Annotated in this window: 49 protein-coding genes (1 of these 49 running past the window's edge); 34 read left to right on the forward strand and 15 right to left on the reverse strand. The window is 70.8% G+C overall.

Going from position 1 to position 57671, the window contains the following annotated elements; translation table 11 throughout:
• The first annotated feature begins 183 nt into the window (after positions 1 to 183).
• From ACFQE5_RS05495 to ACFQE5_RS05530, 8 genes are all read left to right on the forward strand, one after another.
• Positions 184 to 912, forward strand: a complete 729-nt coding sequence (locus ACFQE5_RS05495; RefSeq protein ID WP_379583489.1) for a hypothetical protein — start codon at positions 184 to 186, stop codon at positions 910 to 912.
• A gap of 102 nt (positions 913 to 1014) precedes the next feature.
• Positions 1015 to 2307 (forward strand): glycosyltransferase family 2 protein, encoded by a 1293-nt coding sequence (locus ACFQE5_RS05500; protein ID WP_379583491.1) that lies wholly within the window; start codon positions 1015 to 1017, stop codon positions 2305 to 2307.
• A 73-nt stretch (positions 2308 to 2380) separates the two neighbouring features.
• Positions 2381 to 2584: a hypothetical protein gene (locus ACFQE5_RS05505; protein ID WP_379583493.1), complete on the forward strand. Its 204-nt coding sequence runs from the start codon at positions 2381 to 2383 to the stop codon at positions 2582 to 2584.
• A 137-nt stretch (positions 2585 to 2721) separates the two neighbouring features.
• Positions 2722 to 3498, forward strand: coding sequence for a type I methionyl aminopeptidase (map, locus tag ACFQE5_RS05510; RefSeq protein WP_379583495.1), 777 nt, complete (start codon positions 2722 to 2724; stop codon positions 3496 to 3498).
• A gap of 165 nt (positions 3499 to 3663) precedes the next feature.
• Positions 3664 to 5295 (forward strand): tyrosine-protein kinase domain-containing protein, encoded by a 1632-nt coding sequence (locus tag ACFQE5_RS05515; RefSeq protein ID WP_379583497.1) that lies wholly within the window; start codon positions 3664 to 3666, stop codon positions 5293 to 5295.
• 97 nt (positions 5296 to 5392) lie between these two features.
• On the forward strand, positions 5393 to 6748 hold the full coding sequence (locus ACFQE5_RS05520) for an O-antigen ligase family protein (protein ID WP_379583499.1): 1356 nt from the start codon (positions 5393 to 5395) through the stop codon (positions 6746 to 6748).
• Positions 6749 to 6777: 29 nt separating this feature from the next.
• The gene (locus ACFQE5_RS05525) at positions 6778 to 8265 is read left to right on the forward strand and encodes a right-handed parallel beta-helix repeat-containing protein (RefSeq protein ID WP_379583501.1); all 1488 of its coding nucleotides are present in this window, start codon (positions 6778 to 6780) and stop codon (positions 8263 to 8265) included.
• Positions 8266 to 8356: 91 nt separating this feature from the next.
• On the forward strand, positions 8357 to 9979 hold the full coding sequence (locus ACFQE5_RS05530; RefSeq protein WP_379583503.1) for an acyl-CoA synthetase: 1623 nt from the start codon (positions 8357 to 8359) through the stop codon (positions 9977 to 9979).
• A gap of 126 nt (positions 9980 to 10105) precedes the next feature.
• On the opposite strand, the gene ACFQE5_RS05535 is transcribed toward ACFQE5_RS05530, so the two are convergent.
• Positions 10106 to 10690, reverse strand: coding sequence for a TetR/AcrR family transcriptional regulator (locus ACFQE5_RS05535; protein ID WP_379583505.1), 585 nt, complete (start codon positions 10688 to 10690; stop codon positions 10106 to 10108).
• 59 nt (positions 10691 to 10749) lie between these two features.
• On the opposite strand from ACFQE5_RS05535, the gene ACFQE5_RS05540 reads away from it, so the two are divergent.
• From ACFQE5_RS05540 to ACFQE5_RS05550, 3 genes are read left to right on the forward strand one after another with little or no spacing between them, the layout of a single operon-like run.
• Complete coding sequence (locus ACFQE5_RS05540; RefSeq protein WP_379583507.1) at positions 10750 to 11895, forward strand: zinc-dependent alcohol dehydrogenase; 1146 nt, start codon at positions 10750 to 10752, stop codon at positions 11893 to 11895.
• Between the two features lie 43 nt (positions 11896 to 11938).
• Positions 11939 to 12088: a hypothetical protein gene (locus ACFQE5_RS05545; RefSeq protein WP_379583509.1), complete on the forward strand. Its 150-nt coding sequence runs from the start codon at positions 11939 to 11941 to the stop codon at positions 12086 to 12088.
• Complete coding sequence (locus ACFQE5_RS05550; protein WP_379583511.1) at positions 12089 to 12937, forward strand: thioesterase family protein; 849 nt, start codon at positions 12089 to 12091, stop codon at positions 12935 to 12937.
• 38 nt (positions 12938 to 12975) lie between these two features.
• Here ACFQE5_RS05550 and ACFQE5_RS05555 read toward each other — a convergent pair whose 3' ends face one another.
• The gene (locus ACFQE5_RS05555) at positions 12976 to 14766 is read right to left on the reverse strand and encodes a sigma-54-dependent Fis family transcriptional regulator (protein ID WP_379583513.1); all 1791 of its coding nucleotides are present in this window, start codon (positions 14764 to 14766) and stop codon (positions 12976 to 12978) included.
• A 235-nt stretch (positions 14767 to 15001) separates the two neighbouring features.
• Between ACFQE5_RS05555 and ACFQE5_RS05560 the strand changes: the two genes are divergently transcribed.
• The 11 genes from ACFQE5_RS05560 (at position 15002) to ACFQE5_RS05610 (ending at position 29684) form a co-directional block, all read left to right on the forward strand.
• The gene (locus ACFQE5_RS05560) at positions 15002 to 16630 is read left to right on the forward strand and encodes a methane monooxygenase (RefSeq protein ID WP_379583688.1); all 1629 of its coding nucleotides are present in this window, start codon (positions 15002 to 15004) and stop codon (positions 16628 to 16630) included.
• A 113-nt stretch (positions 16631 to 16743) separates the two neighbouring features.
• Positions 16744 to 17793 carry an FAD-binding oxidoreductase gene (locus ACFQE5_RS05565; RefSeq protein ID WP_379583515.1) on the forward strand — a complete coding sequence of 350 codons (1050 nt, stop codon included), beginning with the start codon at positions 16744 to 16746 and terminating at the stop codon, positions 17791 to 17793.
• Positions 17794 to 17829: 36 nt separating this feature from the next.
• Positions 17830 to 18930: an aromatic/alkene monooxygenase hydroxylase subunit beta gene (locus ACFQE5_RS05570; protein WP_379583517.1), complete on the forward strand. Its 1101-nt coding sequence runs from the start codon at positions 17830 to 17832 to the stop codon at positions 18928 to 18930.
• Positions 18927 to 19283 (forward strand): propane 2-monooxygenase effector subunit MimD, encoded by a 357-nt coding sequence (gene mimD, locus ACFQE5_RS05575; RefSeq protein ID WP_379583519.1) that lies wholly within the window; start codon positions 18927 to 18929, stop codon positions 19281 to 19283. Before ACFQE5_RS05570 ends, mimD begins: the two co-directional genes overlap by 4 nt.
• A gap of 132 nt (positions 19284 to 19415) precedes the next feature.
• Positions 19416 to 20441 (forward strand): amidohydrolase family protein, encoded by a 1026-nt coding sequence (locus ACFQE5_RS05580; protein ID WP_379583521.1) that lies wholly within the window; start codon positions 19416 to 19418, stop codon positions 20439 to 20441.
• The gene (locus tag ACFQE5_RS05585) at positions 20438 to 21199 is read left to right on the forward strand and encodes an iron-sulfur cluster assembly protein (protein WP_379583523.1); all 762 of its coding nucleotides are present in this window, start codon (positions 20438 to 20440) and stop codon (positions 21197 to 21199) included. Before ACFQE5_RS05580 ends, ACFQE5_RS05585 begins: the two co-directional genes overlap by 4 nt.
• Positions 21196 to 22221 (forward strand): NAD(P)-dependent alcohol dehydrogenase, encoded by a 1026-nt coding sequence (locus ACFQE5_RS05590; RefSeq protein ID WP_379583525.1) that lies wholly within the window; start codon positions 21196 to 21198, stop codon positions 22219 to 22221. The genes ACFQE5_RS05585 and ACFQE5_RS05590 overlap by 4 nt, the downstream gene beginning before the upstream one ends.
• Positions 22222 to 22237: 16 nt before the next feature.
• On the forward strand, positions 22238 to 23887 hold the full coding sequence (gene groL, locus ACFQE5_RS05595) for a chaperonin GroEL (RefSeq protein WP_379583527.1): 1650 nt from the start codon (positions 22238 to 22240) through the stop codon (positions 23885 to 23887).
• A gap of 297 nt (positions 23888 to 24184) precedes the next feature.
• A complete protein-coding gene (locus ACFQE5_RS05600) occupies positions 24185 to 25153 on the forward strand; it encodes an ATP-binding cassette domain-containing protein (protein ID WP_379583529.1) in 969 nt (322 codons plus the stop codon).
• Between the two features lie 16 nt (positions 25154 to 25169).
• Positions 25170 to 25925 carry an ABC transporter permease gene (locus ACFQE5_RS05605; RefSeq protein WP_379583531.1) on the forward strand — a complete coding sequence of 252 codons (756 nt, stop codon included), beginning with the start codon at positions 25170 to 25172 and terminating at the stop codon, positions 25923 to 25925.
• 96 nt (positions 25926 to 26021) lie between these two features.
• Positions 26022 to 29684 (forward strand): hydantoinase B/oxoprolinase family protein, encoded by a 3663-nt coding sequence (locus ACFQE5_RS05610; protein ID WP_379583690.1) that lies wholly within the window; start codon positions 26022 to 26024, stop codon positions 29682 to 29684.
• Positions 29685 to 29690: 6 nt separating this feature from the next.
• On the opposite strand, the gene ACFQE5_RS05615 is transcribed toward ACFQE5_RS05610, so the two are convergent.
• The 4 genes from ACFQE5_RS05615 to ACFQE5_RS05630 form a co-directional block, all read right to left on the reverse strand.
• The gene (locus tag ACFQE5_RS05615; RefSeq protein WP_379583533.1) at positions 29691 to 29945 is read right to left on the reverse strand and encodes a hypothetical protein; all 255 of its coding nucleotides are present in this window, start codon (positions 29943 to 29945) and stop codon (positions 29691 to 29693) included.
• Positions 29946 to 30269: 324 nt separating this feature from the next.
• Positions 30270 to 31523, reverse strand: a complete 1254-nt coding sequence (fmdA, locus tag ACFQE5_RS05620) for a formamidase (RefSeq protein WP_379583536.1) — start codon at positions 31521 to 31523, stop codon at positions 30270 to 30272.
• A 33-nt stretch (positions 31524 to 31556) separates the two neighbouring features.
• The gene (locus ACFQE5_RS05625; RefSeq protein WP_379583539.1) at positions 31557 to 32201 is read right to left on the reverse strand and encodes an AmiS/UreI family transporter; all 645 of its coding nucleotides are present in this window, start codon (positions 32199 to 32201) and stop codon (positions 31557 to 31559) included.
• Between the two features lie 258 nt (positions 32202 to 32459).
• Positions 32460 to 33092, reverse strand: coding sequence for an SACE_7040 family transcriptional regulator (locus ACFQE5_RS05630; RefSeq protein ID WP_379583541.1), 633 nt, complete (start codon positions 33090 to 33092; stop codon positions 32460 to 32462).
• A gap of 92 nt (positions 33093 to 33184) precedes the next feature.
• On the opposite strand from ACFQE5_RS05630, the gene ACFQE5_RS05635 reads away from it, so the two are divergent.
• Positions 33185 to 34675 carry a sensor histidine kinase gene (locus ACFQE5_RS05635; protein WP_379583543.1) on the forward strand — a complete coding sequence of 497 codons (1491 nt, stop codon included), beginning with the start codon at positions 33185 to 33187 and terminating at the stop codon, positions 34673 to 34675.
• Here the strand turns inward: ACFQE5_RS05635 and ACFQE5_RS05640 are convergent.
• The 6 genes from ACFQE5_RS05640 to ACFQE5_RS05665 form a co-directional block, all read right to left on the reverse strand.
• On the reverse strand, positions 34651 to 35292 hold the full coding sequence (locus ACFQE5_RS05640) for a response regulator transcription factor (protein WP_379583692.1): 642 nt from the start codon (positions 35290 to 35292) through the stop codon (positions 34651 to 34653). The two genes, ACFQE5_RS05635 and ACFQE5_RS05640, sit on opposite strands and share 25 nt — an antisense overlap.
• Positions 35189 to 35845 (reverse strand): hypothetical protein, encoded by a 657-nt coding sequence (locus ACFQE5_RS05645; RefSeq protein ID WP_379583545.1) that lies wholly within the window; start codon positions 35843 to 35845, stop codon positions 35189 to 35191. The genes ACFQE5_RS05640 and ACFQE5_RS05645 overlap by 104 nt, the downstream gene beginning before the upstream one ends.
• A 132-nt stretch (positions 35846 to 35977) precedes the next feature.
• On the reverse strand, positions 35978 to 37249 hold the full coding sequence (locus tag ACFQE5_RS05650) for an alanine racemase (RefSeq protein WP_379583547.1): 1272 nt from the start codon (positions 37247 to 37249) through the stop codon (positions 35978 to 35980).
• Positions 37246 to 39066, reverse strand: a complete 1821-nt coding sequence (locus ACFQE5_RS05655) for an IucA/IucC family protein (protein ID WP_379583694.1) — start codon at positions 39064 to 39066, stop codon at positions 37246 to 37248. Before ACFQE5_RS05655 ends, ACFQE5_RS05650 begins: the two co-directional genes overlap by 4 nt.
• Positions 39067 to 39068: 2 nt before the next feature.
• Positions 39069 to 40859, reverse strand: coding sequence for an IucA/IucC family protein (locus ACFQE5_RS05660; protein ID WP_379583550.1), 1791 nt, complete (start codon positions 40857 to 40859; stop codon positions 39069 to 39071).
• Positions 40856 to 42094, reverse strand: coding sequence for an ATP-grasp domain-containing protein (locus ACFQE5_RS05665; RefSeq protein WP_379583552.1), 1239 nt, complete (start codon positions 42092 to 42094; stop codon positions 40856 to 40858). Before ACFQE5_RS05665 ends, ACFQE5_RS05660 begins: the two co-directional genes overlap by 4 nt.
• A 209-nt stretch (positions 42095 to 42303) precedes the next feature.
• Here ACFQE5_RS05665 and ACFQE5_RS05670 point away from each other — a divergent pair, with 209 nt between their 5' ends.
• The 4 genes from ACFQE5_RS05670 to ACFQE5_RS05685 are packed head-to-tail and all read left to right on the forward strand — an operon-like array spanning position 42304 to position 48989.
• A complete protein-coding gene (locus tag ACFQE5_RS05670) occupies positions 42304 to 43878 on the forward strand; it encodes a carboxyl transferase domain-containing protein (RefSeq protein ID WP_379583696.1) in 1575 nt (524 codons plus the stop codon).
• 56 nt (positions 43879 to 43934) lie between these two features.
• Entirely contained in the window at positions 43935 to 45956 is a 2022-nt protein-coding gene (locus tag ACFQE5_RS05675; protein ID WP_379583554.1) for an acetyl/propionyl/methylcrotonyl-CoA carboxylase subunit alpha, read from the forward strand.
• Between the two features lie 2 nt (positions 45957 to 45958).
• On the forward strand, positions 45959 to 47107 hold the full coding sequence (locus tag ACFQE5_RS05680; protein ID WP_379583556.1) for an acyl-CoA dehydrogenase family protein: 1149 nt from the start codon (positions 45959 to 45961) through the stop codon (positions 47105 to 47107).
• Between the two features lie 49 nt (positions 47108 to 47156).
• A complete protein-coding gene (locus tag ACFQE5_RS05685; protein WP_379583558.1) occupies positions 47157 to 48989 on the forward strand; it encodes an MFS transporter in 1833 nt (610 codons plus the stop codon).
• Between the two features lie 33 nt (positions 48990 to 49022).
• On the opposite strand, the gene surE is transcribed toward ACFQE5_RS05685, so the two are convergent.
• Positions 49023 to 49808, reverse strand: a complete 786-nt coding sequence (surE, locus tag ACFQE5_RS05690; protein ID WP_379583560.1) for a 5'/3'-nucleotidase SurE — start codon at positions 49806 to 49808, stop codon at positions 49023 to 49025.
• Between the two features lie 72 nt (positions 49809 to 49880).
• The gene (locus ACFQE5_RS05695) at positions 49881 to 50690 is read right to left on the reverse strand and encodes a SirB1 family protein (protein WP_379583562.1); all 810 of its coding nucleotides are present in this window, start codon (positions 50688 to 50690) and stop codon (positions 49881 to 49883) included.
• Positions 50691 to 50832: 142 nt separating this feature from the next.
• Between ACFQE5_RS05695 and ACFQE5_RS05700 the strand changes: the two genes are divergently transcribed.
• The 3 genes from ACFQE5_RS05700 (at position 50833) to ACFQE5_RS05710 (ending at position 52880) form a co-directional block, all read left to right on the forward strand.
• The gene (locus ACFQE5_RS05700; RefSeq protein WP_379583564.1) at positions 50833 to 51285 is read left to right on the forward strand and encodes a MaoC family dehydratase; all 453 of its coding nucleotides are present in this window, start codon (positions 50833 to 50835) and stop codon (positions 51283 to 51285) included.
• Between the two features lie 27 nt (positions 51286 to 51312).
• The gene (locus ACFQE5_RS05705) at positions 51313 to 52527 is read left to right on the forward strand and encodes an acetyl-CoA C-acetyltransferase (RefSeq protein ID WP_379583566.1); all 1215 of its coding nucleotides are present in this window, start codon (positions 51313 to 51315) and stop codon (positions 52525 to 52527) included.
• Between the two features lie 98 nt (positions 52528 to 52625).
• Entirely contained in the window at positions 52626 to 52880 is a 255-nt protein-coding gene (locus tag ACFQE5_RS05710; protein WP_379583568.1) for a hypothetical protein, read from the forward strand.
• A gap of 46 nt (positions 52881 to 52926) precedes the next feature.
• Here the strand turns inward: ACFQE5_RS05710 and ACFQE5_RS05715 are convergent, their stop codons facing one another.
• The gene (locus tag ACFQE5_RS05715; protein ID WP_379583570.1) at positions 52927 to 53436 is read right to left on the reverse strand and encodes an inorganic diphosphatase; all 510 of its coding nucleotides are present in this window, start codon (positions 53434 to 53436) and stop codon (positions 52927 to 52929) included.
• A gap of 125 nt (positions 53437 to 53561) precedes the next feature.
• Here ACFQE5_RS05715 and dacB point away from each other — a divergent pair, with 125 nt between their 5' ends.
• The 4 genes from dacB to hpt form a co-directional block, all read left to right on the forward strand.
• Entirely contained in the window at positions 53562 to 55022 is a 1461-nt protein-coding gene (gene dacB, locus ACFQE5_RS05720; RefSeq protein ID WP_379583572.1) for a D-alanyl-D-alanine carboxypeptidase/D-alanyl-D-alanine endopeptidase, read from the forward strand.
• Positions 55023 to 55040: 18 nt separating this feature from the next.
• Complete coding sequence (locus ACFQE5_RS05725; RefSeq protein ID WP_379583576.1) at positions 55041 to 56117, forward strand: zinc-dependent metalloprotease; 1077 nt, start codon at positions 55041 to 55043, stop codon at positions 56115 to 56117.
• 102 nt (positions 56118 to 56219) lie between these two features.
• Positions 56220 to 57212, forward strand: a complete 993-nt coding sequence (tilS, locus tag ACFQE5_RS05730) for a tRNA lysidine(34) synthetase TilS (RefSeq protein WP_379583578.1) — start codon at positions 56220 to 56222, stop codon at positions 57210 to 57212.
• Positions 57213 to 57283: 71 nt separating this feature from the next.
• Positions 57284 to 57671, forward strand: partial view of a hypoxanthine phosphoribosyltransferase gene (gene hpt, locus ACFQE5_RS05735; protein ID WP_379583580.1) — the 5' portion only. 176 nt of this gene lie beyond the right edge of the window; 388 of the gene's 564 nt are visible here — the first part of the coding sequence; it begins with the start codon at positions 57284 to 57286; its stop codon lies beyond the right edge, outside the window.

The raw sequence follows: 57671 nt of genomic DNA on the forward strand, positions 1-57671 counted from the left end.
AGGCGAGGACCTGGAACCTCAAGGACCGATCGAGACCGAGGCCGCCCGCCGCCTAGCAGACGAGCATCAGGACTGATCTCCCGGGTTCCCCAACACTCTCTGAGAAGCAGACCCTGTCGGCTCACGCTGCTTCCACCGCTCGGCGACTAGCGTCGCGGCTGCGAGAGCAGGAGGAGGGCCGGCATGGGACCAGTCTTCGCCAGCCATTACCACCACCACCATCATGACTTCGGTGGCTCCGATTTCGGCGGTGGTGCCGAGCTACACCATCTCTTCGGCTGGTTGCCGGTGCTGCCCGGCGTGCTGCTGGCCCTGGCGCTCGTGCTGTTGCTGCTGCGCGGCCTCGTCGCCGCGCCGTGGGTGTTCGCCGGTTGGCCGCGGCCGGCGCCGGACCTGGTCCGGACCCGCTGGCAGGCCGCGGCCCAGGCGTATGCGGCCACCGCCCGCGAGTTCGCGGCCTACGAATGCGACCCCGGTGCGGTCCTGCGCCGCCCCGAGCTCGCCGACGTCAACCGCCCGGCTACCGGACGGTTCGTCGATGCGTTCGCCGAGGCCGGTGCCCTGGCCACCGACGAGTATCCCGGGGCGGGACATGCGCAGCGGTTCATCGACGCGGCGCAGCGGGCACAGCGGGCGTGGCAGGCCGCCCGGGAGGCCGCCGAGCGGGCTCGCAACCTGCGCTTCGCCCCGGGCGAGCGCGCGCTGCTGAACCAGGTCGTGGCGCTGCTCGAGGTGGCCCGCGACACCGAGTACGAGGCCGAGCGACGCACCGCCTACCAGCGTGCCCGCCGACGGCTCGCGGAACTGGAGCGCCGGTCCGGCTGGCGGTTGCCACGGCAGGCTTCGACCGTGCTCGACCACCGGGCCCGCGGGATGCTGCCACCGGGGCCGGTACGTGCGGCATCGGCCTAGCGGATGGTGTGGGAGCGATTGTTCTGTTCCTCGTCGGGCAGGTGGGGAGGGTCGGGACGCTCCACAGCGTCTTCACAGCCACCGCCGCGCAGAGTGACGGTCATGTCTGCTCCCGCACTCTCGTCCGGTTCACGCCACCTCCGGCCCGGCTCGGCCGCAGCGGGCTCGGCCGCGCCGATCTGGGTGGGACAGATCGACGGGCGGGGCCCGATCCCGGCGGTGTCCGTCGATGAGCGGTTCTCGGCCGCGCGGCTCCTGGTCACCGTTGACGGGGTTCCGGTCGGCCAGGTCGACGTGCCGCTGTCCGGGGGCGAGGCGGCCGCCGAGGTCGTGCAGGCCGCGATCCACGACCAGCTCGGGCGCCCGCTGGATGGGTGCCCGTCCCCGCTTCCGCGGGTGACCCGTCCGATCACCGTGGTCATCGCGACGCGCGGACGGCCGCAGAGCCTCGACCGATGCGTGCGCGGTGTGCTGCGCAGCGAACATTCCGAGCTGCGTGTGTTGGTCGTGGAGAACGACCCGCAGGACGACCGGACCGCCGCCGCGGTGCGGCGGCTGGCCGATCCACGCGTGGCGTACGTGTGTGAGCGGCACCGGGGAGCGTCGGGCGCCCGCAACCGTGGGCTCACCGAGGCGATGGCGCACGGCGCGGAGTTCGTCGCGTTCCTCGACGATGACGTGGAGGTGGACCCGACGTGGGCGGGCCGGATGGTGGCTGCCCTGTCGGAGCCCGGTGTCGCCGGTGTGTGCGGGCCGGTACTCGCGGCCCGGCTCGACACTCCGGCGCAGCTCACGGCCGAGCAGGCGCTCGGTTGGCAGAAGGGGTTCGCCCGGCGCCGGTTCTCGCTGGCGGAGCCGCCGCCGGACTCGGCGGTGTTCCCGTTCTCGCCGGGCCTGTTCGGGGTGGGCGCGAACCTGGCGGTGAACGCGGCGGTCGCCGGCGGTCTCGGCGGGTTCGATGCCGCGCTCGGCCCGGGAACGTCGGCCCGGGGCGGCGAGGACTGTGAGTTCATGATCCGTCTGGTGCTGGCCGGGTACGTGCTGAGCTACGAGCCGTCCGCGTATGTGTGGCATCACCACCGCCCCTCGTACGAGGAGCTGGACGAGCAGCTGCACGGCTATGCGGTCGGCCTCGGCGGGCTTCTCACGAAGATCATGGTGGATCCGGTGGGCCGCTCCGCGGCATTGCGCCGGGTCCCCGCCGCGCTCCGCAGGCTGCGCCAGATCCAGTCGCGGGAGGCCGCCGCCGACGTGCCCGGTGCGTCTCGTCTGGGCAGGCTGCGGGCGTTGGCCTCCGGACCGCCCGCGTACCTGCGGGCCCGGCGCGCCGTCCGCCGCAAGGGCGGGTTGACCCCTCCGCTCCTGAGCCCCGGCGGCCGGTCCGTTCGGCCGTGACCTCGCTGAGCATGGGCGTGCTGAGGGCGGGTCTGCGGCCATGGCGGTGACCGGAGATCCCAATGCTGTTCCGGTGACCAGGATCGAGGTCCTCGACTTCGTGGCCGAGGCCTTCGACACCGTTCCCGTCAGACCGCACACCCTCGTCGAGGTGGCTGTTCGCAACGGTGCCCGCGACGTCCTGCTCGCCGTGCTGCGGCGACTGCCCGACGTCGAGCTGCGGGAACCGTGGCAATTGTGGGACCACCTGGGCGAGGTCCCGGAATCGCTACCGTGACGCGGCCGAGCCGGTCCCGTCCTCCTCGCGCGCGGGTCGCCGTGCTCTGTGCCGGACGACGTCTTCCGTACCCTGCGGGAGTCCGCACGATGCGGTAGGCGCACAACCTGCGCCGGACAGCGGGGAGGCAGGCGCCCATGATCGAGTTGAAGACGTCGGGCGAGATGGACGCCATCGCCGCGGCCGGGGTGGTCGTCGCCCGGACGCTGGCCGCGCTACGCGGCCACGCTCGGCCCGACAGACGGTTGAGTGAGCTCGACGAGCTGGCGGCAGGCCTCGTGCGCGATGCCGGTGCGAAGCCGACATTTCTCGGGTATCACCCCCGTTTCGCCCCGACCCCGTACCCCGCGGTGATCTGTGCGAGTCGCAACGACGTCGTCGTGCACGGCATCCCCGGCCGGGAACGGCTGCGCGCCGGCGATCTGCTCAGCATCGACCTCGCCGTACACGTCGACGGCTGGTGTGCCGACTCGGCGATCAGCTTCGTCGTCGGCGGCGATGACCACGCCGCCGCCGACGACCTCGCCCTCATCGACGCCACCGAGCGGGCGTTGCAGGCGGGTATCGACGCTGCCTGCCCCGGCAAGCGGCTCGGCGACATCGGGGCCGCGGTCGCCGCCATCGCGCGCGGGGCGGGGTTCGGCATGGTGGCCGATCATGGAGGGCACGGCGTCGGACGGTCCATGCACGAGGCGCCCCATGTGCCCAACGAGGGGCGCCCGGGATACGGCCTGCGCCTGCGTCCGGGCCTGGTCTTCGCGATCGAGCCGATGCTGACCGCGAGCGGTCTCGATGAGTACCGGTACGACCCCGACGGGTGGACGCTGCGCACCGCCGACGGCAGCCGGGCAGCGCACGTCGAACACACGATCGGGATCACCGAGGATGGGCCGCGGATCCTGACCGCATCCTGACCGCGGCTCCCGCTTTTCCCGGGCCGGCCCGCTGTCGTGCTCGCCCTCTCGCCGGACGGGAGGGGCTCCCTCGTCCGACGGTGACCGGAGGCCATCACGGAGTAACACACGGTCGCCAGGAGGCGAGTACAGCGGCTGAGAGGGAGTCGATCGGGGGGAGCGGTGGTGAAGGTCGAGGGCACTGAGCAGTTCCGGTTCGAGCCGACCGTATTCGGTGCGGTCCGCCGATACCGGGCGATGGTTCTGGCGATCGCATGTCTGACGATGATCGCCGCCGTCGCCTACTCGCTGCTGGTGATCGACGTCTACCGGGCCGAAGCCAGAGTCACGATTCCGAGGAGTTCGTCGGAGAGCCAGGAAAGCGCCCAGTACCTCGACAGTCAGGTGCTGCTTCTGCGATCCCCCGAGGTCGCGCAACGCGCAGCCATGATCGCCAACGCTGAGCTGGGAGGTGATGTTCTGACGAAGGACGATTTCTCGGGTCCGGAGAGCTCGTTGACGATCACTCCCCCGGCCAGCTCCAGCCCCGGCACCCACGGATCCCACACCATCGCGGTCTCGTTCACGTGGCCGAGCCCCGGACCCGCCCAGGCCGGCGCCAACGCCGTTCTGCAGGCCCTGGACGAAGCGCATTCCGCTGCGATCAAGGCCCAGGGCGACGCCACCATCGCCAGGATCGACCGAGCGATCGCGGACCCGAACAACAGAATGCAGCGCGCAGAGCTGCTGAGCCAACGGGCACAGGCATTGGTGAACCAGCAGGTCGATCTCGCCCGCCATCCGACGATTGCCTGGGCCACCGAGCCCGTGACCCCGATCAACGGAAACTCCAAACTCGCCGGCGCGACGGGCCTTCTGGGCGGTGTGCTGCTGGGTGCGGGCGTCGCCTTCGCCCGAGCGAGCCGGCGCGGTGGGTTCGACAACGCGTTGGCTCCAGCGGGGTTCTACGGGGTACCTCCGATCGGAGAGGTCCGCACGACCGAGCGATGGAACCTGCGGGCGGCCCGACGGAGTCCGGTCGATCCGCTGCCGATGACCTCCGACCCGCGCTCCGCCGCCGCCGAGGCGTTCCGGCTGGTGGCCAGTTCGGTGGAGCGGATTCGCGCACCGGAAGGCCCCGGGCAGTCCATCGCGTTCGTCTCGCCTGTGGCGGGTGCCGGAACAGGTCTCGTCGTGGCCAACCTCGCCCTCGCGTTCGCCGAGCACGGTCAGCGGGTTCTCGCTGTGGACGCGGACCCGGGCCGCGGCGACCTCACGTCGTTGCTCCTACCGGGTCACCCGTCCGATCGGGAGTCCGAGTGGGTCCTCGCGGGACCGCCGGTGGCAGCCGATCGCATCACGACCAGCCCCCTGAACGCGTCGGTCGCGGTCCTCGGGACGGGTCCGGACGTGCCGCAGCGGCCGGAGGACACCGCGTACTCGAAGGCGCTCGAGAAGCTGATCGCCGACGTGAAGGGCCACTACGACATCATCCTCGTCGGGGGGCCGCCGCTCCTGGAGATCGCCGACGCCGGCTCGCTGCTCGCCGTCACCGACGCGACGGTCATCGTTCTGAGCTCGCGCGAGCGGACCCGGGACCACCTCACGATGCGAAACCGGCTCGCCCTGATCGGTCCGCGGCTTCTCGGCTACGTCTGGGTTCGGGTCCAGGGACAACTGCGCCGCGGCCCGTCACGGCGCAGCGACCACGACACGCGAATCCCTGACATGCCATCGTCGCCCGAGTCGTCGCACGTGCTGCAGGCGAGCAGTCACGGGTCCGGTCGACCGGAGCCCGCGACCCGGACACGTCGATAGCGTTCCCGTGCCCGCTGTCCGTCGCTTCGTGACTCCGGGATCGGGTGGCTATTGGGGACCCTTGGTCGCGGATCCGGGTACGCCAGGGCGCCTGCTCGTGGGCTACGGCCGGCTGCTCGGTCCGTTGCTGGCGGGCTACCTGCTCTTCGACCGGGCCTTCGCCTATGTCCACCTGCCGGGAACGCCGCTGTATATCGGCGAGATGGTGCTCGCCGTCGGCATCGTCGGTGTCCTGACCGCGACCGGGTACATCCGTATTCCGCTCCGGGATGAGCCGATCCTTGCGCTGCTCGCCGTATTCACGCTGTGGGGACTCGTTCGAGCCGTCCCTGGGATAAGGGAATACGGCATGGACGCGGTCCGCGACTCGGCTCTCTGGTACTACTGCCTGTTCGCCTTCCTCACCACTGCGGCGCTCGCGCGGTCGCCGGATCTCCTTCGGCGTCTGATGCGGCAGCTCGACCGGCTGATACCGTGGCTTCTGCTGTGGCTTCCCGTTGGGCTACTCCTGATACCACTGCAGAAGAGCGCGCCGAACGTTCCGTTCACCTCGACCTCGATCCTGTCGCACAAGGCGGGAAATGCGGCCATCGCTGCTCTCGTCGTTCTCGGATACATGTGGCTGTTGGCGGACGACCGGAGCGCCCGAAGCCGAGCGGTCTGGAGCGTCGTGTCCCTCGGCGTCATCGCGCTGGCCGCCACCCAGAACCGAGGTGGCCTTCTCGGAGTTGTCGCCGGATCGTTGGTCGGACTGATGTTCCTGCGAGATCGAGCACGGCTGGTCGGGAAGGCGGTAGCGGTCATGGCGCTGGTGATCGCCATCGATACCGTGCTGCCGCTCCGACTCCCGATCGATGGACTTCAAGGGCGGGACTTCTCGAGCGCCCAACTGATCGCGAATGTGATGAGTCTCGGCGGCTCGGAATCCCCGGGCAATCTCGGTGGCACCGTGGACGGCCGCCAGGAGCTGTGGTCCAGGGTGCTCAACAAACAGATCGAGGAGCGCCTCGTCGAGGGAGCCGGGTTCGGGGTGAATCTCGCCGCCGAGGTGAATGTGTACGATGACGGCGAAGAGTCGTTGCGCAACCCTCATAACTCGCATCTCAATGTTCTGGCGAGGATGGGAGTGGTGGGCGGCGCACTGTGGGTCGCGCTGTGGTTGGGGTGGTACGGCCGGCTCATCGCAGGTTGTCGGCGGCTGGGGCGACAGGGACAGGTCACGCGCCGGAACGTCGCCGTATGGTGTTTGTCGATAACCACCGCAATTCTCGTTTCCTCGTTTTTCGACCCCCAGTTGGAGGGGCCGCAGGTGGCGGCCCTGCTGTGGGTCACCTTCGGGATCGGGGTGGCGGTGACCAGCCGTCGAACCTGGTTCGGCGCAGGTACCGCGGTCGCGGCGGCATCGAGCGATCCGGTACGCCGGATTGTTGATCGACCGGGTCGGATGCGGTGAGGACACCACGGTCGGCGGCGGTCACAGTCGTGGTGCTGGCGCTCATCGTGTTGTCACTGGTCAGCGGCAGTGGACGCCTACCGCCGACCGCCCCCGGGTTGATCGCCGAGATCGGGCCGGTCGCCCGATCCTGCCAGGGTGTCGCGGTCACCCCGGCCGATGACGTCCAGGCGCTCATCGATGCACACCCACCGGCGACGACGTTCTGCCTGTCGGCCGGGACATATCGGCTGGAGACACCGCTGGAACCCAAGCGCGGGGATGCGCTGATCGGTCACCGCGGGGCGGTGCTGAGTGGCTCCAAGGTGCTGACCGACTGGCGCCTCGACGGTCGACTCTGGGTGGCCAACGGGTTTCTGCCCGCGGCTTTCGGCACACATGGACAGTGCATGCCCTCCGCCCCGCAGTGCGCTTTTGCGGAGGACGTCTTCTTCGACAAGCGACGCCTGGAGCGGGTGGCATCTCCGGCGGCCGTCGTCCCGGGAACCGTCTACGCCGACTACTCGACGAATACCATCATCATCGGTGCGGACCCTCGGTCGCATCTGGTCGAGCAGGCCGTCGCGCCGAGCCTCGTACGGGCCGCCGTCGACGAGGTCACGGTGGCGAATCTCGTTCTCGAGCAGGCCGCCAACGAAGCTCAGGTCGGGGCCGTCGACAGTCGTCGCATCTCGCCCTATTTTGCGGGCTCCGGATGGCGTATCCTGAACAACGAGGTCCGGCTCAATCATGGCGTTGGCATCGGATTCGCCGGGGCCAGCATCGTGCGTGGGAACCATGTGCATCATCAGGGTCAGCTGGGGTTCAGCGCCTGGGCCGGTGACTCGATTCTGAGTAATAACGAGATCTCGTTCAACGGAACTGCCGGGTACTCGGCGGAGTGGGAGGCCGGCGGCGGCAAGAGTTGGCTGACGACGCGCCTGAAGTTGGTGCACAACCACGTCCACGGCAACATGGGTCCGGGCCTGTGGGCCGACGGCGGCAACATCGACATGACCTATGAGTACAATCGTATCGATGATAATTGGGGTGCCGGTATTCAGCACGAGATCAGTTACGATGCGCTCATCCGATACAACGACATCAACCGCAACGGTCGGCGGCACAAGGGGTGGGCCTGGGAGGCGGGTATCCAGATCCAGTCCTCCGGTGGGATCGACCGTATCGAGGTTGCCCATAATGTGGTCCGGCACAACGCCAACGGAATTACCTTGATCGACAGCGGTGACCGTACATGGGAGCGGCCGGCGCCGCACGGGCCCCACGTCGTGCGCAACGTCTGGGTCCACGACAACGTCGTGACCATGGTTGAGGATTCCACGACCGGCGCCGTCGAGGACACCGGCGACCGGGGAATCTTCACCACCCGCAATAATCGGTTCGACGCCAATACCTACTACCTTCCGGCCCTGACCGGTCCGTATTTCTCCTGGTTCGGTGAGGACATGGAGTGGAGTCGTTGGCGCGGTTCCGGCAGCGGAAACGATGTCAACGGTCGGGTCGAACGAGCGGACTGAGCCGCTCCACCGCCCGACGCCACGTGAAAGTAGCTGCGCGACGGACCGTGGGCCCTCGAACGAAAAGGCCCGATCCGGCAGGATGCGGAGCATGTCGGATCTCGTCCAGTTCAGCAGCCAGACCGCCGAGGCGGTCGCCACGGCCCGTCAGCATTCGGTGGGGGATCTGTTGCGGCGCACCGCGTTGCGGTATCCGGACAAGCTGGCGGTGGTGGCCGGGCAGCGGCGGGTGTCGTTCGCGGAGTTCGACGCGTGTGTGAACCGGTGCGCGCACGCGTTGGCCGCGCGTGGGCTGGGCAAGGGCGACCGGCTCGCGCTGCTGTCGCACAACAGCTGGCAGTTCGCGGTGCTGGTGTTCGCCACGGCCAGGCTGGGTGTGGTGCTGGTGCCGGTGAACTTCATGCTGGGCGCCGACGAGATCGCCTACATCCTGGGCCACTCCGGGGCGTCCGGGATCGTCGCCGAGGACGCGCTGGCTCCGACCGCGGAGAAGGCGCTGGCCTCGGCCGGGGTGGCCGGCGGGGTGCGGGGCTGGATCGGGCTGTCCGGCTCGGGCGGCCCGGGAGCGGGCTGGGAGGACGTGGACGGCTGGATCGACGGCCCCGGCGAGACGAGCGCCCCGCAGGTAGCGGTGGCCGACGACGATCCGCTGCGGCTGATGTACACCTCCGGCACCGAGTCGCGGCCCAAGGGGGTGATGCTCTCGTCCCGCTCGTTGATCGCCCAGTACGTGAGCTGCACGATCGACGGCGGGATGAGCGGTGAGGACATCGAGGTGCACGCGCTGCCGATGTACCACTGCGCGCAGCTGGACTGCTTCTTCTCGGTGGATGTCTATCTGGGCGCGACCAGCATCATTCTGCCCGGTCCGGATCCGGCCGCGCTGCTGGCGACGATCGAGCGCGAGCGGGTGAGCAAGCTGTTCTGCCCGCCGACGGTGTGGATCTCGCTGCTGCGCCATCCCGACTTCGACCGCCGCGACTTGTCCAGCCTGCGCAAGGGTTACTACGGGGCCTCGCCGATGCCGGTGGAGGTGCTGCGCGAGATCCAGCAGCGGCTGCCGGCGGTGCAGCTGTGGAACTTCTACGGGCAGACCGAGATGGCGCCGCTGGCGACGATCCTGCGCCCGCACGAGCAGCTCGCGCGGGCCGGATCGGCGGGCCGGGCGGCGCTGAACGTGGAGACCCGGCTGGTCGATGAGGACGGCCACCCGGTGCCGCCGGGCCAGGTCGGGGAGATCGTGCACCGGTCCCCGCAGGCCGCGCTGGGCTACTACAACGACGAGGCCAAGACGGCCGCGGCGTTCGCGGGCGGCTGGTTCCACTCCGGTGATCTGGGGGTCATGACCGAGGACGGCTATCTCTCGGTGGTCGACCGGAAGAAGGACATGATCAAGACCGGGGGGGAGAACGTCGCGAGCCGCGAGGTCGAGGAGGCGCTCTACCTGCTCGACGGGGTGGCCGAGGTGGCGGTGTTCGGAATCCCCCATCCGCACTGGATCGAGGCGGTGACCGCGGTGGTGGTGCCCAGGCAGGGGGCCGAGCTGTCCGTCGAGCAGGTCCACGCCCATGCCCGCGAGCACCTGGCCGGCTACAAGCGGCCCAAGTACGTGGTGCTCGCCGACGCGCTGCCGAAGAACCCCAGCGGCAAGATCCTCAAGCGGGACCTGCGCACCCGGCACGCCGACCTCGCCACCGACGGCGAGCGCGCCTGAGACGGTGCGTCATGGCGGACACCCGCGGGTACGGCGTCCACAAGAGGCGACACCGAGCGACGTGCGCCGCGGGCACTGACCGGTGCTCCCGTCGGCTGCACCGGTCTCGCAGGGGGATCTTTGTGGTCACCGATGCCCGTGTGCATCACCGGAGAGCACCGGCAGCATCGCTGCCAGCGCGAGATCGATGGGCTTGGGCGATCGCTTCACCCTCGCCAGGGTGATCGCGCCCTCCATCGCGCTGATGCACAGCAGGGCGGTGTCGGATGCCTCCTCGGGCTCGCGGCCGGTGCGGGTCATTGCTTCGGCCAGCAGCGCGGCCCACTCATCGATGATCTCCGCGACGATCGGCCCGAGCGCGGAGTCGGCGTATGCCTCTTGCGCGGCGGCGCCGATCGGGCAGCCGGCGGCGTAGCCGGTCGATTCGAGTTCGCGCCGGTAGTGCTCGCAGATCTGACGGAACAGATCCGCGGGCGCGACCCCGCGCTCCACCCCGGCACGGAGCTGGCTGCTGACGAGGCCGCCGACCCACCGCAATGCGTCGGCCAGCAGCTCGGCGCGGCCGCCCGGAAAGTGGAAGCCGACCGACCCACGGGGTCCGTTGCTGTGTTCGAGCACCCCGGCAACCGAGGTGCCCGCCACTCCACGCTCACGAATCAGCAGCGCCGCGCTGGTGACCATCCGCTGCCTGGTGTCTGTCTTGACGCCCACTCGTGCCTCCCGACGGCCCGCGTACTATGCTCTGCTGCATATCATAGTAAGGAGTCGGCATGCGGGAGCTCACCTTCGTCGGCGCCGGCCGACTGGAGTGGCGCGAACGCGCCGCGCCCACGCTGGTCGACCCGACCGATGCGCTGGTGCGGCCCTTCGTGGCCGGCCGCTGCGACGGTGACACCGTGCCGCTGCACAAGAACGTGTCCCGGCCGATGCAGGCAGCGGTCAAGATCGGGATGATCGACCCGGTGGTGACCTCGATCGTCGGGGATGTGCCGTTCCGAGGACCGTTCGGCATCGGGCACGAGGCGATCGCGCAGGTCACCGAGGTCGGCGATCAGGTGAGCGATCTCACAGTCGGTGACATCGTGGTCGTGCCGTGGGCCGTCGCGTGTGGCACCTGCTACGAATGCGGGCTCGGGCTGACGGCCAAGTGCTCCACGATGTCGGCCCGGAGTCCCGGCAGGACGCTCGCGGCCTTCGGCTTCGGCCCCGCCTGTGGGAGCTGGGGCGGGATGGTGGCCGACACGCTCCGCATCCCCTACGCCGACTTCAACCTCGTCCCGGTTCCCGACGATGTCCCACCCCTGCGGGTGGCCGCAGCCAGCGACAACCTCTCCGACGCCTGGCGCTCGGTCGTCCCGCCGCTTCGCCGGCGGCCGGGTGGCAAGGTCCTGGTCATCGGCGGTGGTGGCCAGAGCATCGGGCTGTACGCCGCCGGCCTCGCCGTCGCCCACGGCGCCGAGGTCGTGGACTACCTCGATGATCGGGACAGCCGCCTGGAGATCGCCGAGGCGTTCGGCGCGGTGGCGCACAAGGTCGCCACGAAGCGCCGCAGGTCGCTGCTCGCCTCGATCCCTGACAGGTACGACGTGGTGGTGGAGGCGTCCTCTGCGGCCCAAGGGCTGCGCGATGGCCTCAGGGCGCTGCGCCCCGGCGGAATCTGCACCGGCACCGGCTACTACCTCGACACCGGGACCAGGGTGCCCGTGATGGACATGTACGCCACCAGCGCCACGCTCAACGTCGGGGTGTCCCACGTCCGCCCACGCCTGCCCGAACTGCTCGACTTCGTGGCCACCACCGGATTCGCCGCGGAGAAGGTCACCACCCTGCTGGCGGACTGGGACGACGCCCCCGACGCCTACGGCGCCCACACCACCAAGGTCGTCCTGCACCGGCCACCGCTCGAACTCGGGTGAACCAGCCCTCCCACACCCACCAGTCACGCAGGAGAACAGACTCATGCCGCAGGTTCAGCTCACCGTCCCGTCCCGTCCGCCCGGCGCTCGGATCACCGCCGACACCGAGCCGCGCTTCCGGGTTGATGGCACCGTGCCTGCGGGCGCATCGAACGACGAGCGGCGCGCCGACCTGGTCAAGGACCAAGCCTGAATGAGCGAGAGCAGCCTCTACCGACCCCTCGCGAGGACCGTCGAGGGTGACCGTCTCATCGAGACCTTTGCCGCTACCGAGCATGTCGGCAGCCCTTGGGGCCCCATGCAGCACGGCGGTCCCGTCGCGGCGCTGCTGGCACGGGCGATGGATCGGCACGACCCGCGCCCCGGCTGCCGGACGTCCCGGGTCACCATCGACCTGCTCGGCCCGGTCCCCGTGGGCGAGGTGCGGGTCTCGGCACGGACCGAGCGTCCCGGCCGGCGGATCGCCTTGATCCAGGCCATCTTGGAGGCCCGTGACCGTGACGGTACTTGGCGCCCCTACGCCCACGGATCGGCCTGGCGACTCGCCACCCAGCGGACCCACGACGTCATCCATCGCGGCGACAGCTCTCAGCGGCCCCCCGATCCCAGCGCAGGCACGGTGCACGACCACCGTATTCCCGACGCCTGGCGCCTCGGCGGGTTCGTCGGTGCAGTCGAGTGGCGGGTTGCGCAACTCGGCACCCGAGCGGGCGTACCGACCGTCGCCTGGGTCAATCTCACTCGCGCCCTCATCGAGGGTGAGCAGACCTCCGACCTGGAACGGCTGATCGCGCTGGCCGATACCGCCAACGGCGTCGGAGCCCGTCTCGACCCAGCACGGTTCACGTTCCTCAACACCGAGATGACCGTCCACCTCCATCATCCGCCGTCCGGCCAGTGGTACGGACTGGAAGCCGAGACCTCGATCGGTCCCGACGGGATCGGCACGAGCAGCGGTGTCCTCCACGCCGAGGCGGGACCCATCGGCAGAGTCACGCAGAACCTGCTCGTGGAACGGCTGCCGGAGCATGACCGGAGGTGAGGTCGCCGCGCAGGGCCGAGGCGCCGACCCGCCCGACCCTAGTGCCCGGGCGCGGTGATGCCGTAACGACGAATCTTGCGATAGATCGTCGCCCGCGAGATCTGGAGTGTCTTCGCGGCGTCGGCCTTGTCGCCGTTGGCCGCGCGCAGGCTGTTGATGATCGCGTCCCGCTCGAGCGACTCGAGCGGGGTGAGCAGCCTGCGGGCGACCGCCCGGCACCGCTGCGGGAGGTCCGCGGGCTCGATGATGCCGTTTTGGCAGCGCTTTGCCGCACTGGTGAGGGATTCGAGCAGCTCGGCGACGTTCCCGGACCACCGACCCCGCAGCAGAATGTTGCGGGCCTGCGGTGAGCAGCGAAGAACGCCGCGGGGACGGATCCGTGCGAGCAGCGCGCCGATGAGCTCGTCCAGGTCGTGGGTTCGTTGCCGCAACGGCGGGACGGTCACCTCGCGGTGCAAAAGATCGCGCAGCGGGTCCGGAAGCTTCGGCGTCTGGGAGGTGACGATCAGCGGCGGGGTGTGTCCCGGCTTGTTCGTCAACAGGGTGCGCAGGAGGGTCGCGAGCTGCCAAGCGGCCTTCTCGGGCAGCCGTTCGAGCCGGCGCAGGATGACCGTGCCTCGGTCCGAGCCGAGGGCCTCGTCGACCGCCTCGAACCACTCGGGCGTCGTCGCGGCCTCGGCGTCGAAGACCTGGGCGAAGCTACTCGGCCGGTGCAGCTGGTGGACGGCCTTGGCCAGACTGAGCTTTCCCACGCCCGCCTCGCCGGTCAGCAGCAGCGGTTCCCCGCTGGTAAACGCCTCGATGGCGTCCTCGCAGCACTTCCGCCACGCCGGACTCGATCCGGCCAGGCTCGGCAGCGTGAGGCTGGGCTGACGACTGCGCCGGGCGAGTGCGATCACGGGCGCGATGACGCTGACGGCCAGCACACAGCCGGCGAGACGACCGCCGCCGGTCCAGGCGGGGGTGCATTCGACGTGGACCTCGGTGCCGTCGGCGAGCTCGGTGACCAGGTTCTGCGGCCGGCCACTGGCGATGGCCTCGGCCGCCTGGTCGAGCAGCCGGGTCTGGTCGTCGACGCTGAGGGTCGCGCGGGCGGCCTGGTTCATCATCGTCACGTCGTTGTTCGTGGCGAGTACCGGACGATCGGTGCGCTGGCAGACCGCGTTGTAGTGGCGCAGCAGAGCCAGCTCGCGCCGGCTGGACGCGACGAGGAGCGCGCCCTCGATCTGGCTCGCGGTGTTCGCGACCAGGGTGCGGAGCATGACGGACGCGTCGTGGTTCCAGCAGGTCAGGTCGAGGGCCCCGACCGTGTCGCCGGTGATCGGGTGGTGGATCGGGGCCCCGAAGCACGCGAGCCGGTTGAGCCCCGACGCAAAGTGCTCGGAGCCGAACACGCCGAGCATCGTGTTCTGGGTGAGCGCGGTGCCGATGCCGTTCGTGCCGACGTCCTGTTCGGCGTAGCTGAAGCCGGGCGCAAGGCTGACCGCGTCGAGATGTCGCTCGAGCGCGAGATCGTCGATGGAACGGCTCAGCACGATGCCGTCGGCGTCGGTGAGGATGATGCTGACCGGCTCGTCGAGCAGCAGGTCACGCAGCTGCTCGAGGAGCGGCATCGCGCTCTGGGTCAGCGGCGTGTCCAGGTTGGGGCTCCCCACATACCGCACCGTGACCCGGTCCGCCGCGACGCTCGAGGCCATCGACCGATGCCAGGACTCGAGGATCGCCGCGCGCACCGCCACGGTGTCGACGTCCTGCGAGGCGAGGAACTCCTCGCGCGCCTCTGCGACCAGCCGCTGCGGTCCCGCGTGGTGGGGTCGGGGATGCGTCATTGCTCTCCTGCCGGGTGGGGGTTGCGGGACCCAGTGTGCGGCACGGGAGGGGGGTCTGTCTCGCCGCGGACCTGCGGTTCTCAGCTTTGAGACGCCCCATGTCGCCGGACTCATGTGTGATTGCTGGCACGACCGGCGGGCAGGTGCGGACCTTCGATCCGCTGGCTGCCAGACGCGGCCCTTCGCACTCATCCCTTCACACCGACGCAGGAGGTCTGGCGTGAGCCGACAAAGCATGAGCAAGGCCCACAAGAAGATCACGGAGCTGTCCTGGGAGCCGACCTTCGCCACCCCCGCGAAGCGCTTCGGCACGGACTACACGTTCGACAAGGCCCCGAAGAAGGACCCGCTCAAGCAGATCCTTCGCTCCTACTTCCCGATGGAGGAGGAGAAGGACAACCGCGTCTTCGGCGCGATGGACGGTGCCATCCGGGGCAACATGTTCCGGCAGGTGCAGGAGCGCTGGATGGAATGGCAGAAGCTGTTCCTGTCGATCATTCCGTTCCCCGAGATCTCGGCGGCACGAGCCATGCCGATGGCGATCGACGCGGTGCCCAACCCGGAGATTCACAACGGGCTTGCCGTGCAGATGATCGACGAGGTTCGGCACAGCACGATCCAGATGAACCTCAAGCGCCTCTACATGAACCACTACATCGACCCGGCCGGGTTCGATATGACCGAGAAGGCGTTCGCGAACAACTACGCGGGCACCATCGGCCGGCAGTTCGGCGAGGGGTTCATCACCGGCGACGCGATCACCGCGGCGAACATCTACCTCACGGTGGTGGCTGAGACCGCGTTCACGAACACCCTGTTCGTCGCGATGCCCAGCGAGGCGGCGGCCAACGGTGACTACCTGCTGCCGACGGTGTTCCACTCGGTGCAGTCCGACGAGTCCCGCCACATCAGCAACGGCTACTCGATCCTGTTGATGGCGCTGGCCGACGAGGACAACCGCAAGCTGCTCGAGCGCGACCTGCGTTACGCCTGGTGGAACAACCACTGCGTGGTGGACGCGGCCATCGGCACGTTCATCGAGTACGGCAGCAAGGACCGCCGCAAGGATCGCGACAGCTACGCGGAGATGTGGCAGCGGTGGATCTACGACGACTACTACCGCAGCTACCTCATCCCGCTCGAGAAGTACGGCCTGGTCATTCCGCACGACCTGGTCGAGAAGGCCTGGGAGCGGATCAACCAGGGCTTCTACGTGCACCGCGTGGCCCAGTTCTTCGCCACCGGCTGGCCGGTGAACTACTGGCGCATCGACCCGATGACCGACGCCGACTTCGAGTGGTTCGAGCACAAGTACCCGGGCTGGTACAACCAGTTCGGCAAGTGGTGGGAGGCCTACGCCCGGCTGAGCAAGCCCAACGGCCACAAGCCGATCGCGTTCGAGGACGTGGGCTACCAGTACCCGCACCGCTGCTGGACCTGCATGGTGCCGTGCCTCATCCGCGAGGACATGGTCGTCGACAAGGTCGACGACCAGTGGCGCACCTACTGCTCCGAGACGTGCCACTGGACCGACGCTGTCGCGTTCCGTCCGGAGTACGAGGGCCGCGCGACCCCGAACATGGGTCGGCTCACCGGCAAGCGCGAGTGGGAGACCCTGCACCACGGCCGGGACCTCGCCGATGTCGTCTCCGACCTCGGCTACGTCCGGGACGACGGCAAGACCCTCATCCCGCAGCCGCATCTGCACCTGGACGACCCGAAGCTGCTGTGGACCCTCGACAAGCTGCGGGGCATCGAGTTCCAGAGCCCGAACGTGCTGCTCAACCAGATGTCCGATGAGGAGCGCGAGGCTCATGTCGCGGCCTACAAGGCCAACCCGAACGTGACCACGTCGGTCGCCTGATCTTCCCAGGGACGTGGCCGGCCGGTAGGTCGCGGGCGGTGCAAGTCGCGGGGCACCTCCGCGGCTGCCGGCCGGCCACCCATCCCACTTCGCACGGTGAGGAGTGCGATCCGATGAGCGACAAACACACCATTCGGTTCGAACCGGTCGGGATCGAGATCGAGGCGGCCGAGGACGAGACCGTCCTCGACGCAGCGTTCCGCCAGGGAATCTCGCTGATGCACGGGTGCCGGGAGGGCCAGTGCTCGGCGTGTAAGGCCTTCGTGCTGGACGGGGACGTCCAGATGGGCCGCTACTCGACGTTCGCGCTCGCGGACTACGAGAGCGACGAGGGTTACGTGCTGATGTGCCGGGCCCACGCCTTCAGCGATCTGGAGATCGAGCTCGAGAACTTCGACGAGGACATGATCCGGTCGGGGTTGCCGGTGGTCACCACCCAGGCCACCATCGCGGAGATCTCCGACCTCAGCCACGACATTTCCTATGTTCGGCTGACCCTGGAGGATTCGTCGGGTTTCCGGTTCCACCCCGGTCAGTACATCGACATCTCGGTGCCCGGAACCGAGGAGCGGCGCTCGTTCTCGATGGCCTGTGCGACACCGGTCGACGGTTCGCTGGAGTTCATCATCAAGCGCTACCCCGGTGGGCTGTTCTCCGAGAAGCTCGCCAACGAGCTGGCCGTCGGTGACCCGCTGATGCTCACCGGTCCGTACGGCGCGTTCACCCTCCGGGTGGCGTCGGATCGGCGGCTGGTCTTCGTCGCCGGGGGTGCCGGGATGTCGGCGCTGCTGGCGCTGCTGCGCCAGATGGCCGCCAGTGGCAGCGACCGCGAGGTCGTCTACTACTACGGCGCCCGGACCGAGCGTGACCTGATCATGTCCGACGAGATCGCCGCCCTCGCCGAGCGACTGCCCAACTTCACGTTCGTCCCGTGCCTTTCGGAGAGCTGGCCGGACGACTGGCCGGCAGCGCATCCCGGTGGCGCGACCGGCCTGGTCACGCAGGTTCTCGCGGACCGTGAGCCGGACCTGGCCGAATGCGACGTCTACCTGTGCGGTCCACCGCCCATGATCGACGCCGCGCTGCCCTTGCTGGAGCGCCTCGGCGTGCCCAAGGACCAGGTCTTCTACGACAAGTTCACGATCACCGCCGCCGCCGAATAGCCCGGTATTCACGACCGACGTTGAGAGGAGAGCTCGATGGCGAGCCCCACCACGGAGCGCAGCTTCCCCAAGCCCGAATTCACGGGTGCCGAGGCCGGCCTGCTCGAGTTCCCGAGCTCGAAGAGCCGTACCTACAACTACTTCACGCCAGCCAAGCTGCGTTCCACGATGTACGAGGACGTCACCATCGACGTCCAGCCGGACCCCGACCGGCATCTCACCCAGGGCTGGATCTACGGATTCGGTAACGGCCCCGGTGGCTATCCGAAGGAGTGGACCGAGCTCAAGTCTTCGGACTGGCACAAGTTCCTCGACCCCAACGAGGAATGGGAGCAGACGATCCTGCGCAACAACGCCAACGTTGTGCGCCAGATCCAGCTGAACCTGAACAACGCCAAGAAGGCCGGCGCCTACCGCAACTGGTCCTCGAGCTGGATCAGGTTCGTCGAGAAGCACCTCGGCGCGTGGATGCATGCCGAGCACGGGCTGGGCATGCACGTGTTCCTGTCCGAGCAGCGCTCGGCGCCCACCAACATGATCAACAATGCCATCGCGGTGAACAGCACCCACAAGCTGCGGTTCGCCCAGGACCTGGCGCTCTACAACCTCGACCTGTCCGAGTCCGACATCGACTTCGACGGCAAGGTCCACCGGCAGACCTGGCACGGCGACCCCGTGTGGCAGGGCGTCCGGGAGAACGTCGAGCGGCTCACCGCCATCGGTGACTGGGCCGAGTCGCTGTTCGCGGCCAACGTGATCTTCGAATCGCTGGTGGGTGTGCTGTTCCGCAGCCACTTGGTCATGCAGGTCGCCGCCCGCAACGGCGACTACGTGACGCCGGCCCTCGTGGGCACCGGCGAGAACGACTACGACCGTGACCAGCGCTACACCCGGGTGCTGTTCAAGCTGCTCACCGCCGACGAGACCCACGGCGAGCACAACAAGGCACTGCTGTCCGAGTGGCTGTCGCGGTGGGTGCCGCTGTCCGTCCGGGCCGCGCACGAACTGCAGCCCATCTGGTCGCAGCCGCACGAGAAGGTCCTGAGCTTCGCCGACTCGTGGGCCGCCGCGACCGACGGTTTCCGCACCTTCCTGGCCGACCTCGACCTGCCCGAGCCGAAGGAGTTGTCCCTGTGACCAGTGTCCAGAAGCCCCAGTTCGGTGCCGACACCGCGTCGTCGAACATGTGCGGGGTCACCCTGATGAACAACCAGATCGGGTACATCGTCGCCGACATCCTGCGCGGCAAGGAAGGCGTCACCGTCGAGGAGTTCCCCTCGATGATCCGGGTCGACGCGAAGAACGTCCTGATCTTCGACTTCGACGAGATCACCGGCATCGTGGGCTCCGAGTTCGACCAGACGGACTTCGAGGAGATCATGTCGACCCACTACGGGCGCATGGTGCATTTCGACGACCGCACGATGCTCTTCGCCAATCCCGAGGACGCGGCCGAGTACATCGACTTCGACCTCCGGCCGGTCGACTGAGTCGTCGGGGCCGGTCCGCGGGTGCGGATCGGCCCCGAATCCCACCACCGGGCCGCGGGAGCGTTATCCCCAGCATTCCCCCGGCGTTCCCGCGGCCCGTCTGACCGACACGCAGAAATCGAGGGTAGCGACATGTACACGAAGGACGGCGAGACCTACTTCGTCGTGGACAGCCACATCCATTTCTGGGATGGCGGACCCGCGAACCAGCGCAACCGCTACGGCGAGGGCTTCACGAACTGTTTTTACGACTATCACAAGAACCTGTCTCCCCAGGAGTACCTCTGGTCGGCGGAGAAGTTCGGTAGCTACACCGAGCAGGACCTGGTGCGCGACCTGTTCGAGGACGGCTACGTCGACAAGGGCATCTTCCAGCCCACCTACCTCACCGACTTCTACGTCAACGGTTTCAACACGACCGAACGCAATGGCGCGCTGGCCGAGAAGCACCCGGACAAGCTCATCGTCAACGGTGCCTTCGACCCCCGCGACGGCGAGGGTGGCCTCGAGGTTCTCGAGCGCAAGGCGCAGCGGTGGAACCTCAAGGGCGTCAAGCTCTACACCGCCGAGTGGAAGGGCGAGTCGAAGGGCTACAAGCTCACCGACCCGTGGTGCTACCGCTACCTGGAGCGCTGCGAGCAGCTCGGCATTCGCAACATCCACATCCACAAGGGCCCGACGATCTACCCGCTCAACCGGGATGCCTTCGACGTCGCGGACGTCGACGACGTGGCCACGGCGTTCCCCAACCTGAACTTCATCATCGAGCACGTCGGCCTGCCCCGGCTGGAGGACTTCTGCTGGATCGCCACGCAGGAGCCGAACGTCTACGGCGGCCTCGCGGTCGTCATGCCGTTCATCCACACTCGCCCGCGGTACTTCGCCAAGGTCATCGGTGAGCTGCTGTACTGGCTGGACGAGAACCGCCTGACGTTCGCCAGCGACTACGCGATCTGGCACCCGAAGTGGCTGGTCGAGAGGTTCGTCGACTTCCAGATCCCCGAGGACATGCAGGCCGAGTACGGCGTGCTGACCGCCGATGTCAAGAAGAAGATCCTGGGGCTCAACGCGGCCCGCCTCTACGACATCGAGGTCCCGGCGAGCGTGACGGCGTCGATGAACGGTGGGTCCCCCGTCGGCGCAGCGGTGCCGGCGTGACCGCGGCAGCCGGAGTCAGCCAGCGGACCGTCCGCGAGGTCGCGTGGCGCGCCCTCGGCACCGTGCGCGATCCGGAACTCGATGAACCGATCACCGACCTCGGCTTCGTCCGCGAGCTGTCGCTCTTCGAGACCGAGCAGGGTGGTCCGGACAGCGGAGTGCGCGTCCGGCTCCGGCTGCCCACGTACTTCTGCGCCCCCAACTTCGCCTACCTGATGGTGGCCGACGCCCACGACGTGCTGCGCGAGCTGCCCGGCGTCGCGGCGGTGGATGTCGCGCTCGAGGACCACTTCGCCGCGGAGGAGATCAACGCGGGGGTGGCGGCGAAGGCGGGCTTCACGGGCTCCTTCCCCGGGGAGGCGACCGCGGAGCTGGACGAGCTGCGTCGCACGTTCCAGCAGAAGGCGCATCTGGCCTGTCTCGACCGGGTGTACCGGCACCTGGTCGAGCAGGGCTGGAAGATCGACGGACTGTCCCAGGTCCGGCTGCGGGATGTCCCGGAGTCGGCCGGCCGGGCCGGGTTGCTGCGACGGCGCCGGGACCTCGGCCTGTCGACCGATCCGGACGACGCGCTCGTCGTCGACGACGAGGGCCGTCCGGTGGCGCCGGCGGAGGTGACGCGGCGGCTGCGCTTCGCCAAGGCGGTCCGGGTCAGCGTCGAGGGCAACTCGGCGTTCTGCCGGGGCCTGCTGACGACACGTTACGGAGCCGGGACCGGCGAGACCGGTCCGCTCGGCGATCAGGGGGAACAGGAATGAAGGCGGTACAGCTGAGCAAGTACGACCAGCAGCCCGAGCTGGTCGAGGTCCCTGAGCCGGAGATCACCGGTCCCCTGGACGTGATCGTGCGGATCGGCGGGGCCGGGGTGTGCCGGACCGACCTGCACATCATCGAGGGACAGTGGGAGCAGAAGTCGGGCGTGGTGCTGCCGTACACCATCGGCCACGAGAACGCCGGCTGGGTGCACGCGGTCGGCGACGCGGTGACCAACGTCGCCGTCGGTGACCCGGTGATCCTGCATCCGCTCGTGACCTGCGGGCTGTGCGCGGCCTGTCGCGACGGGGACGACGTGCACTGCGCCGGCTCCCGATTCCCGGGTATCGACAGCGACGGTGGCTACGCGGAGCTGCTGAAGACCAACGCGCGCTCCGTGGTCAAGCTCGACCCGTCGCTGGAGCCCGCGGCCGTCGCGGCGCTGGCCGACGCCGGCCTGACCGCGATCCACGCCGTGCGCAAGGCCGCCGCGCATCTGCGGCCCTCGCAGAAGGTCGTGGTGATCGGAGCCGGTGGTCTCGGGCATATCGGCATCCAGGTGCTGCGGGCGATGTCCGCCGCCGAGATCATCGTCGTCGACCGCTCGTGGGAGGCTCTCGCGCTCGCCGAGGAGCTCGGCGCGCACCACATCGTGCGCGCCGACGGTGAGCAGATCGACGCGGTCAAGGACCTCACCGGGGGCAACGGCGCGGAAGCCGTGCTGGACTTCGTCGGCGAGGGCGGCGCCGTCGAGGACGGGGTGGCGATGCTGCGCCGGGCCGGGAGCTACTACGTCATCGGCTACGGCGGGCGGATCGACGTCCCGACGATCGACATCATCTCCACCGAGATCAACTTCGTGGGGAACCTCGTCGGCTCCTACAGCGACCTGTCCGAGCTGATGGTGCTGGCCGCCCGCGGCCTCGTCACCTTGCACACCGCTCGCTACCCCCTCGAGGAGTTCGCGTCCGCGCTCCATGACCTTGAGCAAGGCAAGGTCCGGGGCCGCGCGATTCTCGTTCCCTGATCGGAAGGACCCACCAATGGCCAAGGACCTGCGGTTCAACGTCGAGGCGCGCCAGCTGCTGCAGGCCGGGGTCGACACCCTGGCCAACGCCGTGAAGGTGACGCTCGGCCCCAAGGGCCGAAACGCCGTCATCGAGAAGCTGACCGGCCCGCCGACCATCACCAACGACGGTGTGACGATCGCCCGGGAGATCCAGCTGCGTGACCCGTTCGCCAACATGGGCGCGCAGCTGGTCAAGGAGGTCGCCACCAAGACCAACGGCGTTGCCGGGGACGGGACGACCACGGCCACCGTGCTCGCCCAGGCCCTGGTCCGGGAGGGCCTGCTGGCCGTTGAGCGGGGCGCCAACCCGATCGCGCTGCGCCGTGGCATCGAGGACGCCGTCGAGGCGGTGACCGAGGCCCTCGCCGGCGCCGCCCGCCGCGTCGAGGGTGAGGCCGAGCTGCTGCGGGTGGCCACCCTTGCCGCCAACGACCCGCGGATCGGGCGGGTCATCGCCGCCGCGATGAACCGGGTCGGCCAGGAGGGTGTCGTCACCGTCGAGGAGTCGGCGTCGTTCGGCATGGACGTGCGCTTCGTCGACGGGCTCGTGTTCGACCACGGCTACATCTCGCCGTACATGGCCACGGACACCGACCGCATGGAGACGGTGTTCTCCGACCCGTACATCCTGCTCACCAACGAGAAGATCTCGAAGGTGCAGGACCTCATGCCGGTTCTGGAGAAGGTCCGGCCGACCGGGCGGCCGCTCGTGATCATCGCCGAGAACATGGACGGACCGGCGCTGGGCATGCTGGTGGCCAACAACGTCCACGAGACGTTCCGGTCGGTCGCCGTCCGGGCGCCCGGGTTCGGGCACCGCAGGCTGGCCCAGCTCACCGACGCGGCCGCGGTCGTGGGCGGCAAGGTGATCACCGGCGATGCCGGGCTGACGCTGGAGGGGGTCACGCTCGATCAGCTCGGCCGCTGCAGCCGGATCACGGTGACCGAGAACGAGACCACGATCGTGGGTGGGGCAGGCTCCGCCGAGAGCGTCTCGCACCGGATCGAGCAGCTCAAGCGGGAGTTCGAGCGCGCACAGAACGAGCAGGACCAGGACTTCCTGCAGGAGCGGATCGCGCGGCTGTCCGGCAGCGTCGCGGTGATCGAGGTCGGCGCCGCCACCGGCGTCGAGCTCAAGGAGAAGCAGCACCGTGTCGAGGACTCACTGGCCGCCACCCGCGCGGCCATCGATGAAGGAGTCGTCGCCGGGGGCGGCACGGCGCTGTTGCACGCCCGTGGTGCGCTGGACCGGCTCGAGGTCGACGGCGAGGACGCACGCTGCGGGGCCGAGATCGTGCGGCGCGCGCTCGGCGAGCCGCTGCGCTGGATCGCGATCAACGCGGGGTACGACGGCGAGCAGGTCCTGAGCGAGGTCGCCGACCTGCCGGCCGGCCACGGCTTCAACGCGGCGAGCGGGCAGTACGTCGATCTGTTCGAGGCCGGGGTGATCGACCCGCTGAAGGTCACCCGGTCCGCGCTGCAGAGCGCGGCCTCGATCGCGGCGCTCATCCTGACCACGGAGACCCTGCTGGTCGAGGAGATCATCAACAACCCCGGCGCGATCGTCGACCCGCAGTTCGGCGACCTCGCGGAAGGCATGGTCCGCCCGTCCAACATCTACTGAGCAGCCGCCCCGCGAGTCGGGGTATTTCCGAGCGCGAGTCGGGGTATTTCCGCGACCGAGTCGCAGTGGACGACCCGACGTCGTACCGCACCGCGGTCAGTCACCCGGGCGCCGCCGTAGTCGCCATGTCGACGACGGCGGCGTCCGGGTGGTTCCCGTCTCGGCCCGCACCCCACCCGGCCTGCGCACCGGCCGGCCCTTGTGGTTCATGGAAATCCGGTTGACCGCTCCGCAACAATCGGCGTGTGATCCCGGCCGTCCGGCCGTGCTGAGTAGCCCCACCGAGAGGAGCCGGCCTTGATTCATGCCCGCGGCCTGACCCAGGTCTTCCACACCCGGCGGGAGCGGGAGAAGGTCACCGTGCAGGCCGTGGCCGGTGTCGACATCGACGTCAAGGAAGGCGAGATCGTCGGTTTCCTCGGTCCGAACGGAGCCGGCAAGACCACCACGTTGCGAATGCTGACCACGCTGCTCAGGCCGACCGCGGGCCAGGCACGGGTGGCCGGGTTCGACGTCACCACCCAGCCGGCCGAGGTGCGCAAGCGCATCGGATATGTGTCCCAGAGCGGTTCCACCTCCGGTGTCGCCCGAGCAGGCGAGGAGATCATGGACCACGGGATGCTGTACGGCATCGGCCGTGGCCAGGCCGAGCGGCGCGGCCGGGAGCTGTTCGAGCAGCTGCAACTCGACGGCCTGTGGGCTCGCCAACCCAAGACGATGTCCGGCGGGCAGCGCCGGCGGCTCGACATCGCGATGGGCCTGATCCACGACCCGAAGCTGGTCTTTCTCGACGAGCCGACGACCGGACTGGACCCACAGGCCCGAGCGAACCTGTGGACCCACATCGCCGACCTACGCGACAACCGCGGCGCGACCGTCTTCCTGACCACGCACTACCTCGACGAGGCCGACACGCTCAGCGACCGGCTGATCATCATCGACAACGGCACGATCGTCGCGACCGACACCGCCGACAACCTCAAGGCCAATGTCGCCGGTGACCTCGTGGACCTGGAGATCAGCGACTTCGAACAGATCGGCGTCGCGGCGGAGAAGCTGGCCTCGATAGCCGACGCCCAGGACGTCGAGGTCGAGGGCACGCACGTGCGCGGGCGCGTCTCACGGGCCGGCATGGCGGTCCCCGGCCTGCTGCGCGACCTCGACCGTGCCGAGGTGGCACTGACCTCCATCGAGGTCCGCAGGCCCACTCTCGACGACGTCTTCCTCAACCTCACGGGCCGCAGCCTGCGGGACGACACGGCCTGAGATCGGAGCAACCTGGATGACCTTCCTGCGCCAGACCTTCATCGTCTTTCGCCGTCAGCTGCGGATGAACCTGCGCAACCCGGCCTGGGTGATCATCGGCATGGTGCAGCCCGTTCTCTACCTCGCGCTGTTCGGTCCGTTGCTCGAACCGCTCGTCGCGCAGTTCGGCGCGACGAACGCCTACACGTTCTTCGTTCCCGGCCTGCTGGTCCAGCTGGGCATCTTCGGTGCGATGTTCGCTGGGTTCAGCCTGATCGCCGAGTGGCGCGAGGGGGTGGTCGAGGCGGAGCGGGTGACCCCGGCCAGCCGGACGGCCCTGCTGATGGGACGCATGGCGCGTGACGTGCTGCAGCTGCTCGTTCAGGCGCTCATCCTGATCGGCCTGGGCTATGCCTTCGGCATGCGCGGTTCGCTCACCGGGATGCTTCTCGGGCTCGCGCTCACCCTGCTGATCGGCTCGGCCTGCGCCGCGTCGTCGAATGCCATCGCGTTGACCACCAAGAGCGAAGACGTCATGGCCCCCTTGCTCAACATGGTGATGATGCCGATCCTGCTGCTGTCCGGCATCCTGCTGCCGATGACCATCGGGCCCGCCTGGCTGCAGTTGGTCAGTGATGTCATCCCGGTCAAGCACATCGTGGACGCTGTGCGCTCCTCGTTCGCCGGCAACCTGGCCGTCTCCGCGATCCTGTGGGGAACGGTGTGGTCACTCGTGCTGTTCGGTCTCGCCGTGTGGTGGGGCACCCGGGTGTTCCGCAAGGAGAACGCCTGAATCGTCTCGGGCGCGCGTCATGGCTCCACGACGCGCCCGTGGGGCGACCCCGAGCACGTTATGGCTCCACAACGCGGCCATCATGAGCTGGTGAAGATGGCCGGACAGGCTCGGCGGGCGCCGGGGGAGGATGTCGCGGGTCACGCGTGGCAGTTCTGGATCGACCGCGGCGGCACGTTCACCGACATCGTCGCCCGGCGGCCGGACGGCGCTCTGATCACCCACAAGCTGCTGTCGGAGAACCCGGCCCGCTATCGGGACGCCGCGGTGGCCGGTATCCGGACGCTGCTCGGGCTCGCCGCCGACGAGCCGGTGCCCGCCGACCGGATCGAGCAGGTCCGGATGGGCACCACGGTGGCCACCAACGCGCTGCTGGAGCGCAAGGGCGAGCGGACCGCGCTGGTCATCACCCGTGGCTTCGGTGACGCGTTGCGGATCGGCTACCAGAACCGGCCGCGAATCTTCGACCGGCAGATCGTGCTGCCGGAGCTGCTCTACGAACGCGTCATCGAGGTCGACGAGCGGATCCAGGCCGACGGTGCGGTGCTGCGGGCCCCCGACCTCGAACGGCTCGCGGTCGAGCTGCGCCGCGCGCACGACGAGGGGGTCCGGGCGGTCGCCGTGGTCGGTATGCACAGCCACCTCCACCCGGCTCACGAGCAGGCGATCGGCGCGCTCGCCGCACACATCGGCTTCGCCCAGGTCTCGCTGTCCAGCGAGGTCAGCCCGCTGATGAAGCTCGTCCCACGCGGGGACACCGCCGTCGTCGACGCCTACCTCTCACCGGTGCTGCGCCGCTACATCGACCAGGTGGCCGAGCAGCTTCCCGGTGTGCGCCTGATGTTCATGCAGTCCAACGGTGGCCTGGCCGAGGCGGGGCATTTCCGTGGCAAGGACGCGATCCTTTCCGGCCCGGCGGGCGGCATCGTCGGGATGGCCCGGATGTCGCAGCTGGCGGGGTTCGACAAGGTCATCGGGTTCGACATGGGCGGGACGTCCACCGACGTGTCGCATTTCGCCGGCGACTACGAGCGGGTGTTCCACACCCAGGTGGCCGGGGTTCGGCTGCGTTCGCCGATGCTCGCGATCCATACGGTCGCGGCGGGTGGCGGGTCGATCCTGCACTTCGACGGCAGCCGTTACCGGGTCGGCCCCGACTCGGCGGGTGCGTATCCCGGACCGGCCTGCTACCGGGGCGGCGGCCCGCTCACCCTCACCGACGCCAACGTCATGCTCGGGCGGATTCAGCCGGACCACTTCCCGCACGTCTTCGGGCCCACCGGCGACCAGCCGCTGGACGCCGAGGTCGTGCGCCGCCGGTTCACCGAGCTGGCCGAACAGATCCGCCGGGCGACCGGGGACGACCGCACACCCGAGCAGGTCGCCGAGGGCTATGTGTCGATCGCGGTCACGAACATGGCCGGAGCGATCAAGCGGATCTCGGTCGAGCGGGGCCACGACGTCACCGAGTACGCGCTCACCACGTTCGGCGGCGCGGGCGCCCAGCACGCCTGCGCCGTGGCCGACTCGCTGGGGATCCGCACCGTGCTGGTCCCGCCGATGGCCGGGGTGCTGTCCGCGCTGGGAATCGGCCTGGCCGACACCACCGTGATACGCCAGCAGTCGGTGGAGGCCCACCTCGAGCCCGCGGTCGGCCCGCGGCTGCGCCGGCTCGCCGACGAGCTGGCGGCGGCGGCGCGCGCCGAGCTGCGCGCGGAGGGGGTGCCCGACGAGCGGGTCGGCGTGATCCCCCGCGCGCACCTGCGCTACGACGGCACCGACACAGCGGTGCTGGTGACCCTGCCGGACCCGATCGACCTCGAGGCGATGAGCGCCGAGTTCACCGACCGCTACCGGCAGACCTACTCGTTCCTGATGGACCGCCCGCTGGTCGTGGAGGCGGTGTCCGTGGAGGCGATTGGGCGCACCGACCAGCCCGACCTCTCCGAACGTGCCGGGCGCTGCCCGGACCCGCGGGCGGAGCCGGTCGCCACGGTCCGGATCCACGCCGCCGAGCGCTGGCGCGACGCACCGCTGTACCAGCGGGAGCGGCTCGGGCCCGGCGCGACCGTCGAGGGCCCGGCGATCATCGCGGAGGCCAACGCCACCACCGTGGTCGACGAGGGCTGGCGGGCGACGCTGGACCCGCAGGGGCATCTGGTGCTGCGGCGGATGGCCGCCCGCCGGGACGCCGACGTCGGCACCGCGGCCGACCCGGTGCTGCTGGAGATCTTCAACAACCTGTTCATGTCGATCGCCGAGCAGATGGGAGCGGCGCTGGAGTCGACGGCGCAATCGGTCAACATCCGGGAGCGGCTCGACTTCTCGTGCGCGCTGTTCGACCCCGACGGCAACCTCATCGCCAACGCTCCGCACATCCCGGTGCACCTCGGGTCGATGGGGACGAGTGTCAAGGAGGTGATCCGGCGCAGCGGGGCGCGGATACGGCCGGGAGAGGTCTACGCCGTCAACGACCCGTACCACGGTGGCACCCACCTGCCCGACGTCACGGTGATCACTCCGGTCTTCGACGAGGACGGCACCACGATCCTGTTCTTCGTCGCCTCGCGCGGGCATCACGCGGAGATCGGCGGGCTCACCCCGGGCTCGATGCCCGCGGACAGCCGACAGCTGGCCGAGGAGGGCGTGCTGTTCGACAACTGGCTGCTGGTCGCCGCGCCCGACGGAGACGGTGCCGCGGGCCGGTTCCGGGAGGCCGAAACCCGGGAGCTGCTGATGGGCGCGCCCTACCCGTCCCGCAGCCCGGAGACCAACCTGGCCGACCTGCGCGCCCAGGTGGCGGCCAACGCCAGGGGCGTCGCCGAGGTCCGGAAGATGATCGAGCATTTCGGTCTCGATGTGGTGATCGCCTACATGCGCCACGTCCAGGACAACGCCGAGGAGGCCGTCCGGCGCGTCATCGATGCCCTCGACGACGGGGAGTACCGGTACGAGATGGACTCCGGCGCCCAGATCGTCGTGCGGGTCACGGTCGATCGCGCCGCGCGGTCCGCAGTGATCGACTTCACCGGGACCTCGCCGCAGCTGGCCACGAACTTCAACGCGCCGAGTTCGGTGGCCACGGCCGCCGTCCTGTATGTGTTCCGGACGCTGGTCGCCGACGACATCCCGCTCAACGACGGGTGCCTGCGCCCGCTGCGGATCGTCATCCCGGACGGGTCGATGCTCGCGCCGCGGTATCCGGCGGCGGTGGTCGCGGGCAACGTCGAGACCTCGCAGGCGATCACCGGGGCGCTGTACGCCGCGCTGGGCGTGCAGGCCGAGGGCTCCGGGACGATGAACAACGTGACGTTCGGGAACGAGCATCACCAGTACTACGAGACGGTGGGCTCGGGCTCCGGCGCCGGGGCCGGTTTCGCGGGCGTGGCGGTTGTGCAGACACACATGACCAACTCCCGGTTGACCGACCCCGAGGTGCTGGAATGGCGGTTCCCCGTCCTGTTGGAGGAGTTCCGGGTCCGTCCGGGCAGCGGCGGTGACGGCGCATGGCGCGGCGGTGACGGCGCCGTGCGCCGGATCCGGTTCCGGGAGCCGATGACGGTGAGCACCCTGTCGGGCCACCGTCGCCGCCCGCCGTACGGGATGGCGGGCGGCGCGCCGGGAGCCCTCGGCGCCAATCGCGTGGAGCGGGCCGACGGTGCGGTGGTGGCGATGCGCGGCTGCGACTCGGTCCCGGTGCAGCCCGGCGACGTGCTGGTGGTCGAGACCCCGGGTGGGGGCGGGTACGGGCGAGCCTGAGCGCGGCTACGGTGTGCCCGGACCCGCCTCCTCGGCCGCGGCCGCCTCCTCGGCCAGGGCGTCGTCGATGAGCTTCTCCAGTCCGGCGAAGCTGTGCCGTTTGCCGTCGGTGCGCAGCACGACGACGCCGTCGTCGTCCACGCCGGCCTCGGCCAGCGCCTCGGTGATGCCGTGCGCGGTCTGCAGTGCCTCCTTGCCGAAACGGTCCCGCGCCTGATGCTTGGGGTGAATGGTGATCTTTTCGGAATGTTCGTGTGGCATAGGCCTCCAAGTAAAGACGGTGAGGCTGCGCTTACCCAATACTCTCTCGCAACGAATGCGATTGGTCACCCAGTGTTCCGGTGTGGCTGCCGCGGAAGGGAGACGAGGGTGAGAGCCCAGGTGGTTGCACATTGGCTCTGCAGGACCTGCGAGGTGGAGGGTCGTGATCCAGATCGCGAGCCGACCTGCTGGAACTGTGGTGGTTCGGTGACGGTCACCGCGCGACCGACCGTGTTTCTCGACTCCATCCGCGGTGAGATGGAGTAGCGGGCCCGCGCGCCGGGGGCACCCGACACGCGGGCCCTGGTCAGGCGATGGTTGTGACTACGAGGTGACCGCGCATTGGCCCCGGTCGGCCTTGGTCGGTCCGGCGGCCGAGGGCTTGATGTCGAAGTCGAAGATCGCCGTTGGCAGGTACAGCGAGCAGCAGGCGTTCGGGATGTCCACGATCCCGCTCACCCGGCCTTCGATGGGCGCCGAGCCGAGCAGCAGGTAGGCCTGTTCGCCGGAGTAGCCGAACTTCTTCAGGTACTCCACCGCGTTCAGGCAGGCCCGCCGGTACGCGACCGTCGCGTCCATGTAGTAGTTCTCGTCGGTCTCGCGGTCCACCGACACCCCGATGAACGTCACGAACTCGGAGTAGCGTGGCTCCACGTTGCCCGGCATGAACACGGGGTTCGTGGTGATTCCGTACGTTTCCATACCGCCCTTGATCAGGTCGATGTGGAAGTCGATGAAGCCCCCCATCTCGATGGCGCCGCAGAATGTGATCTCGCCGTCGCCCTGACTGAAGTGCAGGTCACCGCCGGAGAGTTTCGCCTCGGGGACGTGCACCGGGTAGAAGACCCGCGAGCCTCGGGTGAAGTTCTTGATGTCGTGGTTGCCGCCGTTCTCCCGGGCCGGCACGGTGCGTGCGCCGTCGCGGGCGATCGCTTCGGCCACCGAGCCCGTCGCCGTCCCGCCGAGCGAGCTCTGCTCCAACGGTGGAAGTGCCAGCGGCGGGACCCGGTCCGGGTCGGTGGCGATCAGCGCCCGCTCCCGCTGGTTCCAGCGTGCGAGCAGGTCGGCCGAGGGCGCCGTGCCGAACAGGCCGGGGTGCGTGATGCCGGTGTAACGGATGCCCGGCAGGTGCCGTGATGTCGCCACCTGACCGGAGAAATCCCAGATCGCCTTGTAGGCGTCGGGGAAATAGTCGGTCAGGAAGCCGCCGCCATTGGCCTTGGCGAAGATGCCGGTGTATCCCCAGCCCTGTCCGGGGGCGTCGCCGTACTCCTGCGGGGCCTGCACCGGGCCGAGGTCGAGGATGTCCACGACCAGGAGGTCACCGGGTTCCGCGCCCTCCACCCCGATCGGACCGGACAGCATGTGCGCGCGGGTCAGGTCGACGTCGCGCACGTCGTTGGCCGAGTCGTTGTTGCCGATCTGCGCGTCGGTCCACTCCCGGCACTCCACCCGGATCATCTGCCCGGGCCGCACCATCACCGCGGTGGGCACGTCCGGGTGCCACCGGTTGTGCCCCGGCACCGCTTGGTCGCGCATCGACTTGGACTGGTCAACGCTGAACACCACATCTGGCATGTCAGTTCTCCTTACGTTGACAACCTCGCCGGATCAGCTCGTGGCCGCCGGAACGGTCGGGGTGGGTTCGGGCGCCACCTCCTCGGGAACTCGCCGCTTGCGGGCGAGCGGCAGAAGGGCCAGGAACACGACGACACCGAAGATCGCGAGAGCGAGGGCGGTCTCGTTCGGGTTGGTCCACCTGCCGGTGAAGATCAGCATCGCCGGGATCGCTGCGGTGACCCAGGCCTGAATGATCGTCACCCAGCCCGTGTACTGGGTCAGTGCTTCGCGTTTGAGCCCGAGCACGACGAAGAACAAGGCCCACAAGAACGCCCAATACAGCCAGATCACGCCGAACGGGCGGTTCGCGACGGTCTGGAAGTTGGCATAGGAGAAGCCCAGCGCGACAATTGCCACGAAGAGGGAGAACCACCCCACACCGGTCGTATCAAGGCCGGCCAGGAGTCCGATCCCGACGTAGAGATAGGTGAAGCCGAAAAGATAGATTCCGGCGGCGGCGGTGATCAGCGCTGGGTCTCCGTTGGCGGCAATGATCAGATAGGTCGGCGTGACGACCTGCAGTCCGCCGACGAAGAGATTCATCGGCGCCGCGGCTTTGGGGTCGACTCTGCCGATGAGCAGCAGGCCATTGATGAACAGAACCGCACCGACGTACAGCAGACCGACGATGGCCATCTGGAGTCCTCCTCTAAGGGATCCACTCGTCCGGGCCGGGATTGCGGGTCGTGTCAGGCGCGCACGGGCACGGCCTGATGGGTCGTGACGACGACCGGGCGGCGGCGCACAACGGGCGGTTCCACCGTCCCCACGTCTGGTGTATCGGTGCTCTTCCGATATCGAGCCATCACCGTCACCACCCCGTCGACTCCGGGCGCGCCGGTCACGGTGACGCGAAAATAGGGACCCGACTAGGGTCGAAGGACCCTTGTTTAGTCAAGCGGTCCGGGACTCAGCCGGAGGGGACGCTGGGTTCGTCAGATTGGTCAGGGCCGTCCAGGCCATCCGGTGTAGCAGCGCCGCGACCTCGGTGGTGCTGCCGCGGGTGCGACTGTGCGGGGTGGAGTTCAGCAGCCCGAACGCGCCATGCGCGGCGATCCGCGCCGTCTCGGCGGTCAGGTCGGGATTGACCCGGCGCAGCACGTCCACCCAGATCTCCACGTAGGTGCGTTGCAGCAGCCGGACCCGGCGCCGCGGCTCGGGGGGCAGGTTGGCGAGGTCGCGGTCCTGCACGATGATGAGTTCCGGCTCCCGCAGCGCGAAGTCGACCTGGAAGTCGATGAGTGCCGCGAGCACCTCGCGCGGGTCGTCGCTGGCGGCGGCCCGGTCCTGGCCACCGGCCAGCAGGTGCTCACTGATCCCGATGAGCATCTCGGCGAGCAGCGCCTCCTTGCCGGGAAAGTGTCGGTAGAGTGCGGGCCCGCTGACGCCGACGGCGGCGCCGAGGTCGGCGATGCTCACTCCGTGGAAGCCGTGCCGGGCGAACAGCTGCGCGGCCACACCGAGGATCTGCTCGCGTCGGCTGGGGCCGTCGGGAACGGCCGCGCCGGCGCCGGGGGAGGCCGCCATCGGGCCAGCCTAGCGCGTTCAGTTAACGATCCCTAACTGGCCTGGCGGTATTCCTCAGCGGCCGCACAGCGGCTGCCACCTACCCTGAGCGGGTGAGTCGGCTCCGTGAGCGGTTGCGCGCACGCCTGGGCGTGCGCGCGGCATCCGCGCTGGCCGCGGCCGCCTCGGTGGCGGTCGTGCTGATGCTGGCCGGGGCGGTCCTGGTCGTCCTGCTCGACCGGTCGATGCGCGACTCCCTGGAGAACACGGCGATCCAGCAAAGCACCCAACTCGGGCAGCGGGTGGCCGCGAACTTCGAGGGCGAGCTCAAGCGGAACGCGGTCGATGCCACCGGCAAACGCACCGACCTCGTGCAGGTCATCACCGATTACTCCCCGAGGGACCACGCCGGCAGCGACATCCAGATCATCGGTTCGTCCGATGTGCTGGGCGAGCGGCCGCGGATGAGCGAGCTGATGCCTGGACCGGGGGAGATCGTGGTCGACCCGGTGCGCACCGTCGAACTGGAGGACGGGACGCGAGCCGAGGCGCTGGTGGTCGCGCAGGGGTTCGACACGAAGTACCGGCCCGTCGTCGTGCTCGCCGCGCAACCGCTCGGGCCCGTTCACCAGGCCGTCGACACCGTGTTCGTGATGGTGCTCATCGGGGTGCCGTTCCTGGTGCTGATCACCGGATGGATCACCTACCTGTTCGCGGGTCGCGCGCTGCGCCCGGTGGAGGCGATGCGCGCGCAGGTGGCCGAGCTGACCGACCGCGACCTCGGACGCCGGGTGCCGGTGCCGCCCGCCCGCGACGAGATCGCCCGGCTCGCCGAGACCATGAACACCATGCTGGCGCGGCTGGAGGCCGCGCAGGGGGTGCAGCGCCGGTTCGTCGCCGACGCCAGCCACGAGCTGCGCAGCCCACTGGCCACCATCGCGACCGGCCTCGAACTGATGGCCGGCCCCGACGGCGCAGACCCGGCGACGGTGGCGACGCTGCGTGGCGAGACCGAGCGGCTCAACCGCCTCGTCGAGGGCCTGTTGCTGCTGGCCCGCGCGGACGAACGGGGCCTGCAGCCACGCCGGGAGGAGGTCGACCTCGACGAGGTCGTCCAGGCCGAACGGACCCGCCCGAGCGAGGTCGGCGGGGTGACCCCGCAGGTGCGGGCCGAGCCGGTGCGGGTGGTCGGCGACCGCGGGCAGCTGCTCCGGGTGGTCCGCAACCTGGTCGACAACGCCCGCCGACACGCGCGGTCGCGCATTCTCGTCACGGTGACCCGGCGCGGCCCGAACGCAGTGCTGGAGGTGGCCGACGACGGACCCGGGGTGCCGGTGGCCGAGCGGGCGCGGGTCTTCGAACGGTTCGTCCGGCTCGATGAGGCGCGGGCACGGGCCGATGGCGGCGCCGGGCTCGGTCTCGCGATCGTCGCCGAGGTGGTGGCCGCGCACGGCGGCGACGTCGCGGTGGAGGACGCGCCGGGCGGCGGCGCGCTGTTCCGGGTGCGGCTGCCGGCGATCCCCGAGCCCGGCCCGGCCCCGTCCGACGTCGCCGCGGTCCGCGCGCCGTGGGCTCGCGCTCAGCCCGGTTCGATCATGCGGTAACCCACCCCACGCAGGGTCTCGATGCTGCGCGTCCCGAACGGGCCATCGATCTTTCGTCGTAGGTAGCCGATGTAGACCTCGACGACGTTGACCTCACCCTCGTAGTGGGCATCCCATACCGAACGCAGGAGGTCGATCTTGGTGACGACCTCCCCCGCGTGGCGCATGAGGTGCTCGAGCACCCCGAACTCGCGCGGGGTCAGGGTGATCTCCACGTCGCCGCGGTGCACCCGATGCCGCGCCGGGTCCAGCCGGAGATCGCCGACGGTCAGCACGGTCGGGCGCGCATCGCCGGCGCGGCGCAGCAGGGCCCGCAGCCGGGCGAGCAGCACGACGAAGGAGAACGGTTTGGTCAGGTAGTCGTCGGCGCCGAGATCGAAGGCGTCGGCCTCGTCGTACTCACCGTCCTTGGCCGTGAGCATGAGCACCGGTGTCCAGACCCCGGCCGCACGCAGTCGTTCCAGGATCCGGTAGCCCGAGAGGCCGGGCAGCATGATGTCCAGGACGACGACGTCATGCTCGCCCTCGGTGGCCGCCGCCAACCCCGACGGGCCATCGTGGGCGACCTGAACGGAGTGACCCTCCGCAACCAAGCCGCGCCGAACCAGTTCGGCCAGCGGACGTTCGTCCTCGACCAGCAGCACCCGCACGACCCAGACGGTAGAGCGTGGCGCCCGCCGCGCGGCGGGCGGACCGGCGCAGCCGGGGGAACCCGCGGTCCACCCCGATCGTCGCGAGCAGCAGCAGCAGCGCCGCCTGGCCGAGCAGACCGGGGGCGAGTGGGCTGTCGCCGCTGCCGTACCAGGACCGGGTGAGCGGGGACAGGCTCGCCCAGTAGGTACTGAGTCCCTGGTCGAAGCCCGCGGCGGCCGAGTTGGCGATCAGATGCTCGGCCACCCCGTAGCCGGCGAGGCCGACGACGACCAGCCCGAGCAGCCGAGCGAGCGGCAGCAGCCGGGCCCGTCCCGGTACCAGCAGCATGACCAGCGTCGCGATGAGCAGACCGGCGGCGAACCAGGGCACGAGGTTCCCCCCGCCCGGGGTGCCGGCCTCGGTGATCGCCCCGAGGGTGCCCAGGGCGCAGAGCGCGAGCAGGGTGTAGCGGACGACACCCAGGGCCGGCGGCGCAGCGCCGCGGCTGGTGGACCCGAGGTCGGATTGTGTGATCATGCCTTCTCCTCGGCCGGCAACACGAACGAGTGTCCGGATGGCCGCTGAAGGCACGCTGAGGATGGCCGGGACGCGGGCGGTTGCGCCCGGTGTCGCGCGGCGGTGGAGCAGCGTCGGCGGGGTCAGAGTTCTTCAGCATGACCCGGAAGGTGTGGCGGGCGCTGCGCGACGCCCGGGCCTGAGGCCCAGGTGTACGACGCCCGGGGCCGGATGCAGCAGGAAGTCGCGGTGACTGATGTTGTACGCATAGGCGCCGGCCAGCGCGAACACCACGATGTCACCGGCGCGGACCCGACCCGCGCGGATCCGGCGGGCCAGCACGTCCTTGGGCGTGCACAGCTGCCCGACGAAGGTCACCGTTGCGTCGGCCCCGGTGTCCGGGCGCGCCCAGGGCCGGTCCCAGCCGTCGGTGGAAAGCACGGCGAGCGGCTGGTCGTGGCCTTTGGCGGCGGGGGTCCGCAGATGGTGCGTGCCGCCGAGGCAGATCGCGAACCACTCGCCGTGGCTGCGCTTGAGCTCCAGCACGCGGGTGACGTACCAGCCGGAGTAGGCGCTGACCGCGCGGCCCGGTTCGATCCGCAGCACCGGCGCGGCGGCGCCGTCGAGGCGGGTGAGCGCATGCCCGGCGAGCAGGCGTCCGTACTCGGCCCAGTCGAAGCGCCGCTGCGGGCGGTGGTAGTCCACCGCCATCCCGCCGCCGACGTTGACCTCGGCGAGCCGCATCCGGTGCCGCCGCGCGAAGTCCAGCGCCCAGCCCAGCACCGCGTCCCCCTGGGCGGCGCACGCCCTCGGGTCCAGGCCGCTCGCGAGGTGGGCGTGCACCCCGGTGATCCGCACTCCCGGCAGCGCGGCGAGCGCGGCGGCGCAGGCGTCCGCCTCGGCGGGGTCCATGCCGAACGGGCTCGGGGCGCCGCCCATGGTCAGCGCGGCCCCCGGGACCGAGGAGCCGGGAATGTTGACCCGCAACAGCACCGTGGCGACCGTGCCCGCCACGCGGGCCGCGGCGTCCAGCCTGCGCAGCTCGGTGAGGCTCTCCACGTGGTAGCGCGCAACGCCCGCGGCCACCGCCGCGGCCAGTTCGGCGTCGGTCTTGCCGGGTCCGCCGAACGCCAGTTCCACGCCTGGCACGTGCCGCCGGACGTGGGCGAGCTCGCCGCCACTGGCCACCTCCAGCCCGTCGACGTGCCGGGCGGCGGTCGCGAGCACGGCCGGGTCCGGGTTCGCCTTGACCGCGTGCAACACCTCCAGCCGCAGCCCGGCTGCGGCGCCGGCCGCGCGGACCCGCGCGCACAGGTCCGCGGTGTGCGCGTCGAGATGGTCGAGGTCGTAGACGTAGGCGGGCACCGCGTCCCGGCGGACGAGGTCGGTGGCCGCCGCGGCCACACCCGGGGTGAGCAGGTTCATCGCGGCTCCCCGCAGAGCGCGCGACCCATCGGATGGGGAAACGGCACATATCCGGCGTGCCGGTCGGCGGCCCGCTCCCAGCGCACCAGCAGGTTGGTCTTGGCCGGCAGCGGCACCCCCGCGAGCAGCGCGCGCAGCCGGGGTGGGTGCCCCAGCTCGGCGCTGACGGCGGCCAGCACCTCGGCGAGGATCTCCCAGAGCCGCTGTTCGAACCGGTCCGCGCCCGGCCCGGCAGCGGCGGCCAGATCGGTCAGCGCGCCGGCGAACTCCGCCAGGTGATTGACGAACAGGCAGTAGGCGATCCGGTTCCAGGCCCGCGGCTCGTCGTAGGAGATGGCCCCCGCGACGTCGGCCGGAAGGACCGCCAGCGCGTCGGCGTGCCGCTCGCCCACCAGCTTGGTGCCCTCCAGATCGCGGGCGAGCACCCGGACCGGCATCTGGTCCGATCCCACCACGACCAGCACGTTCTGGGGATGCGGCTCGAGCACGACGCCGTGCTCGGCCCACAGCCGCAGCACCGGCGCGACCAGCAGCGACAGGTAGCGCCGCCACCACAGCTCGGCCCATCCGGCGAGGTCGGCGGTGCCGGCGCGGACGGCGAGATCGACCAGCCGGGTGCCGGTACCCGCGGGATCCGGGTACTCCGCCGCCAGGGTCCCGGCCAGATGCACCCGCTCGCCCGGACGCACGTGGTCGCGCAGCCCGGACCGCACGATCGTGCCCAGCGCCTCCAGGAGCCGGTGCCGCGGACCGGGATCGAGGCCGGGCAGGTCCACCGAGCGCGCGGCGGGCTCGGCCAGCACGGCGAAGCCCGGGTGGGCGCCGGCCACCTCGGCGCACGGCAGTTCCAGCAGCCGGGTCAGCGCGACCGCGCCCGCGAGCTCGTATGACGCGTTCTTGCGCAGGCAGTTGGTGATCCGCACGTGGAGGCTGGTCTTGAGGAACCGGTCGGCCTCGGGCTGGTAGAGCGTCCGCACGCTCGCCGTCGGATGGCACGGGACGCCGATCTCGCCGAGGTCGTGCAGGACCCCGCAATCCAAGGCGGCCTGCAGCGCCGGTCCGAGCTCCGGGTCGGTTTCGATCAGCCGGTACTGCCATGGATGGACCGGGACCGCCCGCCGGTCCGGGCCGACCCGATCCCGGTGTGCGTCGAGCAGGAACGCGGTGCACGCCTGGTCGTCGAAGTGTGCCCAGGGGTCGACGACGTGGTCGTGTACGTACTCGGCCGGGACGGAGAGCCAGCGCAGCGGGAAGGCGGTGCGGGCCTCCGGCGCGTAGCGACGCCACTGACCGGAGTCGCCGGACCGCCACTTCGGCGTGGGGTGGCGAGGATGGCCCCCGAGCAGGGCCTGCTCGGAGTCGAGGTAGGCGCCCGCGATCCCGCCGACGACCCGCCACGGCACGTCCGGCCGGGTCGCCAGGATCTCGGCGAGCGCATCCCGGCTCGCGCTCACCTGGGACACGAACTCGTCGTTGCGGTATCCCGTCTGCAGGGTCAGCTCCGCGCCGACCAGGCCGGCGAGCCGCTCCGGCCCCACCGGGTCCCACCGCTCGCCGGTCAGCAGCTCGACCGGGGCGGGCGCGAAGCGGTGCAGGGTCACCGGTGAGCGGCGCCGCAGCCGCGCACGCAGCAGCAGGCCCGTGTGGGCCAGCCGGACGACCAGGTGCTCTCCGGTCACCCTGGTCTGTCGCTGCGGCCCGGCGACCTCGCGGACCAGCACGCCGAGCAGGGTGTGCGCGGACAGCAGATCGGCGTCCGGGCCGGCCGCGGTGGCCTGCGGCGGCGGCGCGGCTTCGGGCGGGGACAAGGTCACCATGGTCACGGTGCGCTCCGTTCCTCTCGTCGTCCCGTGCGCAGGTAGTTGGGTCCGCTGCGGCGGTAGTGCTTGTTGACGTCGGCGCAGCCCAGCCGGTGTTTGGGCAGCAGGGTGCCCGCGGTGACCATCGCCTTGATCGGCCACCGGTCGGCCTCGAGCACGTGGCGGCGCAGCAGGTCGGTGGCGGCGACCGAGCCGGGGTCGGCCGGGTCGCACCAGCGTTGCGCCGCCTCCTCGACGCGGCCGCGGGCCAGTGCGAACAGCCGCCCGCGGCGATTCGCGTCGGCGCCGGCGTGCTCGACGACGAGCGCGCCGACGCAGAGGTGCAGGGTGATCGTCACGACCACGTCGGCCAGCTCCGCCGGGTCCGACACCGCGATCCGCCGATCGTGGAACGCGGCCGGGGTGACGGGCAGCGGCGCGTCCTGGCCGAGCGCGGCGGCGAGGCGGGCACAGTCGATCCGGGCGCCGTCGTCGTCCTTGTAGACCAGCCGCAGCCAGTCCGGGTCGCCCTCGCGGACGGCGACGGTGATGTTCTGCTGGTGTGCCTCCAGCGCGATGCCGTAGCGCAGCCACAGCGCGAGATGCCAGTCGAGCAGGGCGCACAGATAGGCGTCGAACCAGGCGATCGGGTCGGCGCCGGTGTGCCGGGCCGCGAGGCCGTCGAGCACGGTGTCGCCGGGGCGGTGCGGGTCGGGAGCCAGCAGCGCGGCGAGCGGGACGAGGGTGTCCCCGGCCAGCTCGGCCGGATAGCGGCGGACGAGCACGGCCAGCCGGTCGTCGTCCGGACTGTCGAGCCACCGCGTCTCGTCGGCGAGCAGCACCCGCCGGCGCAGCCGCGGTTCCCGGCGCAGCACCGCCGTGAGCAGCCGGTGCACGGTGTCGCCGTCGGCCAGCGTGCCGGGGGCGATCGTGCGCCGGTTGCGCCGCCCGAGGGTCGCGGTCGGCAGCGGCAGCTTCAGGTGCACGCCGGGGTCGGCGTCGAGGGCGACCGTGCGGGTGGACAGGGTGGGGGTGACGGTGGGGCCGGTGGCCGCGACGAGGCCCGGTACGCCGCGGTCGGCGGTGAGTGGGTGCACGGGCACCGCGAGGTGGTCCCGGTCGGCCTCCGGCCGGGCGCCGAGGCGGGACGGGGCCGGCCACCAGCCGGGCGGCCCGGCGGCCTCGAACGCGGGCGAGAACCGCAGCCGCGCCCGCGGCACGACGACCCAACGCAGCGGGAACGACGGCTGGAACTCCGGGGCGTATCGGCGCAGCTCGGTCTCGCTCAGCCCCCACCGGCAGCGCCCGGTCGGGTATACGGGGTGATCGCGCAGCGCGGCCAGCGCCTCATGGCGCAGCATCCCCGCGAACCCGGCGACGGGGGGTTCGCCGGCCAGCCGGGCGCGCAGCCGTGGACCGGCGAGGTCGTGCAGCCGCACGGTGGCCAGGGTCTGCGTGCACTCCTGGATGAAGTCGGCCCAGCCGGCCCGGGTCTCGGCGTCGCCGTCCGGGGCCAGCGCGGCGAGGGCCCCGGCCAGTGAGTCGACGACCACCGGGCCCCCCGGGGTGTGCGGGCCGTCCAGCACGAGGATCGGGGCCGCGACGGCGTGTTCGGCGAGGAACCCGTCGGGCCGCACCGGCAGCGCGACCGTGTGCCCGTCGCGAAGCCGGGCCCGCCACCAGGTCTGGTCCGGCGGCAGCGCGGGCAGCGCCGGGTCGTTGACCGGGGCGCCCGCGCTGGACAGGCCGAGATGGTCCTCCCGGAGCAGCGCGTCGAGCACCCGCTGGAGCAGACGGCTTTCGGCGCTCATGTGTGCACCGCCGCGGACTCGATCGGCCAGGCCGCGGTGGCGCGGAACCGGTCGAGGGCGGCGTCCACCCGCCGGGCGTCGGGGCCGATCCCGTGGACGACGGCCAGGTAGTCCCGGTTCGTGCCGTGCCACTCGGCGTCGGTCCCGACCGCGCGCAGCAGGCGGTGGCCGAGCCGGATCCCGTCGGGGAGCTCGATGACACCCTCGGCGGGCGCGTCGGCCAGCCGCCCGGCGCGGTCGGCCAGGACGTAGTCGACCCGGGCATGGCGGCCCAACCGGGTCGGGTCGGGCAGGTCGGAGGGCAGCGGCTCGCCGCGGTGCAGCCGGATCAGCGTGGCGAACAGGTCGAACCCGAGCAGTTCGGCGCAGACCAGGTCCATGGTGTCGCCGATGAGCCGATAGTTGACCTCGATGATCCGGGCGCGGTCGCCGTGCACGACGAACTCGGTGTGGCAGGCGCCGAGGCCGACGCCGAGGGCCGCGAGTTGGGCCCGCAGATGCGCCTGCACGGGCTGGGGCAGCACCGGGTCCCAGTCCAGCCGGGACTCGGCGAAATGCGGCGGCGGTCCGAGTGCGGTCCGCCAGGAGCCGAGGTGGTGCAGCGCGGTGCCGTCGCCGAGGGTGTCGTAGGTGCGCAGCGTCCCCGGCAGGAACTCCTCGACCAGCAAGGCCGCGCCGGGTCGGCGGGCGCGGATCTGGGCGACCCGGTCCCGCAGCGCGTCGGCTCCGGTGACCAGCAGGACGTCCTCGCTGGCCACACCCTCGCACGGCTTGACCACCGCCGGGTAGGGCAGCCCGGCCGCGACCTCGTCCGGGTCATCGGCGGGGCCGATCTCGGCGCAGGCGACGGTGTCGAGGCCGGCCGCCGCCAGCATTCGGCGGGCCAGGAACTTGTGCTTGCACCGCTGCGTCGCCCGCCACGGCTTGGCGGGCAGGTCGAGCAGTTCGGCGGCGAGCGCGGTCGGGGTCTGCAGGTGGTCGCTGTTGCTGAACAGCGCCTCCGCGGGCCCGAACCGGCGGCGCAGCGCGTGGACCCGGGCAGCCACCGCGGCGGCGTCGCGGACCGCGGCGGGCACCACGGCCAGCGGGGGGGACGGGTGGTCGGCGTACGCGGTCCGGTGGGCTTCGGGGCCGTCGGTGAGCAGCACGACCTCGGTCCCGAGCCGGGCCGCGGCGGGCAGCAGGCCGTGCGTGACGGCGTCGGTCGGGTTGAGTGCGGTCAGGTACAGCGGCACGGAGCTTCTCCCGGCACGTGATGGTCAAGGGCACCCGCCGATGACTCTGTGAACACGATCGACTACGGACAGTGTCCTATACAGCGCAGGCTGGCCTAACTAAGGCAAGCCTCGGGATCGGCGATGCCGGATCGGGGTCTGGCGCAGCCTGTTAATGACCGCTAACCTGTTAATGACCGCTAACCGAGGAGGGGCCTGTGCCTGCGACCCTGTCCAGCGCCGTCGACCCGGCCGACGAGGCGGCGACGCGCAACGCCGAGTCGCATCGCGCCCTGGTCGCCGACCTGAACGCCCGGCTGGCAGCGGCCCGGCTCGGCGGTCCCGAACGGGCTCGCGCCCGGCACGTCGAGCGCGGCAAGATGCTGCCGCGCGACCGGGTGGACGCGCTGGTCGATCCGTCCTCGCCATTCCTGGAGCTCTCGCCGCTGGCCGCCACCGGGATGTACGGCGACGAGGCCCCGGGCGCCGGGATGATCACGGGCGTCGGGCGGGTCGCCGGGCGGGAATGCGTGATCGTCGCCAACGACGCCACCGTCAAGGGCGGCACCTACTACCCGATGACGGTCAAGAAGCACCTGCGCGCGCAGGAGGTCGCCCTGCACAACCGGCTGCCGTGCATCTACCTCGTCGACTCCGGTGGGGCCTACCTGCCCGAGCAGGACAACGTCTTCCCCGACCGCGAGCACTTCGGCCGCATCTTCTACAACCAGGCCACGATGTCCGGGCTGGGCATCCCGCAGATCGCCGCCGTGCTCGGCTCGTGCACCGCGGGCGGCGCGTATGTGCCCGCGATGAGCGACGAGGCCGTGATCGTGCGCAACCAGGGAACGATCTTCCTCGGCGGCCCGCCGCTGGTGAAGGCCGCTACCGGCGAGGTCGTCAGCGCCGAGGAGCTGGGCGGCGGCGAACTGCATTCGCGGATCTCCGGGGTCACCGACCATCTCGCCGCCGACGACGCGCACGCGCTGCAGATCGTGCGGTCCATCGTCGAGACGCTGGGCCCGCGCGCCCCGCGGCCCTGGGACATCCGGCCCACCGAGGAGCCGCTGGCCGACCCGGCCGAGCTCTACAGCGTGGTGCCGACCGACTCCCGCACCCCCTACGACGTGCGCGAGGTGATCGCCCGGATCGTCGACGGGTCCCGGTTCGGTGAGTTCAAGGCCGAGTACGGGACGACCTTGGTCACCGGGTTCGCCCGGCTGCACGGCCACCCGGTCGGGATCGTGGCCAACAACGGGATCCTGTTCTCCGAGTCCGCGCTCAAGGGCGCGCATTTCATCCAGCTGTGCGACCAGCGCGGCGTCCCGCTGGTGTTTCTGCAGAACATCTCCGGGTTCATGGTCGGCCGCGAGTACGAGGCGGGTGGGATCGCCAAGAACGGCGCGAAGATGGTCACCGCGGTGGCCTCCACCCGGGTCCCGAAGTTCACGGTGATCATCGGTGGCTCCTTCGGCGCCGGGAACTACTCGATGTGTGGGCGGGCGTACTCGCCGCGGTTCCTGTGGATGTGGCCCAACGCGCGGATCTCGGTGATGGGCGGCGAACAGGCGGCGATGGTGCTGTCCACGGTCCGCTCGCCGAACGACCCGGAGCCCGAGGAGAGGTTCAAGGACCGGATCCGGGCGCAGTACGAGACGCAAGGTCACCCCTACTACTCCACGGCCCGGCTGTGGGACGACGGCGTGATCGACCCCGCCGATACCCGCATGGTTCTCGGGCTGGCCCTGTCGGCGGCGGCGAACGCCCCGCTGGGCGATCCGGCGTTCGGCGTGTTCCGGATGTGACGCGCCGTCGTGTCGTGCCGCTGTCCCGCCGTCCCCGTCCCGTCCAGGAGCCTGGAATGTTCGACACCGTCCTGATCGCCAACCGCGGCGAGATCGCGGTGCGGGTGATCCGCACGTTGCGCGCCATGGGCATCCGGTCCGTGGCCGTGTACTCCGACGGCGACACCGCCGACGCGCCCCACGTCGCCGCCGCCGACGCCGCCGTCCGGATCGGCCCGGCCGCCGCGGCCGCGAGCTACCTGTCGATCCCGGCCGTCATCGCCGCGGCGCGGGCGACCGGGGCGCAGGCCATCCACCCCGGATACGGCTTCCTGTCCGAGAACACCGCATTCGCGGCCGCGTGCGAGGAGGCGGGGATCGTCTTCGTCGGCCCGCCGGCCGCCGCGATCGAGGCGATGGGCGACAAGATCCGCGCCAAGGCGACCGTCGCCAAGGCGGGCGTCCCGGTCGTCCCGGGTTCCGACGGGGCGGGGCTGTCCGACGCGGAGCTCGCGCTCGCCGTCGAGGAGGTCGGCTTCCCGGTGCTGCTCAAGCCGAGTGCCGGTGGTGGCGGCAAGGGCATGCGCGCGGTGTACGAGGCGGGCGAGCTGGCGGACGCGATCGCGAGCGCGCGCCGCGAGGCGCGCGGCTCCTTCGGCGACGACACGCTGCTGGTCGAGCGGCTGGTCACCGCGCCGCGGCATATCGAGATCCAGATCATGGCCGACACCCACGGCAACGTCGTGCATCTGGGCGAGCGCGAGTGCAGCCTGCAGCGCCGCCACCAGAAGATCATCGAGGAGGCGCCGTCGGCGCTGCTCACCCCCGCGCAGCGGGACCGGATGGGGGCCGCGGCGGTCGAGGCGGCCCGCGCGGTCGGTTACACGGGCGCGGGCACCGTCGAGTTCATCGTCGGTGCCGAGAACCCCGACGAGTTCTTCTTCATGGAGATGAACACCCGGTTGCAGGTCGAGCACCCGGTCACCGAGGCCGTCACCGGGCTGGACCTGGTGGAGCTGCAGCTGCGGGTCGCCGCGGGCGAGCGGCTGCCGATCACGCAGGACGACGTCATGCTGCGCGGGCATGCCATCGAGGCTCGGATCTACGCCGAGACCGCGTCGATCATCGATGGCGCCGCCGTCTTTCTGCCCACCGGCGGCCGGATCCTCGCGCTGCGTGAGCCGACCGGTCCGGGGATCCGGGTCGACTCCGGTATCGCGCAGGGCGGGGTCGTCGGTTCGGACTACGACCCGATGCTCGCCAAGGTGATCGCCCACGGCGCCGACCGGGACGAGGCGCTGCGCCGGCTGGACACTGCGCTGGGCGACACGGTCCTGCTCGGGCTGGGCACCAACACCGGTTTCCTGCGCGCGCTGCTCGCCGATCCCGATGTCCGCGCCGGGCGGTTGGACACCGGGCTCGTCGGTCGCCGGATCACCGATCTCGTGGCCGACGAGCTGCCCGACGATGTGCCGGTGGCCGCGGCGCTGCACAGCCTGGCGCGGCTGGAGCCCACCGGGCCGGTGGTCGATGCCTTCGACATCCCGGGCGGCTGGCGGATCGGTGAGCCGGCCGCGACCATCTGGCAGATGCTCGTGGCCGGGCACGAGCCGGTGGAGGTACGGGTCCGCGGCCGCGCCCACGCCGCCGAGGCCTCCGTCGCCGGCGCCCCCTTCCGCCCCGTGAGTGGGACACAGTGTTCTGACCCTGTTTCTCCCTCACAACACCTTGTGACCTGGGGAGACGTCACGAGGGCCTATAGGGTGGCGCAGGACGGGGCCACGCTGTGGCTGGCCCGGGACGGGCAGGCGTGGGCCGTTCGTGAACAGCAACCGCTCGAGGCCGCCCGACACGCCGAGGACGCCTCGGGCGGGCCCGTGCTCTCGCCCATGCCCGGCACGGTGACCGTTGTCGAGGTCGCCGAGGGTGACCACGTCGTCGCAGGTCAGCGGCTCGTCGTCGTCGAGGCGATGAAGATGGAGCACGTGCTCACCGCCCCGGTCGACGGAGTGGTCCGCGAGCTGCGCGCCCATCCGGGCCGAACGGTCGCCAAGGACGCCGTGCTGGCCGTCGTCGAGCACATCTCGGAAATGGAGTGATCATGGACTTCGAGCTCAGCCCGGAGCAGGAGGCGCTGCGGGCGACCGTCGAGCAGTTCGCGCACAAGGAGGTCGCCCCGGTCATCGGCGAGTACTACGAGCGCTGCGAGTTCCCCTACGACCTCGTGGCGAAGATGGGCGCGATGGGCCTGTTCGGGCTGCCCATCAGCGAGGAGTACGGCGGGATGGGCGGGGACTACTTCGCGCTGTGCCTGGCCCTCGAGGAGCTCGCCAGGGTTGACTCCTCGGTGGCGATCACCCTGGAGGCCGGGGTCTCGCTGGGCGCCATGCCGATCTACCGCTTCGGCACCGACGTGCAGAAGCGCGAGTGGCTCCCGGCGATGGCCGCGGGCGAGAAGCTGGGCGCGTTCGGCCTCACCGAGCCCGGCGGTGGGTCCGATGCCGGTGCTACCCGGACCACCGCGCGGCTCGAGGGCGACCACTGGGTCATCAACGGCTCCAAGGCGTTCATCACCAACTCCGGCACCGACATCACCTCGGTCGTCACCGTCACCGCCATCACCGGCGAGCGGGAGGGCGGCCGACCGGAGATCTCGGCGATCATGATCCCGGTCGGAACCCCCGGTTTTCGGGTGTCGAAGAAGTACTCGAAGGTCGGCTGGAACGCCTCCGACACGCGCGAGCTGTTCTTCGACGACTGCCGGGTGCCCGCGGCGAACCTGCTCGGCGAGCGCGGCCGCGGCTACGCGCAGTTCCTGTCCATTCTCGACGAGGGCCGGATCGCGATCGCGGCGCTCTCGGTCGGGCTGGCGCAGGGCTGTGTCGACGAGTCGGTGCGCTATGCCAAGGAGCGTGAGGCCTTCGGCCAGAAGATCGGCACCTACCAGGCGATCCAGTTCAAGATCGCCGACATGGAGGCCAGGGCGCACACCGCACGGCTGGCCTACTACGCCGCCGCGGCCAAGATGCTGCGCGGCGAGCCGTTCAAGAAGGAGGCGGCCATCGCCAAGCTGGTCTCCTCGAACGCGGCGATGGACAACGCCCGCGACGCCACCCAGATCTTCGGCGGCTACGGGTTCATGAATGAGTACCCGGTCGGCCGCTTCTACCGCGACGCCAAGATCCTCGAAATTGGTGAGGGCACCTCCGAGGTGCAGAAGATGCTGATCGCCCGGCAGCTGGGCCTCTAGCCGGGAGGGTCCGCGCCCGCGGCTCCTCGGCCCAGGACGGGGGCACGAGATGCGCGACCGGACCCGAGCGGAGGGGTGGCGATCGCTGGACCGCCGCAGCCGTTGCGTGCTGGCCTGCACCCTGTCGGCGAACGCGCTGGTGTTCTTCGACCAGACCGCGGTGACCGTCGCGCTGCCGGCGATCGGCCGGGAGTTCGGGGCGCAGCTCGACGAGCTGCAATGGACGATCACCGGCTACCTGTTGGCGATGGCCGTGTTCATGGCGGTCGCGGGCAGGCTGGCCGATCACCGGGGACGGCGGGAGGTGTTCCTGGGTGGGCTGGTCGTCTTCGGGCTGGGCTCGGCGCTGTGTGCGGTGGCGCCGACGTTCGGGCTGCTGCTCGCGGCCCGGTTCGTCCAGGGCATCGGGGCGGCGATCGTCCAGCCGCTCGCGCTGGGCAACACGACCAGCGCCGTCGGCGACGAGCGGCGCGGCTGGGCGATCGGGGTGCTGTCCACCGGAGGTACCGCGCTGCTCGTGCTGGGTCCGTTGCTCGCCGGGGTGGTGCTGACGATCGGCTGGCGATGGCTGTTCGTGGTCAACCTTCCTGTGGTGATGGCCGCGCTGGTGCTCGGCCGGCGCTACCTCATCCCCTCGCGGGAGCCGGTGGCGCAGCCGGTCGGCTGGGCCGGGGTCGGGCTGCTGCTGGCGGGCCTTGCCGCGCTGGTCGTCGGGGTCGTCGGGGTCGCGGATCTCGGGTCACTGGCGATTGCGCCGATCGCGGGCGGGATGGCCGTGCTCGGGCTGTTCGGGTGGAGCCAGCGGCGCAGCCGGTATCCGGTGCTGGATTTCCGGCTGTTCGGCGACCGGATGCTGGCCGGTTCGGTCGCCGCGTTGTTCGCCATCCAGTTCGCGGTCTTCGGCGTCACCGTGTCCCTGGCGCTGTACCTGCAGCACGGGCTGGGGCTCGACGCCCTGAGGACCGGGGTCGTCATCGCTGTGGCCGGGCTGGGCACGCCGCTGCTGTCGATCCGCACCGGGCGGCAGGCTGATCGGCGCGGGCCGCGGGCGCTGGTGCTGCCGGGGCTGGTGCTGGCCGCGGCGGGCCTCGCCGCGCTGGGCTGGGCCGCCGCTCTCGGCGGGGTGGTGGCGCTGGTCCCGGGGCTGCTGGCGCTCGCGCTGGCTCGGCCGATGGTGTTCACCCCGGCCAGCATCGGGCCGCTGCGCACGCTTGGCACAGCGCACCGGGCGTTCGCGGCGAGCGTGGTCACCGAGGCGCGCCAGCTCGGCGCGGTGCTCGGCGTGGCGCTGACGACCACCGCGTCGATCGCCGCGCACGGCCGGATACTCGTCGACGGCGACCGCGGGCTGGTCGACGGCTTCCGCGCCGCGGTGTTCGTCGCCGCGGCGGTCTGTGCGGCGGCGGCCCTGTTGGTGTGGCGGTGGATGCCCGCGTGTGCGTCACCGGGGCGGAGCGGTACGGTCCCGCTCGACGACCGGGAGGAGCCGACGGTGGCGAGTTGGGACGATCTGGTGTCCTACGTTCGAGTTCGATACGAGATCATGCGCGCCCAGGGCGACGAGCTGTGGTTCAACCTCCCCACCACCGGCGACCGGACGCAGCTGGTCGTGGTGCGGAAGGTGACCGGAGACGACGGCCACCCGTGGGCGCAGATCGCCTCGCCCGTGGCCCGGGCCGCTGACATCGACCTGGCCCGGCTGCTCGAGCTGGCCGGGGACTCGGTCGTCGGTGGTGTCGCCTCGACCGAGGGCGTGGTGGTGTTCCGGCACTCCATCGCGCTGGAGGAGCTCGACCTGGACGGGTTCGAACGTCCGTTCCGGATCGTCGTCGAGATCGCTGACCGGCTCGAGGAGACGCTCACCGGCGCGGACGTGCACTGAGCGAGGCCGAACGCGGGGGCGGGCGCCGGGCGGTCAGGTGGCCGCGCCGGCGCGGAGCACGCCAGGCCGTTCGGCTATCGACTGGAGTTCGGTGAGCGTCGGATAGCCCTCGGCGAGGAGCGCGACATCGGTCCCCGGCTCCGGGGCCTCGGCCGGTTCGTCCACCGATGCGTGCAGCGCGCCGTGCGGATCGCCGTCGCGGTGCACCACCCGGACCTGGACCGCGCCGAAGCGGCTCAGCCGCGCCTCGCGCAGCTCGCCCAGCTGCGCCACCGGGCGGTCGGGCACGTTGAGCGAGAACACCGTGCCCGGTTCCCTGGTCAGCAGGAGCTCGATCACCTCGGGCAGCACGTGCGCGACCGCGTCCCAGTGCGGGTTCTCGGGCATCCACAGACCACTGTCGAGGGACACGGCGAGGCCGTGCCAGCCGTGCAGGCCGGCGGTCAGCGCGGCGCCGACGGTGCCGGAGTGCAGGACGGCACGACCGACGTTGGCGCCGATGTTGATCCCGGACAGCACGATCTCGGGCTTCGGGTCGAACCACCCGCGGCCTGCCGCGTGCACGATGAACGCGGGATGCGCCTCGACGCCGAACGCCGGGACGCCCGGCAGCCCGGGGAGCTCGCGTGGATGCACGGCGGTGCCATCGCCGTTGCGGATCGACAGAACGGAGCCGCCGACCCCACTGGAGTCGGTGTGCGGCGCTGCCACCGTCACGTCGAGTCCCGCGTCGCGGGCGGCGGCGGCCAGCTTCCACAGCCCCGGCGAGTCGATTCCGTCGTCGTTGGTGATCAGAGCGCGGCGGCGGTTGTCGTCCACGGGCTCCACGGTAGGCGAGCGGGACGGTTGTGGCTCCCGGTCGAGAGCCGCCCCACGAGGGCCGCTCTCCGGTCAGTTCAGATACGCCCGCAGCGCCCTGGCCGCCGTCCGCAACTGATCGAACTCGGCCACCGTCACCGGGGAGCCCGGCTCGGCCGCCGCCGCGGCGACGTACCGGTCGAGCAGCCGGGCGCCATCGAGCCAGCGGCCCAGCTCGCCCTGCACCCGGGCCAGGTCGATGAGCAGGGCTATCTCCTCGGGATGCGCCGGGCGCAGGGCGAGCCGCATCCGCAGTACCCAGTCCAGGTCGCCGGGCCGTCGCCGATGCCGGTAGATCACCCGCAGGTTCTCCAGCATCCGGGTGAGGATCTGCCGGTTCGTGGAGCGCGCGAGCAGCCGAGGCCCGAACGGGACCTCGGGGCCCGCGCCGGTGACGTCGCGAAACAGCGTCTCGCAGGCGGCCTCGTCGAGTCGCCGGCCGCCGGCGAACACGTCGAGATGCTGGCTGCTGCCCGCGGGGCGGACCAGGAAGTGGCCGGGCATGCCGACCCCCTCCAGCTCGATTCCCGCCCGGCGTCCCACCTCGATGGCCACCACGGCCAGCGTGATCGGGATCCCGGTTCGGCGGGTCAGCACGTGGGGCAGCAGCGAGTTGCGCGGGTCGTAGTACGCGGTGGCGTTCCCCGCGAAACCGGCCTCGGTGAACAACCGGTGCAGCAGCCCGTCGAGCGAGGTGACGCCCTTGGCCAGCCGGTCGAGTTCGGCGAGCCAGGGCGCGGGGTCGAGGTCGGGGTCGGCGCCCGCGGCGATGGCGAGCGCTCCCTCGTCCAGCGCCGGCTCCGGCGCGGCGACCAGGGCGGCGAAGCGTTCGACCGGGTCCATCCGCTCATCGTGCTCGCTTCGACGGCCGAATGCTGCCAATGGCACGGTCCGTCGGGGCCCGATGGTGTGGCAGGGTGGCGAGGTCGGCACAGGTGCGGCCAGCCGGCCGCTCCACATCGAAGTCGAAAAAGGGGGAGCGACGTTGCGTGTCCTCAGCGGGATCGAGGAACTCCGTGCGGCCGCGGGATCCGAACTCGGGAAGAGCGAGTGGCTCACCGTCGAGCAGTCCAAGATCGACCTGTTCGCCGATGCGACCGAGGATCATCAGTGGATCCACGTCGATGCCCAGCGCGCCGAGGACGGACCGTTCGGGGCAACGATCGCCCACGGCTTCCTGACGCTGTCCCTGCTCCCGGTGTTCGTCAGTCAGGTCTACAAGATCGAAAACGTCAGGATGGGCGTCAACTACGGGTTGAACAAGGTGAGATTCACCTCTCCGGTGAAGGTCGGCAGCCGGATCCGGGGCAGCATCGAGCTTGTCGACATCGCCGACGTGGACGGTGGCGTGCAGCTGACGAACAAGGTCACCGTGGAGATCGAGGGCGCCGAACGCCCGGCGCTCGTCGCGGAGTGGCTGACGCGTCAGTATCTCTAGCACGGTGGAAGAAGGAGAGAAGCATCGATGCGTGATGCGGTCATCTGTGAGCCGTTGCGAACTCCGGTCGGCGGGTTCGGCGGGTCCCTGCGCGACGTCCCGGCCCAGGAGCTCGCGACGACGGTGATCACGGCGCTGCTGGCGCGCACCGGGATCCCGGCGGAGTCGGTGGACGACGTGCTGCTCGGCCACTGCTATCCGACGATGGACGCGCCGGCGATCGGCCGGGTCGCCGCGCTGGATGCGGGCCTGCCGGTGACCGCGACCGGGCTGCAGATCGACCGGCGGTGCGGCTCGGGTCTGCAGGCGGTGATCTATGCGGCGATGCAGGTGCGGGCCGGCGATTCGGACGTGGTACTCGCCGGCGGCACGGAGTCGATGTCCAACGCGTCCTTCTACTCCACGTCGATGCGCTGGGGGGCCAAGGGTGGGCCCGGGGTGATGCTGCACGACTCGCTGGCCCGCGGGCGGGTGACCGCGGGCGGAGTCAGCCACCCGGTGCCCGGCGGGATGCTCGAGACCGCGGAGAACCTGCGCCGGGAGTACTCGATCCCACGTCAGGAGCAGGACGAGTACGCCGTGCGCAGCCATCAGCGGGCGGCGGCCGCCGCCGCGGAGGGCCGGTTCGCCGACGAGCTGGTCCCGGTGACCGTCAAGGGTCGCAAGGGCGACGTCGTGGTCGATCGCGACGAGCACATCCGTCCGGACTCCACGGTCGAGACCCTCGCCGGGCTGCGCCCCATCCTCGGCCGTGACGACCCCGAGGCGACCGTGACCGCGGGCAACGCGAGCGGGCAGAACGACGGCGCCGCAGTCTGCATCGTGACCCATCCGGCGAAGGCCGAGCAGCTGGGGCTGCGTCCGCTGGCGCGGCTGGTGTCCTGGGGCGTGGGCGGCGTTGCGCCCGCGACGATGGGCATCGGGCCCGTGCCCGCGGTCGCCCGTGCCCTGGCCGCGGCCGAGCTCGAGCTCAAGGACATGGACCTGATCGAGCTGAACGAGGCGTTCGCCGCGCAGGTGCTGGCGTGCACCCGCGAGTGGGGGTTCACCCCGACCGACTTCGACCGGATGAACGTCAACGGGTCGGGGATCTCGCTGGGGCACCCGGTCGGTGCCACCGGCGGGCGGATCCTGGCCACCCTGACCCGGGAGATGGCCCGCCGCGGCGTCCGCTACGGCCTGGAGACCATGTGCATCGGCGGCGGGCAGGGCCTCGCCGCGGTGTTCGAGCGGACCCGGTGAGACAGTCGCTGTCTCACATGTGCAACACGGCTTGAAACATCTCCTCTCGGCGGACGAAATGGTGGGTGAGGCGCCGTTCGCCGAGGGGAGCCGCAGAGATGTCCGCCGTTGCCGCCGAACTGACGGGTCGAGATCTGGGGCTGCTGCGCGCCGTCGCGGCAGGCCGTTGCACCTTCAGCCGGTCGTGTGAGCCGGTGTTGCTCGTCGACAACGTTCCGTGCGCCGATTTCACCGCAGCCCACAGGCTCATCGCCGCCGGGCTCGTTGAGGTCCCCTTCCCCGATGGCGCGCCCGCTCCCGCCGTCCTGACCCCGTTCGGGCGCTCCGCCGTGGAGCCTCGCCCCGTCTCCTGAGCCTGGCCGGCCCGGGCGTGGCGCCGTTGCCGTGCCCGATCCGGTCTCAGTGCAGCTCGCCGGACTCCGCGGCGAGGCGGGCCCGTTCCCGCTCGCGGGACGCGATGATCTCCTTCTCCGCGTCGGCCCGGCCGACCCAGGTGGCGCCCTCGACGCTCTTGCCCGGCTCAAGGGTCTTGTAGATCTCGAAGAAGTGCTGGATCTCGGCCCGGTCGAACTCGGGCAGGTGGTGGATGTCGCGCAGGTGCTCCAGGCGTGGGTCCTCGGCGGGCACACACAGCACCTTGTCGTCACCGCCCTTCTCATCCTTCATCCGGAACATCCCGATGGCGCGGGCCCGGATGAGGCAGCCGGGGAACGTCGGCTCCTGGACGAGCACCATGGCATCCAGCGGGTCGCCGTCCTCACCCAGCGTGTTCTCGATGAAGCCGTAGTCGGCGGGGTACTGGGTCGCGGTGAACAGCGTTCGGTCAAGACGGATCCGGCCGGTGAGATGATCGACCTCGTACTTGTTCCGGCCGCCCTTGGGGATCTCGATGGTGACGTCGAAGTCCACTGTGTGAGTACTCCTGATAATCGGTAGAGGCGCGCGAGAGCGGGTGCCGAGCGGCACCGTCGCCGACGTCTAGTGTGGGGGACCGCGTGCCGGTGCGGGCCGTCGAGGGGTCTACGTCACGGGCGATGGCCGACGAGTTGAACCTGGAGGGGCCGGTGGGATTCGGACAGCGGATCGGCAGCACGCTCCGCGTTCCGGGCCGCGGCACGCGGCGCGCCGTCGTCATCCTGCTGGTGTTCGCGCTGGCGGGTGCGACCGGCTCCGCCGTTGCGCTCTCGGCACCCTCCCTCGTCGCCGGGCTGGGGCTCGGTGACGGCAAGGGGGCGGCCGCCGCGCTGCCCGCCCCGGTGCGTGTGCTGGGGCCGCTGCCCGCCGATGCGCCGCTCCCGACCGCCGCCGGGCTGACCGCGACGCTCGGCCCGCTCGCCGGTGCCGCCGCCGTCGGCACCCTCGCGGCCGTCGTCCTCGACCCCGCCAACGGCGCCACGCTGTGGCAGCAGAGCCCGGACAAGGCTCTCGTGCCGGGCTCGGTGGCCAAACTCGTCACGGCGGCGGCGGCGCTGCTGACCCTCGACTCGACCAGTCGCCTCTATACCAGGGTCGTGGCCGGGCCCGCCCCCGATTCGGTCGTCCTTGTCGGCGGGGGTGACCCGACGCTCACCGCGTTGCCCGCCGGCCGCGACTCGGTCTATCCGCAGCCGTCCCGGCTCGACGACCTGGTCACGGCGGTCCGCACGGCGCTGCCCGGTCAGAAGATCCGCAAGGTGTTCATCGACACCAGCCGCTACACCGGCCCGGTGCTGGCGGAAGGCTGGCTGCCCGCCGACGTACCCGGCGGGTACGTCGCCCCGATCGTGCCGCTGATGCTCGATGGTGGCCGCGCCGATGCGACCCTGCAGGACGGCCCGCGCGTCAACCGTCCCGCATTCGCCGCCGGACAGGCGTTCGCCGTGAAGCTCGGGGCCGACCCGAGCGCGGTGTCCGAGGCTGTCGCCGCGCCGAACGCGCGGGTGCTCGGCTCGGTGGCCTCGGCGCCGGTCGCCGATCTCGTCGAGCACATGCTGCGCACCTCGGACAACGTGCTCGCCGAGGCGCTCGCCCGGGAGGTCGCGATCGACCGTGGCGGCGAGGCGTCGTTCACCGGAGCGGCCGGGCAGGTAGCGGCGGCGCTCGCCCAGGCGGGGTTCGACCCGGCCGGGGCCACGCTCGTGGACGGCAGTGGGCTGTCCACGGCCGATCGGGTGCCGCCGAAACTGGTCGGCGCACTGTTGTCGGCCGCCGCGGCGCCTGCCCAGGGCCCTCGTGACACCCAGTTCCTGCGGCCGCTGCTGACCGGGCTGCCGGTCGCGGGCGGCGACGGCACGCTCGACGACCGGTTCGAGGATCCCCGGTCCACCGACGGGCGCGGCGTCGTGCGCGCGAAGACCGGCACCCTGACGGCGGTGAGCAGTCTGGCGGGTGTCGTCACCGACGCGGACGGACGACTGCTGGTGTTCGCGTTGATCTCCAACGGGGAGTCACCGGCGAGTGTTCGACCCCAACTCGACGCGATCGCCGCCGCGCTCAGCCGTTGCGGATGCCGATGAGTGCGTAGCCTCGGGTGGGTGCAGTACCGACCCCGGGGTCCCGTTGACGCCCCGTCCGCGCCCGAGACGGAGCGCGGCCTGCCGGTGAACTGGGACCTTGCTCGCCGCACGGCCGCCCGGCTGGTCCAACCGGGCCCGCCGACGACTCGTCGCGAAGCCGAGCAGCTCGTCGATCGGCTGCGGGCCGATGCCGTCGTCGCCGAGGGCCTGGTCCGCGAGGTCACCGGTCTCGGCGGTGGGTTGCCGCTGCGGTCCGCGGACGTCGTCGACCGCCCGGCCTGGGCGGCCGCGGCCGTCGACGGGATGGCGGCACTCACCGCGGGGGCCCGGTTACCCCGGACGCCCCAGGTCGCCCGCGTCATCACCGGCACGACGACCGCTCTGCAGGTCGGCTCGGTGCTGGCTTATCTGGGTGGCCGGGTGCTCGGTCAGTACGACCCGTTCGGCGGCGCCGAAGGCGGCGGCAGGCTGCTGCTGGTCGCCCCGAACGTGCACGCCGCGCAGCGTGCGCTCGATGTCCCCGCCGCGGACTTCGGGTTGTGGGTCTGCCTGCACGAGGCGACCCACCGGCTCCAGTTCACCGCCGTGCCCTGGCTGCGGGACTTCTTCGCCGCCGAGATCGGACGGTTCCTGTCGGTCGCCGACGGCGGTGCCGGGGGTCTGTTCGCTCGGCTGCCGGACGCGCTGCGCGGCCTCAAGGAGTCCGGCGGCGACGTGCTGGCGCTGGTCGAACTGCTGCAGGGCCCCGAGCAGCGCGAGGTGCTCGACCGGCTACTCGCGCTCACCACCCTGCTGGAGGGCCATGCCGACCACGTGATGGACGCCGTCGGCCCGGAGGTGGTGCCCAGCGTGGTGACGATCAGGGAGCGGTTCACCGTCCGTCGCCGCGGCGGGGGGCTGCTCGACCGGACCCTGCGCGCGCTGCTCGGTGTGGAGGCGAAGGTCAAGCAGTACGCCCGGGGTTCCGCGTTCACCAGCTACGTCGTACTCGCTGTCGGCATGGAGGGCTTCAACCTGGTGTGGGAGTCGCCCGAGACACTCCCCACCCGCGCCGAGTTGGCCGATCCCGCGGCGTGGGTTCGTCGCGTGGCCTAGCTGTAGCGACCCACCATGTTGGTGACAGGTTGGTCCGGCGTGGTGGGACAACCTCGACGGCTCGCATGACGTTTGCGGGGGACGTCCTCGTAACCTCGGCGCATGAGCCGGCGTCCGGACCCCGACCTCACCGCGGTGCGGCTGGCGGTGCGCCGGGGCCTCGCCGCGCTGCCCGCCGCGACGCGGGCGGCGCCGCTCGTCGTCGCCTGTTCGGGCGGGGCCGACTCGCTGGCGCTGGCCTTCGCCGTCCGCGCGTTGTGCCCGGACCGGATGCGGGTCGTGATCGTCGATCACGGGCTGCAGACCGGTTCGGCGGAGCGGTCCGCCGACCTGGCGGCGCTGCTGGTGGCCCGGGGCGTCCCCGCGGCGGTCCGGACCGTCACGGTCGAGGGGCCGGGCGGAGTCGAGGCCGCCGCCCGGCGGGCCCGATACGCCGCGCTCGCGGCCGCGCGTCCGCATCCCGACTCGCCGGTACTGCTCGGCCACACGCTGGATGACCAGGCCGAAACCGTCCTGCTCGGCCTCGGCCGGGGCTCCGGGCCGCGTTCGATCGCCGGGATGCGGTCCTGGGACCCGCCGTGGGCACGGCCGCTGCTCGGGGTGCGCCGTGCGGTCACCCAGGCGGCCTGCCGGAGCCTCGACGTGCCGGTCTGGGACGATCCGCACAACCGCGACCCGCGGTTCACCCGGGTCCGGTTGCGCCACGAGGTGCTGCCGCTGCTGGAGGACGTGCTCGCGGGCGGGGTGGCGGAGGCACTCGCCCGCACCGCCCACCAGCTTCAGGAGGACGGCGAGGCGCTCGATGCCTGGGCCGCCCGGGTGGGTGCCGCTGCGCGCGCCGCGGTCGTCACGGGGGCCGGACTGCGGGCGCGGGATCTCGCGCCCGTGCCGCCCGCGATCCGCAGGCGAGTGCTGCGCGACTGGCTGCTCGACGCGGGCGCCAAGGAGCTCACCGACGGGCATCTGCGCTCCGCGGATGATCTCGTCGGCCGCTGGCGCGGGCAGGGCGGGGTCGCGCTCCCGGGAGGTTTGGAACTGGTTCGCCGAGATGGCACGCTTCTGTTGCGCCGGACCGAGGCGCCGTCCGGCGGTTGAGGGCGGAGCCGACGTCCGGTCGTCCGCACTGATCGCTGGGCCCGTGGGTCCCGTGCAGAGGAGGCCGCCCCTTGTACCACGGGGATATCGCGTCCGTTCTGGTGACCGAGCAGCAGATCCGGGACAAGACCACCGAGCTGGCCGAGCTCATCGGGCGCGACTACGCGGTGGATTGCGACGGGTTCGGCTTCGACTCCGATCTGCTGATGGTCGGGGTGCTCAAGGGCGCCGTGATGTTCATGACGGATCTGGCCCGCGCCCTGCCGGTGCCGGTTCAGCTGGAGTTCATGGCGGTGAGCTCGTACGGATCGGCCACGTCGTCGTCGGGGGTGGTCCGGATCCTCAAGGACCTCGACCGGGACATCTCGGGCCGCAACGTGCTGATCGTCGAGGACATCATCGACTCGGGTCTCACGCTGTCGTGGCTGCTGAAGAACCTGGAGTCACGCAACCCCGCGT

Source organism: Pseudonocardia hispaniensis, from assembly GCF_042658695.1.
GTDB classification, from domain to species: Bacteria; Actinomycetota; Actinomycetes; order Mycobacteriales; family Pseudonocardiaceae; genus Pseudonocardia; species Pseudonocardia hispaniensis.

Coding starts and splice junctions, on each gene's coding strand:
- ACFQE5_RS05495 (WP_379583489.1), top strand. CDS start 184: ATGGGACCAGTCTTCGCCAGCCATTACCACCACCACCATCATGACTTC.
- ACFQE5_RS05500 (WP_379583491.1), top strand. CDS start 1,015: ATGTCTGCTCCCGCACTCTCGTCCGGTTCACGCCACCTCCGGCCCGGC.
- map (WP_379583495.1), top strand. CDS start 2,722: ATGATCGAGTTGAAGACGTCGGGCGAGATGGACGCCATCGCCGCGGCC.
- ACFQE5_RS05530 (WP_379583503.1), top strand. CDS start 8,357: ATGTCGGATCTCGTCCAGTTCAGCAGCCAGACCGCCGAGGCGGTCGCC.
- ACFQE5_RS05540 (WP_379583507.1), top strand. CDS start 10,750: ATGCGGGAGCTCACCTTCGTCGGCGCCGGCCGACTGGAGTGGCGCGAA.
- ACFQE5_RS05545 (WP_379583509.1), top strand. CDS start 11,939: ATGCCGCAGGTTCAGCTCACCGTCCCGTCCCGTCCGCCCGGCGCTCGG.
- ACFQE5_RS05550 (WP_379583511.1), top strand. CDS start 12,089: ATGAGCGAGAGCAGCCTCTACCGACCCCTCGCGAGGACCGTCGAGGGT.
- ACFQE5_RS05555 (WP_379583513.1), bottom strand. CDS start 14,766: ATGACGCATCCCCGACCCCACCACGCGGGACCGCAGCGGCTGGTCGCA.
- ACFQE5_RS05560 (WP_379583688.1), top strand. CDS start 15,002: ATGAGCAAGGCCCACAAGAAGATCACGGAGCTGTCCTGGGAGCCGACC.
- ACFQE5_RS05565 (WP_379583515.1), top strand. CDS start 16,744: ATGAGCGACAAACACACCATTCGGTTCGAACCGGTCGGGATCGAGATC.
- ACFQE5_RS05570 (WP_379583517.1), top strand. CDS start 17,830: ATGGCGAGCCCCACCACGGAGCGCAGCTTCCCCAAGCCCGAATTCACG.
- ACFQE5_RS05580 (WP_379583521.1), top strand. CDS start 19,416: ATGTACACGAAGGACGGCGAGACCTACTTCGTCGTGGACAGCCACATC.
- ACFQE5_RS05590 (WP_379583525.1), top strand. CDS start 21,196: ATGAAGGCGGTACAGCTGAGCAAGTACGACCAGCAGCCCGAGCTGGTC.
- groL (WP_379583527.1), top strand. CDS start 22,238: ATGGCCAAGGACCTGCGGTTCAACGTCGAGGCGCGCCAGCTGCTGCAG.
- ACFQE5_RS05605 (WP_379583531.1), top strand. CDS start 25,170: ATGACCTTCCTGCGCCAGACCTTCATCGTCTTTCGCCGTCAGCTGCGG.
- ACFQE5_RS05610 (WP_379583690.1), top strand. CDS start 26,022: ATGGCCGGACAGGCTCGGCGGGCGCCGGGGGAGGATGTCGCGGGTCAC.
- ACFQE5_RS05615 (WP_379583533.1), bottom strand. CDS start 29,945: ATGCCACACGAACATTCCGAAAAGATCACCATTCACCCCAAGCATCAG.
- fmdA (WP_379583536.1), bottom strand. CDS start 31,523: ATGCCAGATGTGGTGTTCAGCGTTGACCAGTCCAAGTCGATGCGCGAC.
- ACFQE5_RS05625 (WP_379583539.1), bottom strand. CDS start 32,201: ATGGCCATCGTCGGTCTGCTGTACGTCGGTGCGGTTCTGTTCATCAAT.
- ACFQE5_RS05630 (WP_379583541.1), bottom strand. CDS start 33,092: ATGGCGGCCTCCCCCGGCGCCGGCGCGGCCGTTCCCGACGGCCCCAGC.
- ACFQE5_RS05645 (WP_379583545.1), bottom strand. CDS start 35,845: ATGATCACACAATCCGACCTCGGGTCCACCAGCCGCGGCGCTGCGCCG.
- ACFQE5_RS05650 (WP_379583547.1), bottom strand. CDS start 37,249: ATGAACCTGCTCACCCCGGGTGTGGCCGCGGCGGCCACCGACCTCGTC.
- ACFQE5_RS05655 (WP_379583694.1), bottom strand. CDS start 39,066: ATGGTGACCTTGTCCCCGCCCGAAGCCGCGCCGCCGCCGCAGGCCACC.
- ACFQE5_RS05660 (WP_379583550.1), bottom strand. CDS start 40,859: ATGAGCGCCGAAAGCCGTCTGCTCCAGCGGGTGCTCGACGCGCTGCTC.
- ACFQE5_RS05675 (WP_379583554.1), top strand. CDS start 43,935: ATGTTCGACACCGTCCTGATCGCCAACCGCGGCGAGATCGCGGTGCGG.
- ACFQE5_RS05680 (WP_379583556.1), top strand. CDS start 45,959: ATGGACTTCGAGCTCAGCCCGGAGCAGGAGGCGCTGCGGGCGACCGTC.
- ACFQE5_RS05685 (WP_379583558.1), top strand. CDS start 47,157: ATGCGCGACCGGACCCGAGCGGAGGGGTGGCGATCGCTGGACCGCCGC.
- ACFQE5_RS05695 (WP_379583562.1), bottom strand. CDS start 50,690: ATGGACCCGGTCGAACGCTTCGCCGCCCTGGTCGCCGCGCCGGAGCCG.
- ACFQE5_RS05705 (WP_379583566.1), top strand. CDS start 51,313: ATGCGTGATGCGGTCATCTGTGAGCCGTTGCGAACTCCGGTCGGCGGG.
- ACFQE5_RS05710 (WP_379583568.1), top strand. CDS start 52,626: ATGTCCGCCGTTGCCGCCGAACTGACGGGTCGAGATCTGGGGCTGCTG.
- dacB (WP_379583572.1), top strand. CDS start 53,562: ATGGCCGACGAGTTGAACCTGGAGGGGCCGGTGGGATTCGGACAGCGG.
- tilS (WP_379583578.1), top strand. CDS start 56,220: ATGAGCCGGCGTCCGGACCCCGACCTCACCGCGGTGCGGCTGGCGGTG.